This window comes from Flavobacterium chryseum (assembly GCF_004362015.1).
Taxonomy (GTDB): Bacteria; Bacteroidota; Bacteroidia; order Flavobacteriales; family Flavobacteriaceae; genus Flavobacterium.
The window spans coordinates 346,028-403,698 of the sequence record NZ_SNWW01000005.1; the positions used below are offsets into that span (position 1 = coordinate 346,028).

Genomic DNA, 57,671 nt, shown 5'->3' on the forward strand with positions numbered 1-57,671 from the left:
TGATTCTGCCTTTGTATGTAAACAATAATTTTTCGGGATTTATTGGTTTTGATGATTGTACCAAAGAAAGAAAATGGTCTGACGATGAAATTTATATTTTTCAGACATTGGCCAATAATATTTCATCGGCGTTAGACCGAAACAGAAATATGGCCAGAATCAAAGAAAGTGAAGACGCGATCAAAGCCAAAGAACTAGCAGAAGCAGCCAATAAATCGAAATCAGATTTCCTGGCCAATATGTCGCATGAAATCCGCACGCCTTTAAACGGTATTATCGGTTTTACGCATTTGCTGATGAAAACTAATCTTGAAGAAATTCAGGAAAAGTACATGACAACCATCAACCAATCTGCACATTCCTTATTAGAAATCATCAATGATATTCTTGATTTTTCTAAAATTGAAGCCGGAAAACTGGAGCTTTTTATTGACTTATACGATATTAAGAAAATACTGGGACAAATTTTTGATCTGATTATTTTTGAATCGAATCAAAAAAATCTTGATTTAGAATTGAATGTTGATCCTGATGTTCCTAAATACATTTGGACAGATATTGTCAGGTTAAAACAAATTTTGATTAACCTTTTGTCGAATGCGATAAAATTTACGAATGAAGGTTCTATAAAACTCAATGTTTCTGTTATTGAAGAAAAATCAGAAGAAAATTATGTTCTTCGTTTTTCTGTAATCGATACCGGAATTGGGATATTAGAACAAAATCAGAAGAAAATATTTAAAGCATTCTCGCAGGAAGATAGTTCTACAACGCGAAAATTTGGAGGAACCGGTTTAGGGCTTACAATTTCGAATCAGCTATTGGCTTTAATGGAAAGCCGTTTGCAGCTGAACAGCAAAATAAATCAGGGAAGTACTTTTTATTTTGATTTGAATTTGAATGTCAGTCACAAAAGCATGAATGAAAAATATAAAGGAATTTTGAGAAACACAAGTCCTGAATATGCCTTAAGTTACTATTCGAATCAAAAAAAATTAAACATTTTAATTGTAGAAGACAATAAAGTAAACATGCTTCTTTTGAAAACAATTGTAAAAAACCTGAATTTAAATACGATGATTTTTGAATGCGAAAATGGTTATGAAGCTGTAAATCAAATCGAAAATATTAATCCTGATTTGGTTTTTATGGATATTCAGATGCCAATCATGAATGGTTACGAAGCTACAAAAGCCATTAGAAATACTATGCGCGGCAAAAATATTCCGATAATTGCTGTTACCGCAGGCGCTGAAAAAGACGAAAGAAACAAATGTATTTCGGCAGGAATGAACGATTATATCTCCAAACCAATAATACGGGGAACTGTTGAAGAAGCGTTATCAAAATGGATAAAATAAAAAACTTAATTGTTTGAATGAAACATATTATCCGAAAAAATATATAAATTCGTACAACAAAATTTATAATAGTAACTAATACAATAAAATATGAAATGGCTAGGCAGAAGACAAAGTGATAACGTTGAAGACAGAAGAGGAATGTCTGGCGGAAAAGTAGCGGTTGGCGGAGGAGTTATCGGTATTATTATTTTGTTATTAAACGTTTTTGGTGGTGAAACCGGTCAGGTTGTAGGATCTGCCTTAGAGAATATGCAAGGCGGACAAACACAAACAGAAGCTGCTGCACCCTTAAGCAAAGAAGACGAAGAAATGGGTAATTTTGTTCGTGTAATCCTGGCTGATAACGAAGATATCTGGAGTAAGATATTTCAGGAAAATGGCATGACTTATAAAAATCCAAAATTGGTGCTTTTTAGAGGTTCTGTAAATACGGCTTGTGGCGGAGCATCTTCTGCATCCGGACCTTTCTATTGTCCGGGCGATCAAAAAGTATATATGGATTTGGGCTTCTTTGAAGAACTTAAAAGTAAATTTGGAGCCAAAGGTGGCGACTTTGCTATTGCATACGTTATATCGCATGAAATAGGCCATCATGTGCAGACTTTGTTAGGAACTTCAGAAAAAATGCGTGAGCAACAAGAAGGAAAAAGTGAAGCTGAGGCGAACAAACTTTCGGTTGCTCTTGAACTTCAAGCTGATTTTTACGCGGGAGTTTGGGCACATTTTAATGAGAAAAACTTAGACACAGGCGATATTGAAGAAGCGTTGAGCGCTGCAAATGCTGTGGGCGATGATGCTATTCAGGGTAAAATGAGCGGGCAGGTTGTTCCTGATTCTTTTACGCATGGAACATCAGAACAAAGAATGTACTGGTTTAAAAAAGGTTTTAAATCCGGAGATATCAAGCAAGGAACTACTTTTGAGGAAATACAATAATATAACAAGCCAAATATAATAAACCAATCGAGCATGACTTAAACGTCATGCTTTTTTTTTGCATAAATTCCAAAATCTAAATTCCAAATTCCAACTTTATAGTGCTAGACAAACTTGTAATTGCGCACAATTTTGTCATTTCGACGGAGGAGAAATCACATGCGCATAGACGCACTGTACGTAACTGGATGTGATTTCTCCTCCGTCGAAATGACACAAAAACGTAAAAAGTTTTACGCACAAAAAAAGCCTTGAATTTCTTCAAGGCTTTAAATTTCTGGGTGGCTGACCGGGTTCGAACCGGCGACCCTCGGCACCACAAACCAATACTCTAACCAGCTGAGCTACAACCACCATTTTTCTTTGCGGTTGCAAATATACAACAAAGGATTACTTCTACAAAGAAAAATTTGAAAAAAAATACAACTTTTTAAATCAAATCTCCTAAGCTATTGACTGCCAAACATCTTTCTACAGTAAATCCTTCAGCAAAATCTACACCAACTAATCTTCCTAAGTCCTGAGCGCGGTAATTTAAGCTTTCAAAGAAGTTTTTACTTGTAATAGGCGTTGCAGGTTCTTTTGAATCCGGATCATAAAATTGTGTTTTATAAGCCGAAACTGCTGCCACTTTTTGCTTTTCGAAACCTGTAATATCTACTACGAAATCAGGTTTCAAATTTTTCCATTGTATGTAATGGTATACTATTTTAGGCCTCCACGCTTCTTGTTTTTCTCCATCAAGAGAAGTTTCAATTTTCATCAATCCGGATAAAAAACAAGCGTCAGAAACTAATTTGCTTCCTTTTCCGTGGTCGATATGGCGATCATCAATTGCATTGCATAATACAATCTCCGGTTTATATTTTCGAATCATTTTAATAACCTCAAGCTGTTGCTTTTCATCATTCGCAAAAAAACCATCGCGTAAGCCTAAATTTTCACGAACCTCAACTCCTAATATTTTTGCAGCGGCTTTTGCTTCTTCATCTCTGGTTTCTGCCGTTCCGCGCGTTCCTAATTCACCTCGGGTTAAATCTACAATTCCAACTTTCTTCCCAAGGGAAATTTCTTTTAAAATGGTTCCTGCACAACCCAATTCTACATCATCCGGATGTGCGCCAAATGCTACTATATCTAATTTCATTTTTGTTTTCTTTTTTTGTTTCAAGTTTTAAGTTCCAACAACCTGAAACTTTAAACCTGAAACTTTAAACTTTTTTCTAACAACTACTATTCTTTTTTATATTCAAAACTCTCTTCATTGTCATCGATTTATTGACGCTTTCCTCCCACTCATTTTCAGGAACACTTTCTTTGGTAATGCCGCATCCCATATATAAAATGGCCGACATTTCCTTGATTTGCATGCTGCGTAAATTTACAAACAAATCAGAGCTTGCCGTTTTATTAGCATAACTGCTGTTTAATTCGCCCAGAAAACCAGTGTAAAAAGTTCGGTCGTAATTTTCATTTTCGATTATAAATGCTTTTGCTTTTTTCTTTGGCAAACCACAAACGGCAGGTGTTGGATGCAAAGTATCAATAACTTCCTGTAGTGTTGAGCTTTCGTTTAAAACGCCTGAAATATCGGTTTTAATATGCCAGATTGATCCCGCTTTCATACTATACGGTTCTGTAACCACAACAGATGAAGCTACTTCTTTTAATCTTTTTACAATAAAATCGGTAACATATTGCTGTTCGTCTTTTTCTTTTTGCTGCCAGGAAATTTCTTCTTCTAATTCCGCTTTTTGAGTTCCCGCCAAAGCAGTAGTTTCAAAAACATTTCCATTAGCTTTTAAAAGCTGTTCGGGCGTTGCTCCAATCCAAAGTCCTATTTCAGGATGAAAAAAACAATACGTAAAAGTGGAAGGATATAATTTAATCAAACGCTGAAAAGTGATTACAAAATCAAAATCAGTTAAATCAATTTTTTCACATCTTGATAAAACTACTTTTTTAAATTCATCGTTTTTAATCGCCTGAATTCCCTTTTCAACTAAATCTTCATATTGATTTTTAGCTTCAGCATCAAAAGTAAGATCATCAATTTCATTAAAATTAAAGTTCACTTCCCGTTGTTCGGCACTTATAATTTTTGATTGTTTTTCCGGAATTAAAATCAGTTGTTTTTCATCAAAAGAAGCAAATACAAAACCTTTCTCGCTGTAATCAGAAACAGTATACAAAGTATCATCCTGCTGCAAAAGCGCGTAAATACTTGATGAATTAGGTTTAGAATAAATTACAAAAGGTAATTTTTGCTCTTGATGTTTTCTTATGGTAGAAAAAAAGTCGTTCATAGGTTCTATTCGGTTTTCTTTTTTTCTAAAACCATGTTAGTTAGTTTGCAAAGCGAAATCAGGTTTCCGGCTTCATCGGTAATTTTAATTTCCCAAAGATGAACGCTTCTTCCTTTATGAATAATGCGCGCCGTGCCAAAAACAATGCCTTCGCGAATACTTTTTAAATGATTCGCAGAGATTTCGATTCCGCGTACTTCCTGTTCTTTCGGATTGATAAAAAAATGCGATGCGGCACTTCCAACACTTTCAGCCAAAGCAACCGAAGCGCCTCCGTGCAATAATCCCATTGGTTGATGAACGCTTGGGTTTACAGGCATTTTGGCAACTAAAAAATCTTCGCCGGCATCTATATATTCAATTTTTAGCGTCTCCATCAAAGTATTTTTTGAAAAGTCGTTGCAGTACGCTAGAATTTGTTCTTTGGTATAATTCATTAAAATAGGCTTTAAAATCGTAAAATTAAAGAAAAGATAAGATACAAATTAGAAAATACAATTCTATTATTAAAATTCATTTACGAACATGTAAGTTTTTTGCTATTTTTACAAAAACAATCAATATCGATCTTTGACTGAAAACTAGTTTTTATTGCCAAAGATTCACAGATTTTTACCGATTATTTTCTATGCATTGCGCAAAAATCATATTAATCCTTTAAATCTGTGGCAAAAAAAAAACATATTCAAATGCGTCATTACTTTGCACTTTTTATTTTCGGTTTACTTTTAGCTTTTAGTTCCTGCCGAACTGATTTTGATACCGTTGCCAGTTCCGGAGATTTAAAGTTTTCAAAAGATACTGTTTATTTGGATACCGTTTTTAAAAATATCGGTTCTAGCACGTACCAACTTAAAGTGTATAACAAAACTAAAGACGATATTTCGATTCCGACAATTCAGCTAAAAAAAGGATTAAGCTCTAAATACCGAATGACAATTGACGGAATGAACGGAAATAATGGTAAAATTTTTAATAATGTCACGCTGTTAGCCAAAGACAGTTTATATATTTTCATAGAAACTACGGCAGATATTACAGATGCCGATCCGACTGATTTTTTATATACTGATGAAATTCAATTTGACAGTGGCACTAACCTTCAGGAAGTGGCGCTCGTAACGCTGATTCAGGATGCGGTTTTTTTATATCCGAAACAAAATCCTGATGGAACAAAAGAAAAAATACAAATTGATGGAAAACCTGTTGATGGTTTTTATTTGGATGAAAATGATGCTGTAAACGGAAATGAGTTAAATTTCAATAAACAGAAGCCTTACGTAATTTACGGATATGCAGGCGTTCCTGAAAACAAAACCATAACTTTTGAAGCCGGTGCGAGAGTTCATTTTCATGCTAATTCAGGGCTTTTTGTTGCTAATAAAGCTTCTCTTCAAATTAATGGAACTACGTCAACAACAGCAAAATTAGAAAACGAAGTTATTTTTGAAGGCGATCGTCTGGAACCTGAATATTCAGATATTCCCGGACAATGGAAATCAGTTATTTTGGCTAACGGAAGTACAAATCATTCGATTAATCATTTAACTTTAAAAAATGGATTTATTGGTTTGGATATCAGAAATCAGGATGCGACAACGATTCAGATAAAAAATACGCAGATTTACAATTGTGCCGAATATGGAATCCTGGCTCAAAATGCCCGAATTAATGCTGAAAATCTTGTCATTAATTATGCTGGCTTAGCTAGTTTATCTTGTGTTTATGGCGGAAATTACACATTTACACATTCTACTTTTTATAACAATTGGCAAAGCAGTTCGCATCTTGCCGTTAATTTAAGTAACAGTTTGGCTGGCGCAACTCCGGAAACCAATCCGCTGACTCAGGCAACTTTTAACAATTGCATTATTTACGGTTCGAATACCAATGAATTCAATTTGAGCAAAAATGCCAATGCTGCTTTTGTGTTTCAACTGAATAATTGTTTGTTGAAATTCAGCAGTTCTTCAACAAATCCGGATTATCAATTTAAAACAGATATAGAACATTATAATCAGATAATCTTAAATGAAAATCCGAAGTTTTATAATGTGAATCAGAATAAATTTAATATTGACAATACTTCTGCCGCTTTCGCGAAAGGAAATCCGGCTTATACAATTCCGTTAGATATTATAGGAACTACCAGAACTTCTCCTCCGGATTTGGGCGCTTATCAGAGTGTGGTTTTTCCGAAGTAAAGTTTTTTGCCACTAAGGCACTAAGACACAAAGTTTTTTGACCATATAATAAATTATGTAAATTTTGCTCGCAAAGACGCAGAGCCGCAAAGTTCTATTTACAAAACTTAAAAAAACTTTGCGGCTCTGCGTCTTTGCGAGATTAAAAAATTTGGAGCCTTCGCGCCTTCGTGGCAACCTAAACCTAACAGTAGGAAAATATTTCTTAATTTAAACATCGCTTAACTTATCGTATTCATAAAAGTAGTAGATTTGGTACAATTCAAAATTAAAATTCTAATAATCAATTTATTGGAGTTTATTTGAAACTATTAAAACAACCAAAATTTAAACTATCATTTATGAAAAAAATCTACTCTTATTTATTATTGATGTTTGTTTCAGTTGGTATCGCCCAGATACCTTCTGGTTATTACAACGCTGCAACCGGAACAGGTTACACTTTAAAAACGCAATTGTACAACATTATTAAAGGACATACCGATAATGGGTATGCAGGTTTGTACACCACGTATCAAACTTCTGATGTTGATAATTTTTACGAAAACGACGGAACTGTTTTAGACATGTATTCTGAAAATCCATCAGGAACAGATCCTTATAATTATAGTACAGGAACTACGCAAAGATGCGGAAATTATTCTGTAGAAGGCGATTGTTATAACAGAGAACATATTATTCCGCAATCGGTTTTTAATGAAGCATCTCCAATGGTTGCCGATGCTCATTTTATTACACCAACAGACGGAAAAGTAAACGGAATACGTTCTAATTATCCGCACGGAACGGTAAGTTCAGCAACTTACACTTCTCAAAATGGCGGGAAATTAGGATCAAGTTCTGTATCTGGATATTCAGGAACTGTTTTTGAACCTATAAATGCTTTTAAAGGTGATATTGCCAGAATGTATTTTTACTTTGCAACTCGCTACGAAAATACTGTTGCAGGTTATTCATACGCTATGTTTGACGGTTCAAGCAATAAAGTTTTCACAACTGCTTTCTTAAATACCCTTTTGGCCTGGAATGCTCAGGATCCTGTTAGCGCGAGAGAAATCGCTAGAAATAATGCGATTTATGCTCGTCAGAAAAACAGAAATCCATATATCGATCATCCGGAATATGTAAATCAAATTTGGGGTGGAACTTCTTCCGGAGATACTCAGGCGCCAACTACTCCAACGAGTTTGGCTTCAACTACAAAAACGTCAACTTCTATTACCGTTGCGTGGAATGCTTCTACCGATAATGTAGCCGTTACAGGTTATGATGTTTATGCAAATAGCGTTTTAAAAACAACTGTTTCAGGTTTGACAGCAACGATTACAGGTCTAACAGCTTCTACAAGTTATTCTATTTATGTAAAAGCAAAAGATGCAGCAGGAAATGCTTCTGCGTCAAGCAGTACCATTTCGGTGACAACCAACAGCAGCGGAACTGGCGGATCAGCAACCGATTTGCTTTTCTCTGAATATATTGAAGGTTCAGGAAATAATAAAGCCCTTGAAATTGCTAATAATACCGGAAGTTCTGTTAGTTTATCTGCCTATACAATTAAAAAACAAACCAATGGCGCCGGATCATGGAGCACAGGTTTAGCTTTGAGCGGAACATTAACAACCGGAAGTAAATTCGTTATTGTAAACAGTTCTATTTCTTCAAGTTGTTTTTCTACAGGTTCAGCCAATATCTCGACAACGGCAACAGAATTGACTTTTAACGGAAATGATGCTGTAGGTTTGTTCAAAAATGGCGTTCTAATTGACATCATCGGAACTTTTAGTGGCGGAACAGCCAATTTTGCTATTGATGTTACTTTAAGAAGAAAATCTACTGTTACTTCTCCAACAACTACTTTTAATTTGAGTTCACAATGGGATTCATACACCACAGATACTTGTAATAATTTGGCAAGCAAAATGGCAAAACCTGTTGAAGAAGAAATTGTTTCAGAATCAGATGAAATTATCATTTATCCAAACCCTTCTGACGGAAATTTCAATATTGGTTTAGGAAATTCAGATACACCATATTCTATTGAAATTATTTCATTTGCAGGACAAACAGTTTTTGAAAAACAAGATACAACAGATGCTGCAATAGCAGTAAGTCATCTTACAAAAGGAATTTATATCGTTATAATCACGCAAGATTCTAAAACTCTGATTAAAAAGATAATCATCAACTAATTAATACGAGTGCTTACTAAATTAAAAAGCGGCAATATTGCCGCTTTTTTTTGTTTTACGTTAAGATTTAATTTTTTTCACGCAGATTTTGCAGATTTAAGCAGATTCAGAAACTGAATAATATATTTACGCAGATTCAAATAAATTATATCAATTAAAATCTGCAGAAATCTGCAAAATCTGCGTGAAACAAAAAAACTTTGCGCCTTTGTGTCTTTGTGGCAAAAAGTTCAAAAGAGTTTGTTTTCAAATTTGCGCTTGCTATTTATTTACACTAAATTTGCACCTTCAATACAACAAACTACACTACACAATGATCCATTTCTTTGAAAACCAAAGCAAAACTGTTTTTGCCGTACAAACGCAAAACGAAATTTCGGCTCAAGACATTTCAAAACTAAACTGGCTTTTTGCCAACTCTAATAAGATCGAAAAATCCGCCTTGACGGATTTTTTTGTTGGTCCACGTGCCACAATGATTACACCCTGGAGCACCAATGCTGTAGAAATCACTCAGAATATGGGTATTCCGGGCATTATCAGAATTGAAGAATTTCATCCTGCAACGGAAGATTTCACTGATTTTGATCCGATGCTTTCACAAAAATTCAATCAATTAGATCAGGAAATTTTCACAATTAATGTTCAGCCGGAACCAATTTTGGAAATTGATGATATTGCAACATACAATAAAGTAGAAGGTTTGGCTTTAAGCCAGGAAGAAGTAGATTATTTAGACAATCTTGCTGTTAAACTAGGAAGAAAGTTAACTGATTCTGAAATTTTTGCTTTCTCACAAGCCAATTCAGAACACTGTCGTCACAAAATTTTCAACGGAACTTTTGTTATTGACGGTGAAGAAAAAGAAACTTCTCTTTTCAAATTAATCAAAAAAACATCACAGGAAAATCCTAACGATATCGTATCTGCTTACAAAGACAACGTTGCTTTTGTAAAAGGACCAAAAGTGCAGCAATTTGCACCAAAATCTGCCGACAAACCAGATTATTACGAGATAAAAGAATTTGATTCGGTTTTATCTTTAAAAGCAGAAACACACAATTTCCCAACAACTGTAGAGCCTTTCAATGGAGCTGCAACAGGTTCTGGTGGAGAAATTCGTGACCGTTTAGCCGGAGGTCAGGGTTCATTGCCATTGGCTGGAACTGCGGTTTACATGACTTCCTATTCTCGTTTGAATGATGACAGAAAATGGGAAAATGCAGTTGAAGAAAGAAAATGGTTGTACCAAACGCCGATGGATATTTTAATCAAAGCATCCAACGGAGCTTCTGATTTTGGAAATAAATTCGGACAGCCGTTAATTACAGGTTCAGTTTTAACCTTCGAACATTCAGAAAACAACCGTAAAATTGGTTACGACAAAGTAATCATGCAGGCGGGCGGAATTGGTTACGGAAAATTAGACCAGGCAATAAAAAAGAAACCGCAAGAAGGCGATAAAATCGTAATTCTTGGTGGAGAAAATTATAGAATCGGAATGGGTGGAGCTGCGGTTTCCTCTGCAGATACAGGAGCTTTTGGTTCAGGAATTGAGTTAAATGCAATTCAGCGTTCAAATCCTGAAATGCAAAAACGTGCTGCCAACGCGATTCGTGGTTTGGTAGAAAGCGACAATAATCCAATTGTTTCGATTCACGATCACGGCGCTGGAGGACACTTAAACTGTCTTTCTGAATTGGTTGAGGAAACTGGAGGTTTGATCGATTTAGATAAATTACCGGTTGGAGATCCTACACTTTCTGCAAAAGAGATTATCGGAAACGAATCTCAGGAAAGAATGGGATTGGTTATCGGTCAAAAAGATATTGATATTTTACAACGAATTGCTGACAGAGAGCGTTCGCCAATGTATCAGGTTGGAGATGTTACGGGCGATCACCGTTTTACATTTCAATCACAATCAAATGGTTCAAAACCGATGGATTATGCTTTAGAAGATTTCTTCGGAAGTTCTCCAAAAACAGTTATGAACGACAAAACTATCGACAGAAAATATGCTGACGTTACTTATTCGGCAAATGATTTCGAAAGTTATTTACAAGACGTTTTACGTTTAGAAGCCGTTGGTTCTAAAGACTGGCTGACTAATAAAGTAGACCGTTGCGTTGGAGGAAAAGTAGCAAAACAACAAAATGCAGGTCCACTACAATTGCCTTTAAATAATGTTGGAGTTATGGCTCTTGATTATTTAGGTAAGGAAGGAATTGCAACTTCTATAGGGCACGCTCCTATTGCAGCATTGATTGATCCGGTTGCGGGAAGCAGAAATGCTATTGCAGAATCGTTATCAAACATTGTTTGGGCGCCAATAAAAGACGGCTTAAAAGGTATTTCATTATCTGCAAACTGGATGTGGGCTTGTAAAAACGAAGGTGAAGACGCTCGTTTGTACGCTGCTGTTGAAGGTTGTTCAGAATTTGCAATTGAATTGGGAATCAATATTCCGACAGGAAAAGATTCACTTTCGATGAAACAAAAATATCCAAACGACGAAGTAATCGCACCGGGAACGGTTATTATTTCGGCTGGAGGAAATTGTACCGATATTAGAAAAGTAGTTGAACCGGTTTTACAGAAAAACGGAGATTCTATTTATTATATCAATTTGTCTCAGGATGATTTTAAATTAGGAGGTTCGTCTTTTGCACAAATCAGAAACACAATCGGAAACGAAACGTCTACTATTAAAGATGCTTCTTTTTTCAAAAATGCTTTTAATACAATCCAGGAATTAATCGGCGAAAGCCAAATTTTAGCCGGACACGATATCGGAAGCGGTGGTTTAATTACTACTTTATTAGAATTGTGTTTTGCTGATGTAAATCTTGGAGCTAAAATTGATTTCAGTGCTTTCGCGGAAAAAGACCTTTTGAAAATCCTTTTCGCTGAAAACATCGGAATTGTTTTTCAAGCAAAAGAAGATGCAGCTGTTGAAGCTAAATTAAAAGCTAATAATATCGAATTCTTCAAAATTGGTTCAGTTCAGGAAACTGCAACTTTAGAATTCGGAACTTATAAATTGGATATTCCAACTTACAGAGACATTTGGTTTGAAACTTCTTATTTATTAGATCAAAAACAATCTAAAAACGGAAGAGCAAAAGCACGTTTTGAAAACTATAAAAATCAGGTTTTACAATATACTTTCCCAGCACATTTCACAGGAAAAAAACCAGAAATCGACAATTCTAAACCAAGACCAAAAGCGGCTATTATTCGTGAAAAAGGAAGTAATTCTGAGCGTGAAATGGCAAATGCAATGTACTTAGCAGGTTTTGATGTAAAAGACGTTCACATGACCGATTTAATTTCTGGTCGTGAAACGCTTGAAGATATTCAGTTTATTGGTTCTGTTGGAGGATTCTCTAATTCAGATGTTTTAGGTTCTGCTAAAGGCTGGGCCGGAGCATTTTTATACAACGAAAAAGCAAAAACAGCTTTAGATAATTTCTTTAAAAGAGAAGATACTTTATCTGTTGGAATCTGTAACGGATGTCAATTGTTTATGGAATTGGAAGTGATTAATCCGGAGCATGAAGTTCACGGAAAAATGTTGCATAACGAAAGTCAGAAACACGAAAGTATCTTCACATCTGTAAAAGTTCAGGAGAACAATTCGGTTATGTTATCGACATTGGCCGGAAGTACTTTGGGAGTTTGGGTTTCTCACGGAGAAGGAAAATTCAATTTGCCTCTTGCCGAAGAAAACTACAACATTGTATCTAAATATGCTTACGAAGGTTATCCTGCAAACCCGAACGGTTCTGATTATAACACTGCTATGATGTGTGACAAAACCGGAAGACATTTGGTTATGATGCCTCATATTGAGCGTTCGACTTTTCAATGGAACTGGGCGCATTATCCAAAAGACAGAAACGACGAGGTTTCACCTTGGCATGAAGCTTTTGTAAACGCCAGAAAATGGATTGAGAAAAACTAAGAAATATATTTTTATTAGAAACGCCCGAATTTATCGGGCGTTTTTTTTTACCACGAATTAAACGAATTTTCACTAATTAGTGGGAATTACAGCGATTCGTGGCGAAAAATCTATTTTTACTTATATAAAAATGCGACTAAAATAAAATGTTACAGAAAAAGCTAAGTCTTATAATTTGATTACTTTTTGTATTTAAATTTGAACTATATTCGCCTAAAATATCTTGCCCGAGATTTTTTAACAACCCAAAAACATTTAAACCTACATAGAATGAAATCGTTACATTTATTACTAACTACGTTATTTTTTGTTGCCTCACACTCCTATTCACAAGTTCACGTAGATCAAATTACGTATAATGGTAAGGACCGTTATATTACCACAACAATTGGTTATCCTGTTCCGGGCACTTATGCGCCAACTGGACTAAAAGAACCTATTACTGTTTTAAATCCTGACGGAACAGGCGTTATTCAGGCAAATGATTTATCAAAAATGAAGATCAATTGGGGAATCGAATGTACTGAAGAAGGAACTCCGGTTTTTAAAGAAGGTTTTAATAGCGCGTCGTATACATTTTGGTACAGAACAAATGATAGCAATGCATGGAACTATTCTCAATTTTCTATTCATTTTGCCAAGAAAAAAATGTTCTTAATGGGAGAAAGAGTTAAGGAATACGAAGATTATAATGTACAATAAGCTAGAAAGTTTAGCATTTTAAATTAGATATTTCTTGTTTTTTTCTAAATTTCACTATAGAAAAGAAAACGTTTTCGTTGATTTTCAATAGTACCTATAATTTTTCCCATAAAATTTCATAAAATTAAAAATTGTACCTTATTTTTATTTAATTTGCGGTAAAATTCAATATATTAAACATGGTTTCAATCACACGCCTTTTTGATTTCCCTTATTATCAACAAGAAACTTATAATCTCCAAGTTGCTTTGGCAACCAAAAAAAATGGAGCTTGGGAAAAAACATCCAGCCAGGAATATATTGCTAAAGCTAATGCCGTTTCTAGAGCATTATTGCGCATGGGGGTTCAGAAAGATGACAAAATTGCATTAATTACTTCTAACAATCGTACGGAGTGGAATATCATGGATATTGGTATTTTGCAAACCGGAGCTCAAAACGTTCCTATTTATCCAACAATTGCCGAAGAAGATTACGAATATATTTTAAATCATAGCGGCAGTATTTATTGCTTTGTTTCTGATAAAGAAGTATTTCAAAAAGTAAATGCAATAAAAGCAAATGTGCCAACTTTAAAAGGAGTCTATTCTTTTGATGAAATTGACGGCTGCAAACATTGGTCAGAATTATTGACTTTAGGCGCAGACGAAAGCAATCAGAATGAAGTTGAGGCTAAAAAAGACAGTATTCAGGCTGATGATTTAGCGACTATTATTTATACATCCGGAACTACAGGAAAACCTAAAGGTGTAATGCTTTCGCACAATAACATTGTTTCTAATGTATTAGACAGCGCGCCAAGAATTCCGTTTGATGCAGGAAACAGTACAGCGTTGAGCTTCCTGCCTATTTGCCATATTTTTGAAAGAATGATTTTGTACATCTATCAATATTATGGTGTTTCAGTTTATTTTGGAGAATCAATTGATAAAATTAGTGATAACTTAAAAGAAGTAAAACCAACTGTAATTACAGCGGTACCAAGACTTCTTGAAAAAGTTTACGATAAAATTTATGCTAAAGGTTCTGAATTAACCGGTATCAAGAAAAAACTGTTTTTCTGGGCTATTGATTTAGGTTTAAAATATGAGCCTTACGGAGCTAATGGATTTTGGTATGAATTTCAGTTAAAGATTGCCAGAAAACTTATTTTCAGCAAATGGAAAGAAGGTTTGGGAGGTAATTTAGATTTAATGGTTTCCGGAAGTGCGGCTTTACAGCCACGTTTATCAAGAGTTTTTGCTGCTGCAGAAATTCCGGTTATGGAAGGTTACGGTTTATCTGAAACATCGCCTGTAATTGCGGTAAACGATCAAAGAAACAAAGGTTTCAAGATTGGAACTGTTGGAAAAGTAATTCGTAACGTTGAAGTTAAAATTGCTGCTGACGGAGAAATTCTTTGCAAAGGACCAAACGTAATGTTGGGTTATTTTAAAGATCAGGAAAAAACAGATGAAGCTTTAAAAGACGGATATTTCCACACGGGAGATATTGGCGAAATTGACAGCGAAGGTTTCTTGAAAATTACCGATCGTAAAAAAGAAATGTTCAAAACTTCTGGTGGAAAATATATTGCGCCTCAGTTGATTGAAAATGCCATGAAGCAATCTCGTTTTATAGAGCAAATTATGGTGATTGGTGAAGGCGAAAAAATGCCAGCAGCTTTTATTCAGCCAAATTTTGAATTCGTAAAAGAATGGGCAAAACTTCATAAAGTTACTTTAGGAAGTTCTAACGAAGAAATCGTTAAAAACGAAGAAGTTAAAAAACGTATCGATAGTGAAATTGAAGAAATCAATAAAAAATTCGGACACTGGGAACAAATCAAACGTTTTGAGCTAACTCCGGATGTTTGGTCTATTGATGGCGGACAATTGACTCCAACATTAAAATTAAAACGTAAGATCATCAAAGAAATCTATAAAGATCTTTACGCTAAAATATATGGTCAGAATTAATAAATCAAAATAATACAAACCAATGAAAACGGCTGTCCTAAGGACAGCCGTTTTTTAATTGTACAAACATCAATGTAAGTTTTGTATTAATTCTTTAAGAATACTATTTGCAACTCTTTTTTTAATATTTTTATCACTTGAAAAGCAAAATATGAAAGAATATCTGGATACCATAAATAGGCAGCAAGTTTGGGAGTTTTCGAAACATATTATTTTACCAAACCTCGGTTGGTTTATATTCTGGACTATTTTATTTGTTGTTTTAGGCTTAATAATTAGTATTGTCCTAAATGTTTATTTGTACAGAAAAAACTTCTTTACAAGAGACAGAACATACTATAACTGGATTGCCAAACTCTGGATTCCCTATATTATAGTGGTTTGTATTTATTTCTTCGGAATGTTAGGTTTGTTTTACGGCGGGCATTCTATTTTATCGAAAGAAAATAAAAGCATGACGGCCAATATTTATGCGAAAACCGTTGGATCTACTTTTTCATCAGAGAAGGACAAGAAAGCTTTTTTGGCAACACTTCAGCAATTATCAAATTCATCAGAAGATATTAGTAAATCGTTGACCAAAACAATAGGTTTATATATCACAAAGAATAATACGGGAATGAGTTCTGTCGATAATTTTAAAAACTCGTCCAGTACTTATTTACTCCAAAAATATGAATCTGAGGTTTATAGCGCTACTATGTATGGCTTTATGAAAGTGGTTGATGATAAGGCTGATATCACTTCTTTTAAAAAAATAAAGTACGATGAATTAAAATTGCTTTTAAAAAAACTCGACAAAATTGAACCTAAAAAAATTGAAGATTCTATTCAGTTAGAAATGGGGAATAAACTGCAAACCATTTTAGATTATGTCTATAAAGGAATTATAAAACACGAACTGCTTTTTTTCGCTCTTTTTCTGATTATTCCTTTTATTGAATTTTTTATTTATTGGAGGTTTGTGAAGATGAGGATTGTTCAGGTTGTGAATGAAATAACTGTTAATCAAAAAGATAATGAAGTTTATACTAAAGAAGAAATTCTTTAATATAAACTTTCTTATTGATACAATTCTTCCCGAATCTTAATTAAGATCTGAACTACTTTTTCTTCATCTGGTTTTTCCGGAAGAGTTGAAGTTATATAATGATTTTCAATTGAAGCAATTAAATTATCTGCCATTTTAAGTAAATCATCATATTCCTTATTTCCTGCCTTTATATCGAGTAATTCTTCCCGATTTGGAACTCTAATATTTAATTTTCCTGTTGAAAGAATTTGTTCCGCAGTTTGCAAAAGACGGATCGTGTGCATCATATTTTTGCTGTCGTAGTTTTTACCATGTTGCTGATTGGTATTGTAACGATCTTCGTTTCGTTTCTCTATCCAAGCCCAATATTCGGTGTATTCTTTGCAATATTTAGAATAACCGTCTTGATTACAGGACAAATAACCTATTAGCTTTACGTTTTTAGGAATCGAAGAAAGAGAAACTTCATTAGAACTTTCTTTTTGAATAATTCCTTTGTAACCTAAAGTTTTATCGAAATCGTAAAACAAGGCAAACATGCCCTTTGAATTTGGTAAATTAACCAAGCCGCATTGTTCTTGCTTCAAATTATTTTCTTCTAAAAAAGTATTTACCGCAACGGTTTCGTAACCTTTCAGGACGTAACAAAAATCTAAAAGACTTTTCTTTTCCTTTGCAATTGGGTTTACGATTTTCTTGTTTAAGCCTCTTGCCTTTTTTATTTGCGTTACGGCATAACCAGCAAAAGAATCTTTACAAAGTTTAGATAGAAAATCTTCTAGCTGCAAATGCTCCATCAACGGATGCTTGTACAAAATACAATCTTCTGGCGAAGCCAAAATCTCCAGAATATTAGGATTATTCTTAAGCAACAATTCTACAAAACGACCAATTTCATAATAAACCTCATCATTAGTTTCATTACTTATTTGAGGAATATAATCTAACCCAAAGAACTTTTCTTTAGGCAAATAATAAACACCCTTTATATCTGTATCTGATGTTGGTGTATTTAATCCAAAAGATTTACTTCCCGAAATAACTTCGAAAAGGATTAGGTTTTGGGATTTTAGGGTTTGGATGGTCATAGATCTATTTGTGGTTTCATTTATTCTATGAGATAATTTTGAATGGTTATACTATGTTTTACTCAGGCAAACTCAAAATATAAAAAATGGATTTAGCCAAATCATTATAGGTTTTCAAAACAACATAATACCATTTATTTTCAGTAATATCAACTTCAAACAGATCATTCTTTTTATGATTTTTAATTGCATCTTCAAATGTTTTATGCATAATTCCTTCATTAAACCATCCTAGGTCACCTTTATTAACATTACTGTCCATAGTGTAAATAGTAGCTAATTCTCCAAATGGTTTACCATTTTTATATAATTTGATAATCTCTTTCCTTTTTTTATTAATTTCATTAATAGTTAACTTACTGCCATCTAAATAAATATAACTAACTCTCATCGAGACAATAGGTTCAGTTCTTACGATTTTATCTTTATCTATCATATCTTTTTCAAGAAATCTATTTTTATAATAATCGAGACTATCGTTACTAATTTCTAAAGTTGTAATTTCAGCTTTTGGATTCAATTTAATAAAATTCTCAGCTTCTTCAAGAGAATTAATTTGTCCAAGATTTTGAGAAGAGACAATAGTTAAACAAAAAAAGTTAAGCGTTAATACTAAATATTTAAGCATAATGTAATGGCTAATTAAAAAAATTTAAGGTTTGGATGGTCATTATTTTTGTGCGATAAAATTATAAATTTCAATGGTTAAATTTTCTATATCCTTATTTTTTGACAAGATTTCCCATGAAAAATTATTATTAAAAACTAACTCGCTTAATTCTCGTTTATTAATTATTGTTCCAAAAGAACCATCTTTTACTTCATACGTTGATTGATTGAGAATATAAGTAGATGATATTTTACCCATCTTTTTTCTTAATTCTTCTAAAAATTCTCCCACGTATTCTTTCGTAAAATTTGAAGAATCAATTTCAGATAATACTTCATCAATTTTTACTAAAATTTGATCTTTATGTGATTTAACCAATGTTTTATTGCAAAGATCAATTAAAATTTCCTTCCAAATTTCATTAGTTAAAAGATTCTCTATTTCTCTTATATTCCAAACAACTTTAGGAATAAAATTATCTGTTTTTGCATCTTCCAACTCTCTTAATCTAATTCCTTTTTTACTGTTTTTTTTAGATGCATCAGAATCTGCTAAAAGAAATATTCTATTACTAATTGATAAAGCTTTTATGTCATTCAAAACAAAATTCTCAGCTCTCTTTTCTACTTTATCATCAAAAATATAGTGATCAATATTAGAACCTGCATATTCAAAAAAAGCAAAATCAATATCTTCTTTTATACTATAATATTTCTTGTTATTATTTTCAAATAGATACTTTATATATGACTTCAAAAAAGCTTTTATATAATTTCTATCAGATATTCCTTCAACCCAAATACTACAATTTGCCATAAAAACTGAAGAATTATTTACGCCTAATTCTTTTAGCAATGAATTATCTCCTCCATTTACATTTTTTATAATAAATTGTTTATCATTTAATTCATTATTTCTCGGCGAAAATGAATAAATAGAAACATTGTCTTTTTCAATTGTCAAATCCAAAAAATGATTTGAATGGGTGGTAATTATATATCGTAGATTTTTCTTTTTTAAGTCTTCATTATTAGTTATCTGTTCTAAAAATAATCTTTGCATTCCTGGATGAAGATTTAATTCTGGTTCGTCAATATATATAAATGAGTTATCTTCAGCCATAAAGATTTTATACATTAATATTATTAATGCTTGAATTCCATCTCCTAATTCATATAATTTTCGAGTGTCTTTTTCACCATCAACGTGTATAAGAATTAATTCAGATTCATTAATACCTTTTTCATTATCATTTTTATCAAATTTTGCTACAATATCTATTTGTTTACCATCAAAAAAATTTATGCTTAAAAATTTTTCAAATTTTTCAAATTGATTTCTTATAGATTTTTCAGAATTTCTAGAATTTAATATTTCTCTATATAAATGTAACCCTGTAAAAACATCAATACTTTTATCAATTTTATAATTTTTTAAGTATGTATGAAGAAAAATATCTTTCTCAACTTTTTCATAATCATTTATACCGGGCTCATCTAATTTCTTTTCTGATCCATATTTTGTTATTTGAAATAATGAATGAGCACTTCTTAAAGTTGGTATGTAATATTTTTTAAATCCTGAATAGTCATACAAAAAATCATTTTCAAACCTTGTGAAATTTATTGCTTCTACATTATTTACTTTACCATTCAATTGAGATATTTTCACTTGATTTTTGTCAAAAACATCCAGAATACTATTTGGTTTACCTAGATCCAAATTAATTAGAATATTGGCTCTGATAACTTTAGCAATTTCAGTAGTTTTAGCAGAAGTGTATCCAGCATTTCTATTTCTATCATATTGCGATAAATAAACCTTCCCTTCTTCGTTTACAATCTCTATCGCATTATTATAATCATTGATTTGTTTTTTAAAATTCAGTAATTCTGAAATACCAACAAATCTATTTACCTTCATAAGATTTCTAATAAATCTACTTTTACCGCAATTATTGGCTCCTATAATAATATTTATAGAATTAAAATTTGGGAAATACGAAAGAGATTCATTTTCATCATTTAAAAAATAATCTTTAAATAACTCTTTGTTATCTAAAATTAAATCATAAGTCTTTTTCATAAATTATAAATTTATTATTTTAAGAAAAAATAAATCCAAATCTTTACTCAACTTTTTCCCACTCTTCAATTTACTTGCATTCTCCTGATTAAATTTCACTGTTTCCAGTAAAAAATCAGTTATTAAAAGTTCTTTCGGGTGTAAATACTTTTCGCCTTGGCTGGCTTTTATATTTTGTAATTCTATTATTTTATCTTGTATGTTTTGTGGTGCAATTGGCAATAAATCAGCAAAAGCAACAGGCGGGAAAGTATTGTTTTCTATAATCCATTTTCCTGCTAAAGCGGTTCTTAAGGCGTAGAAATAACTTTTTAGTTTTACTTCTTCCATTTCGCATACTTCCATGAAATTTTTGGTCGTTCCCAGATAATGATGTAAAGTTGCTATTGGCGAAAAACAATCTACGGCTAGCTCCTGCATTTGTTTTGCAAATTCTTCGTTTGCATAATACACTACAGGCGAAAACAACCACTCGATCAAAGGTGCGTTAGATTTTGCTAACAACTTTAAGGTTTTTCGTAACTCCCAGCCGGAACCGTCAAGATCATCTTCGGTCATGAACTCTATTACATCCGGTTTTTCCCAAAGTGATAAATAATAATCTTGTTGGTGTTTGTATATAAAACGAATATCATAATCGCTGTCTGGAGAAGCAAATCCCCAAGCGCGACTTCCAGATTCTACAGCAAAAAGTATTTCTACATTTTTCTGTATTTCTATTTCCTTTAATTTTTTAAGTATTTTTTCTTTCATGATTGTTTCAAATGTAATTAAACTGGAAAGTTTTATAGCAAGTAGTTACACCTGATTTTTTTGCTACGAACACGCCAGGGCGCAAGATTCTTTTTAAGCTGACTGTAATGTTTGTCATTTCGACGAAGGAGAAATCACACTCGGAATTCCGTAAAGCAATCGCCAATCTTTGTCGAGTTACTAGTGTAATTTCTTTTTCGTCTAAATAACATAAAAAGAGAATCAAAAATCTCCATAATAGACTTGGAAACAAGGCAATTTTAGCTCGTTTCTCCAGGTATCAACTACTTGGTTTCTATCGTCTAAAACAAACTCTACAAAGTATTTATCTTTTATAGATTCGTTATAGATCTCGGTTTTTATGATCGAATCTTTTCGGTTGTCCTTGGTTTTACGCATGATCAAATCGTCGTATTCGATTTCGTGTTTTTCGAGAAACCTCAACGTTGGTGCTTTGTATCGGTCTTCTCTTCCTGAAACCAATAAGATTTTATATCCTAATTTCTTATAATTTCTCAAAACGTTTGCCACCGGATTATTGATTTCGTCTTCATCGCATTTGCTGGCATCAAAAGGATTTCTTCCGTTCATTAAAGCCAGAGTTCCGTCAAGATCACAAATAATTGCTTTTGGCAGATCTGGGTTTTGTTCGCAGTACTCCAAATTTTTGTTTACTTTTTTTATCGGTTTAAAATCAAACTTTTCCTTTGTTTTTTGCAATTGGTGGTACATATTTTCAATCACTTTTTTTGGTACTTTTCGGTCTCTTTTTTCGTTTCGGATTAAAATTTCTGTTAATGGCAAATCGAACACTTTAAATTCAATATTTGCCATTTCAGAGAAATCATGTAAAGGTTGTTTGATGTATTCTAACTTTACGTTACAAGTATCCAGAATAACATTCCATCCATTTGAAAGTAAGGTTTTGATTTGTCCGTTTACAATTTTCGAAATCATATTTTCAACTGCCGGATCCGTAACTTCCTGAAATTGCGAAAACCTGATTTCATCACGGCTTATTCTCATCGTTTTAGGTTCAGTTCGCACTTTCCACTCGGCGAAAGTGCTTTTTCCTGATGCCGGACAACCTGTAAGTATCGTTAATGTTGGTGTTTTTTTCATTGTTATAATCTTGGATCTAATGTTTTTTCTATTTCTTCGTTGTTGATTCGCTTCAAAAGCAATAAACGCATCAGGTAATTTTCTTCTTCTAAATCTTTATACGGAATCTGAAGCATTTTTTGGTTGATTTCCCAACCGTTTATCGATTGTTCTATCTTCTTTTTTACATTCCTTTTTTCCAAATAATGATCAAAATCCTGATGGAAATTCACTCCATAAATCATCGTCAGATAATTGTTATTTCTGACTTTAAAACACGGTGGCAAATTTTTAATGTAATTTTGAACCGGTTTTATCATTATGCCTTCTTCATTTTCATTGGTTAGTTTTTCGAAAAACGAATACATTTCTTTTAGTTTTTCTTCTCTGTTAAAATCGGTAATTTCTAAATGCAAAAAAGCATCATCGTTCACTAATTTATAAGTCAAATTACTGTTTGGTATTATTTCTTCTCCCAAAACGTTTACAACTTTTAAAACGGTAAACGGTTTAAAATGTAATTCAGCTTCATTTCCAAATGTATTAATTTGATTATGAAATACTTTTAATGATTCTTGCTGTTTTGTTACATCTGGTATTTTTAAAGTTGCCAAAGCTTCGTACTGACGAACAATGTGGGATTTATGTTTACTGCCAAATTCCTTTTTGCTAAGCTTCGCTTTATCTGAAATATATACTGTAAACACCTCCGATTCTCTAACGCTTTCCAGCTTTTCAAGTAATCCTGAAGATTGCAAATATTCATTATGAGTTTTTAACGCCTCATAATATCCTGTAAATTCTTTTTCGATTAATCCGGCTCCCAAAACTTTCCACGGCAATAATTCTGAAGCAATCAAAATAGTTTCAAAATCAGGAAATTCAATTACCATTTTGGCATGCAGATCCTTCAAACTGTTTATTGCTTTTTCTATCTCGATGTGATCAATTTTAAAACCATTTCTGGAAACAAAATAAGTTTCATCAATGTTTCGTTTCAGGTAAATCGTGCAATATGAACCCATGTATTTTTTTTGAACCACAAATTCTGTTACACCTTTTCCTAAATAATAATTTACAGCTTCTTCTATGCTTTCTATTTCATTTTTTGCCTTGCTTTTTGGAGCTGGCGAAATGGTTGGTGAAAAATCATTTATCTTATTTTTACAAAACCATTCTATTCTGTTTCTTACTCTATAGTCTAACATCTTTTATTTTTTTTGAATGATTACGGCACTTGTTGGATACACTCCCTTTACACAATCTCCTACTCCGTAAAATGATTTAGGATTTGGGAAAATTTCATTAATTAACATTACGAATTCGGAATTTGATAATTCAAAATCGTGATCGTCGTGCCTGAATTCTTCTGTCATTTCATAATTTACATTAAAATCTTTATCCGGCGTTGTTACAAATAATTGTTTAAACTGCGTATTATCGCGAATCCAGATTAGTAATGATTTTGCTTCTTCAAAAGAATTATGCTCGATAACTTCGCTCAAAATAATCTGACCTTCAAAACCTTTTATTTCTTCTAAATTTTCAACCCAATGCAAGTTATCAGCATTTTCTATCGCTATGATTTTGTCTGCAATATGTTTAAAATCAACTTCGTCATATGCGTGATATTCATTTGCAAATCCCTTTTTAAGCAACATTTTAAAATATTGTAATTCGCCACAGCCAAAATCTAAAACCGGTTCATCAAAATTGATTTTGCTACAAATAAATTCTTTTCTGGATTGATGCGTATCTGTAAAAACAAATTGAACTTCGTTGTCAAAATACGCTTCTAACTGTGGTTTGAATTTTTCAAATTGAACCGGAGAACGCATTATTCTTTTTATAAAAAGGTAAAACACGAAATACGGAATACCCGAAATATTGGTTAACATCGTGATATGTTTTTGAATAAAATAATCATCGATATAAGTGTAAACCGCATATTTATTTGTAAAGTGCGAAAACAAGGCCACAAGCGAAAATTTCTGCAATGCTTCTCTCACTGTTTTTCCTCCTATTTTTAATTCGAAATTATTACCTATTTTATGGTTTAATGAAATTCCGTCAATGTATTTGGACAAAAGATAATTTCCGTTTTTATACCAACCAGAATCGATAAAAAAAGTAGCAACTTCTATCGTACATTTTTCTGTATCAATTTCATTGTAATTTTTGTCTAACCATGAAATTACTGTTTCATTCAAACTTGCATTTTCTTTATATAGATGATTAAAAAATTCGGTTGCTATATTCAAAGCTAACAATGGGCTACAGTAACTTTGAAAATCAATTTGATTTCCTTCTTCGGGCAAATAACTGTTTTTGCCATCCAGAAAGACACAATGATATTCAAAAGCAGAAATAACATTTCCTGTAATAATTCCGTTTTTTAATTCTTTTAAATAGAGACCCTGATCCGTATTTGGATTTTTATAAAGGATATCTAAAAAGTATTTGTTCTCTGATTTAAGTTTTATAATCATTGTGTTTATTTTTGTTTGACAAATATAGATTTTCACCTACGCAATTATTTTGCGCAGTTAAATTAAATTTTCTTCTTCTCTATTAAACGGTTTTTCAAATGTAGGATATCATTTTGACGGGGGAGAAATCTCCTTGAGAGGCTCAACAAAGATTGGGCTTTCGTTGCGGAGCTACTTTCGGAGATTTCTCGTGCCTCGAAATGACAAACAGTACGTTTACAGCTTTAATATAGACTATTAATAGTGAAGCAGATGGGATTCGAACCCACGACCCGGACATTAAAAGTGTACGAAGTAAGTTTTGATTGACCTTTTAAGGATAATTTCAAAACTACCTGCTCTAACCGCTGAGCTACTGCCTCATAATATTTGAATAAAAAGGTAATGGTATAAGTGTGTACGTGGAAAGAGTTTCAAAGTAACTTAAAACTTGACCTGCTTTATTCAATTTTTTATTTTCAATGAACGTTTGTTTTTATTTCCTGAACAAAGATTTCAAAAGCAGTGCGCAGTTATTTTGCGCAGTTAAAAAGAAATGTTATTTTTGAGTAAAAAAGAATATGAACCTGAAGGAAAAATTCACGGAATTACTGACTGATATTGGTTTTGAAAAAAATGAAATCCAAAAAAATTGGCTGGATTTAGAAAAGGCATATTCTAAAAAATCAAGATATTATCACAACTTGACACATATAAAGAATATGGTTAAGAGTTTTGAATCTTATTCTGATAAACTTCAAAAGCGTAATGAAATATTATTTTCTATTTTTTATCACGATTATATTTATTCGAGCAGTAAAAAAGATAATGAACTCAAAAGTGCTGAATTTGCATTGTCTGTTTTGTCTGAAAATATTCAACTTGACAGAAAATTAGTTTTTGATGCCATTCTTGCGACACAACAACATCAAAAAAATATAGTTGAAGATATTAATTGGCTAATCGATTTTGATTTGAAGATTCTCGCCCGAGACTGGAATGAATATCAAATTTATTTTGAACAGATTCGAAAAGAATATCGCATTTATCCTGATTTTCTATACAAACCAGGACGCGCAAAAGCTTTAAAGCATTTTTTGGAAAATGATTTTATATTTCAAACCGAGGAATTCAGGAGTTTGTATGAAGAAAAAGCGAGATTGAATATTGAGAAAGAGATTTTGTTATTACAATAGAAACATTGAAAAATAAAGACACGAAATCGCAAAGTTTTAATTTATTTACTTTGCGATTTCGTGTCTTAGTCTGAAATTATTTGATATTGAATTTAATTTTTGCCTTCGTAATTAGGACAGCCAAAGCATTTTTTTGCTAAGCTAAATTGATAGGTTAAAGAGAGTTCATAAATCCCACCGGTTTTTCCAATGTTAGTAGTATTTAAATCATAAGATAATCCCAATCGTAAATTTTCATATTGCAATCCGGTAAATAAGTTTACTGATGTTAGTAAATTCCCATTCATTCCGTTTTTTGCCGGATTTGTAACAGCTGTTGCTCCAAAGAATATTTTTTCGAATAAAATCGAAGCTCCGAGATCTAATCGGTTATAACGGCCTTGCTGCATGTAGTTTGAGGTTACAAAAAACTTGGTTTCATACGGCAACAATACTGCATCTATATAATCTGCAATAAGAAATTCATAACCGGCGCTTAAAGAGAAAAATGTATTTAAAGGGACATTTCCTTCTGAACTAAAGGCGATATTTGGCTTGTTAAGGTGTTTCATCGAAAGTCCAATCCAGACTTCATCGGTATTGAAAACCATTCCTGCCGAAACATCCAGAAAGTTCACTTTTCTATTTAGTAATATTGGATCCATCGAACTTGGGTTTATAACGCCCGTTCCTATATTAATTTGATCTTCTAATAATAAATTCTGAAATGCAAAAGATTTAATTCCGTAACCAACTTCAACTGCCGGCCTAAATTCCCAATAATCGTTTAATCGCACTTTGTAAGCATAATTGGCATTGATTTCAGAAAAATTATAGCTTGTTACATTTTCTCTTTGATTTAAAAAACTGATACCAAAACCACTATTGATGTCATCACTCCAGGTATTTACGAATGCATAATCTGTATCTATTCTAAGATCAAGATCTGGCCATTGCTCGCGGTGAATGATACCTGCATAAGTGGTTTCCATAAAGCCTGAAAATCCTGGATTTAGCGTTTCGGGAATTAAAAAATATTGTGTAAAAATGGGATCCTGCGCTCTTGCCTGCGAAAAAAAGCAACATGTTATTATTATAAAAAATAGTTTTAATTTCATTGTAAATCTTGTTGCTTATTTAATTAATGTGAAGGCTCCTTTTTCTGTAACCGTATGGTTGTAAAAGGTTTTTAAGGTAATTTTGTAATAATAGTTACCGTTTTCGGCTTCTAAATCTTTTACCCTTCCATTCCATCCTCGAATATTAGTCCCGGTTTCTGAATATACAACTGCACCCCACGTATCAAAAACGTCAAGCGTAATGTTAGACAATCCTAAAAATACAGGCGCAAAAGTGTCGTTAATGCCATCATTATTTGGTGTAAATGCATTTGGCATAATGATACTGTATCCTTTTTCTACTTTTATCGTAGCGCTATAACTGTATTGACATCCAAAAGGATAATTTACCGTTTGTTTTATGGTATACGTTCCAACTCTTGTATAAATATGTTCCGGATTTTCTTCTGTTGAAAAATTACCATCTCCAAAATCCCATGATGTACTGGTAAAATCACCTGTCGCCAGATTTGTAAATTTCACGGGATCATAAATAGAATATAAATCAAACATTTCTTTACCGTAAGAACTTGTTGCGAAATTGGCCTCACCTAAAACCGGTGTATCAACATTGTACGGATAATCGGCAGTACAGCCAAAACTATCTGTAACACTAAAAATGATTAAACCGTTATTTTCAGTATTCATAATTTCATTATTATCCCCACTAACAACACCGTCTGACCATGTTAAAGTATAAGGCGGAATTCCTCCTTTTACATGCCCAACGAAGGTTTGTTTTACAAATTTGGTATCGCAATTAAAATCGGTTAAAACTTCAATTGTTGGTGTCAATTGATCAAATCGGGTAATTTGCCAGGTTTCTGATTGTTTACAGCCATTAGTATCTGTTACTACAACAGTATAATTTCCGGGTACAAGATTTACTAAATCTTCGGTTCTTTGCCCGTTCGACCAACTGTATGTGTAAGGCTGTGTACCTCCTGTTACTACCAAATTGATAGCGCCAGTATCGGCTCTGACACAATCTAGCGGATTAAAAACATCTCCTCTAATTTCCAGCAATAAAGGTTCTACAATTTCAAAAGTTTCTTTAATTACGCAATTCTTGGCATCTGTAATAGTTACAGAATACTTTCCTTTTCCAATGTTATTTCTTTCAATTCCTGCGGTTGCATCATCATCCCAAACGAGTTTAACCGGAGTTTTACCTCCCACAAGATTTAAACGGATATGTGCATCTTTTTGACCAAAACAAGTAATTTGTTTTACATCCGGATTTATAGTAAAAACAGGTGCATTATCAATGATAATAGTAAATACTTTTGGGCAGCCTAATGAATCTGTAATTGTAATAATGTAAGTTCCGGCAGATAAGTTATTTTGTACCATTCCTGTACCTAAATTACTCCATTTTATAATATAAGGATCTCCGGTGGCAAACGGAACTCCTCCTGTAATACTATTTATGGTAATCGATGCGTTAGCATCATTATAACATGCTATTTCAGTTTTGCTAGCATTCAATTTTATCTCGTCATTTTGAAGTAAAACAACTTGTAAATTATCAGTACAACCAGAATTATCAGTAACGGTTAAGTTGTAAGTTCCTGCAAATAAATTTCTCGGATTCTGAACGGTACTTGTATATCCGTTTGGTCCTGTCCATCTGTATCTGTAATTGAAAACGCCCGGAGAAGTTTCGGTAAATCTACCGCCAACTGTTTTTACATTAATTTCTCCTGTAGAGTATCCGTAGCACAAAATATTAACCTGACTTACATAAGTTAGTTCTAATAATGGCGGTTCAATTATAGTGAAACTTCTTTTTAATATATCACAGCTATTTACTTCTGTAATGGTTACATCATATTTTCCAGGTGCCAAATTACTGAGATTACCAGAATTAACCGGATATGCAATTCCATCTTTAAACCATTCATATTTATATGGTACTGTTCCTCCGGTTACGCCAACATTAATTCTTCCATCATTTAAACCAAAACAGGTGATGTCTGTTTTAGATTCCTGAAAAATTTGAAATTTACCCGGTTCACTAACATAAAAAGTTTTTACAAAAGGACATTTCCCGTTATCAGTAACCCTTAAATTGTAAGAACCCATTTTTAAATTAGAAATATTTTGATCTGAACTTGTAAATCCGTTAGGACCAGTCCAGGCAAATGTGTACGGATTTCCTGTCGGGAAAGGAATTCCTCCAGCAACCGTTATTGCTATTGCTCCGTCGCTTAATCCAAAACAGGTAACCGTTTTTATAGTTTCAACCACTTTTATTAAAGGATCAACCGTAACGGTAATTGTAAAATCAGGTCCCGGACAAACTTTTGATATCGGTGATATTGTGTATGTAACTGTAGCAGGACTATTGGTATTATTCGTTAAGTACTGACTAATTGTTGTTACAGGACTTCCTTGAGCATTGGCTCCACTTACCGCGCCCGGAGGAGAAACCACAGGCGTAGGCCATATATAAGTTGTTCCCGCAGGTACATTATCAATTCCGTTTGTAAAAGGTGTAACCTGAAAAGAAGAGCCACTACAAATTTGTAACGTTTTTGGCGTTATAATAGGAGAAGAACGGTATTAACCGAAAACTTCCTTCTTGCCTCAGTAGTTCCGCAACTATTGGTAACGGCAAAAATTGCTTCGTAATCACCACTTATTGTATAGTTTATTGGTCCTGGATCGAGAGATGTAGATGTTGACGGTGTTCCTCCTGGAAAGGTCCACAAATAACTTATCTCATTAGCGGGAGAACAAGTTTGTTCTACTTTGCCGACAGGCAATATTGTCGCTGATTTACAAAAATCTGAAATAGGATCTAACGTTACAACTGGTGGTTTTTTTACCTGTATTACTTTTTCAATAGTCCTTGCATTTATTCCACACGTATTCCAAGCTGAGAGTCTCACATAATATGTACCTGGTGTCACAAAATTAAAAACCGGATTTTTAGATGTATAACCGGTGCCATCTGTAAAATACCATTGTCCCATTCCTGATCCTGGATATGTTTCTTTACCACAGAATCCATCATTGTAATGATAAACTTCCCATCTATAATTTTCCGCACCACAACTTAAACTTGTATCTGTGGTATTAGTCATTTGAAGATTACTTGAAGCACAAGCATTACCAAAAGTAAAATCTGGTTGTAATATAGGTTCTACACATATATATTGTGGAGGTGGTGTTATTCCGACTCCGCAAGGTGTAGTAGCACTCAATGTAACGGGATATTTACCCGGTTTTGTATAGACGTGATAAGGATTAACTTCTCTGGATGTTGTTCCGTCACCAAAATCCCAGGTATAAACATTTAAAGTACTACAACCATTAGTATAACCTGCATAAGTCGAATTACTAAAAGATACTCCGTAATTAACACATGCCACAGCTGGCACATAATAACTTATCTGCGGAACATCTAAAATAATAATAGGCCCGGCATTAAGATACGTGCTTCCGCAAGAGGTTGTTATCGTTAAATTGACTGTACTTCCATTCGTGTCACAATTAGCTCTTGTATATTTATGAGGAATAGGAAAATTTTGAGAAGCCTGAGGATTTAATTTATTATAATATACAGAGCTTTCTAATTGCGCCTGAGTGTAACTTTGATAACTACCATCTCCGTAACTAACCTGATAATTTGTATCTGAAGGATTTAATCCCCAGGCACCAATTGCAAAATCCATTGGAGCAACAGGTACACATAAATTGGTTGTATTACCCGGAGCTATAAGGGCTCCAATTGGGTTATTGGAGTTTTTAACTACATAAGTAATAGAATTGCTGCAACTATTAATTCCGTTTGCAGTTATCACCATATTAAAAGAACCCAATTTTTGGTATTCATGCGATTTCGGAAAAGTAACATTTGCCTCAGAAGTTCCATCTCCCCAGTCTACACTATATGCTGTTATACAACCAACTGAATTAGAATTATTTCCAACATTAATGGTGTATTTAGGATTCGAGTTATTATCACCGCATCTTTCAAAAGGTTTGTTTGATCCGGCATTATTCTGATCTACAAACTTTAAATCTGGTTTCTGTTTTACAGAGACAGTTATTGTTTTCATGTTTACTTCACCGTTAGCATCTGTAACGGTTAGTGTCACATTAAAATTCTGAAAACCACAACCTAACGCTGTGTAACTATGACTTGGACTAGTTTCTGTTGAATTAGGTGTTCCATCTCCAAAATTCCATACATATTTAAATGGGCCAACACCACCAATAATGGGAGTAAACGTAACCGGAGTTCCGGAACAGGCACCATCATTTGTAAAATTAAAATCTACAGTGGGCGGAACAATAAGAGTGATATTGCAATCATGAATCAGCTTATTTTCTTCGGTTTTATTAAAACCATAAACTGATGTACTAAGTATTAAAACAATATATAGGTGTAATAAGTAGAGTTTCCTCATAGAAAAGAATTTGTTTTTGAGGCGTAAAAGTATATGTTTTTTTTAAACAAAAAAATAGTACAAATACGCGTTTTAAAAAGAAGTCAAGAATCAAATACGCAACTATTTTGCGTAGTATTATAAAAAGTGTATTTTTAGCACTTAAGCTTTCAAATGAAAAAAAAATTGCTTGAAAAATATTTTAAAAAAATTACACAAAAAACAAAAACATAAGATTTTATTTACCAGTCAATGTAAAAAAATATTAAAATATGTCACAAAATAAAAATGCCTTAATCCGCTATAAAACAATCGACAAATGTCTTCAGAATAAGTACCGAACATGGACATTAGAAGATTTGATCGAATGCTGTTCTGAAGCTTTGTTTGAATATGAAGGACGCGAAAATTCAATCAGCAAACGAACCATTCAGATGGATATTCAGTTAATGCGAAGTGAAAAACTGGGCTACAATGCGCCAATCGTTGTCTATGATAAAAAGTATTATAAATATGACGATGATGAATTTACGATAACAGATATTCCGTTAACGGAAACTGACATGAATGTTTTAACTGAAACGGTTTCGATGTTAAAGCAGTTTAAAGACTTTTCTCTTTTTAATGATGTATCTGATATTCTGCAGCGTTTGGAAGATAAAATCTACGCCGAAAAATCGCATACCAAACCTGTTATTTATTTGGATAAAAACGAAAACTTAAAAGGGCTTCATTATTTAGATGAAATTTATCAGGCCATTATCAAAAAGGTTGCGCTTGTCATTACTTATAAATCTTTTAAATCAATAGAAGAGAGCAAATTTCATTTTCATCCTTTTATTTTAAAGGAGTTTAATAATCGTTGGTTTTTAGTGGGAAAGAAAAAAGGATCTCAACCTATTGCCAATTTAGCGCTCGACAGAATTATTTCGATTGATTATGATTTTAATCTTCCTTACTTAGAAGAAGATTTTGATGCTGATTTGTTTTATAAAAATGTAATTGGTGTGACTGTAAATACAGGTTTACAACCCCGAAGAATCGAACTTTGGATTGATGCTGAAAATGCTCCTTATGTTTTAACCAAACCATTACATCATACTCAAAGGCTGATTCAGGAAAACGAAGACAAAAGTGTAATCGTTCATTTGTTCATTACTCCAAACTATGAAATGGAACGCCTTTTACTTGGATTTGGTAGTGGAATTGAAATTCTGAGACCTGAAAATTTAAGAAACCGTATGAAAAAAACGCTTCAGAATGCATTGGCAAAATATGAAGAGTAAATTTTATTCGTATTCAAACAAGGTATTTTTTACATAATAAATAATTTAGAACAAACTGAGAATCAAAAATCCTTTTTTAAGCTTCTAATTTTGATAAATTCTAAAAAAAGAATAGTATATTTCAATTAAAATTAACCATAAACCGCTCTATTTCAGAGACATTTTTTTATTAACCAAAAATTTATTAGAAAATTATATGCGTGCATAGTATTTTTTGATTATATTTGAAATCGATATAGTTACCTATGAAAGACAAAACAATAGATTATATTTTGAGAGCTACATGGCAGGCTGTTTCAAGAATGTATAACGAAGAAGCCGCAAAATACGATGCCACAATGGCCACCGGATTTGCTCTTTTAAGTATAGATAAGGAAGAGGGAACTCCGTCTACCGCTTTAGGCCCAAGAATGGGAATGGAAGCTACCAGTTTAACCAGAACATTAAAATCGATGGAAGACAAAGGTTTAATTGTTCGCAAGAAAAATCCAAGTGACGGACGCGGTGTTCTAATATACTTAACAGAATTTGGAAAGGAAAAAAGAGATTTATCTAAAAACACGGTTCTGAAATTTAATGAAACCGTTAGAAAACATGTTTCAGACGAAAAATTAAAACATTTTATTGAAGTTTCGGAAATTATCAATGAATTGATTCAGGACAAAAACATATTTAATCACACAGAAAAATTAGAAAATGAATAACCTTATTTTCTAAGACAAATCAGATTCCATACAAAAAAACAAAATATTAACTACTTATGAAACGCACAATTAAAAAAGTTGCTGTAATTGGATCCGGAATTATGGGTTCAGGAATAGCTTGTCATTTTGCCAATATTGGTGTTGAAGTTTTACTTCTGGACATCGTACCGCGCGAATTGACAGAAGCTGAAACTAAAAAAGGATTAACGCTTGAAAGTAAAGTTGTTCGCAACCGTGTGGTAAACGAGCACTTAGCGAATTCATTAAAATCGAAACCCTCTCCTATTTACAGTCAAAAATTCGCAAGCCGAATCACAACTGGAAATACGACTGATGATATGGCAAAAATTGCCAATGTAGACTGGATTATTGAAGTTGTAGTAGAACGTTTGGATATCAAAAAACTAGTTTTTGAACAAATCGAAAAATTCCGTAAACCGGGAACTTTGGTTACTTCAAATACTTCTGGTATTCCAATTCACTTTATGAGCGAAGGAAGAAGCGAAGATTTTCAACAACACTTCTGCGGAACTCACTTTTTTAACCCTGCGCGTTACTTAAAATTATTTGAAATTATTCCTGGTCCAAAAACTTCAACTGAAGTATTGGATTTCTTAAACGAATACGGATCTAAATTTTTAGGAAAAACTTCGGTTGTGGCTAAAGATACTCCGGCGTTTATTGGAAACAGAATTGGTATTTACGGAATTCAGAGTTTATTCCACTTGGTAAAAGAAATGGGATTGACGATTGAAGAAGTTGATAAATTGACTGGACCCGTAATTGGTCGTCCAAAATCGGCTACTTTCCGTACGGTTGACGTTGTTGGATTGGATACTTTGGTACACGTTGCTAACGGAATCTACGAAAACTGCCCGACTGACGAACAACACGAATTGTTCAAACTTCCTGATTTCGTCAACAAAATGATGGAAAACAAATGGTTGGGAAGTAAAACCGGACAAGGTTTTTATAAAAAAGTAGATAAAGATATTCTTTCTTTAGACTTAGATACATTAGAATACCGCGCTGCCAAAAAAGCAAGTTTTGCAACGCTTGAACTAACAAAAACTATCGATAAACCAATTGATCGTTTTAAAGTTTTGGTAAAAGGAAAAGATAAAGCGGGAGAATTTTACCGTAAGAGTTTCTCTGGAATGTTTGCTTATGTGTCAAATAGAATTCCTGAAATCTCAGACGAATTATACAAAATTGATGATGCTATGAAAGCCGGTTTTGGATGGGAAAATGGTCCATTCAAAATTTGGGATGCGATTGGTGTTGCCAACGGAATCGAAATCATGAAAGCAGAAGGTTTAGAGCCAGCTGCATGGGTTACTGAAATGTTAGCTTCAGGAAGCGAAAGTTTCTACTCTGTAAAAGAAGGAGCAACTTATTTCTATAATATTCCAACAAAATCACAAGTAAAAGTTCCTGGACAAGATTCATTCATTATTCTGAACAACATTCGCGAAAGCAAAAAAGTTTGGAGCAACAGTGGTGCAATCATTCAGGATTTAGGAGACGGAATTTTGAATTTAGAATTCCAATCTAAAATGAATACCATTGGTGGCGATGTACTTCAGGCTATCAACAAAGCAATCGACTTATCTGAAAAAGAATATCAAGGTTTAGTTATTGGAAACCAGGCAGCAAATTTCTCTGTTGGAGCTAATATCGGAATGATTTTCATGATGGCGGTTGAGCAGGAATACGACGAATTGAACATGGCAATCAAATTGTTTCAGGACACGATGATGCGCGTTCGTTATTCTTCAATTCCAGTTGTGGTTGCACCTCACGGAATGACTTTTGGCGGTGGATGCGAAATGAGTTTACACGCTGATAAAGTGGTAGCTGCTGCAGAAACGTATATGGGATTAGTTGAATTTGGTGTTGGTGTACTTCCTGGTGGTGGTGGATCTAAAGAAATGGCTTTGAGAGCTTCAGATTTATTCCGCAAAAACGATGTGGAATTGAATGTTCTTCAGGAATATTTCTTAACAATCGCTATGGCAAAAGTTTCCACTTCAGGTTATGAAGCTTTTGATACCGGACTTTTACAACATGGTAAAGACGTTATTGTGGTAAACAAAGATCGTCAGATTGCTGAAGCTAAAAAACATGCATTGTTGATGGCAGAAGCTGGTTACACACAACCAATCAGAAGAACTGATGTGAAAGTACTAGGAAAACAAGCACTTGGAATGTTCTTAGTTGGAACAGATCAAATGGAAGCTGGAAAATACATTTCTGAACACGATAAAAAAATCGCTAACAAACTGGCTTATGTAATGGCCGGTGGAGATTTATCTGAAGCAACTTTAGTATCTGAACAATATTTATTAGATATCGAAAGAGAGGCGTTTTTATCTCTTTGTACAGAAAGAAAAACGTTGGAGCGTATCCAATATATGTTAACTAAAGGAAAACCACTTCGTAATTAGAAAATAGAACAAAGAGAATAGAATATAGATTTAAGACTGAGTAAAGTCTATTTTCTATATTCTATCTTCTATACTCTTAAAAACAAAAACAAATGAAAACAGCTTACATAGTAAAAGCATATAGAACAGCAGTTGGAAAAGCTCCAAAAGGTGTTTTTAGATTTAAAAGACCTGATGAATTAGCAGCAGAAACCATTCAGTTTATGATGGATGAACTGCCTGATTTTGACAAAAAACGTATCGATGACGTTATGGTAGGAAATGCCATGCCGGAAGCAGAACAAGGTCTAAACGTTGGACGTTTAATCTCTTTAATGGGATTAAAAGTAGAAGATGTTCCTGGTGTAACGGTAAATCGTTATTGCGCATCTGGTTTAGAAACTATAGGAATGGCAACAGCTAAAATCCAATCAGGGATGGCAGATTGTATCATTGCCGGTGGAGCAGAAAGCATGAGTTTTATTCCGATGGGAGGTTACAAACCAACTCCGGATTATAAAGTTGCTGCTGCAGGTCACGAAGATTACTATTGGGGAATGGGTTTAACTGCTGAAGCGGTTGCCAATCAATATAAAATTTCAAGAGAAGATCAGGATGAGTTTGCTTACAATTCTCACATGAAAGCCTTAAAAGCACAAGCTGAAGGTAAATTCGACAAACAAATCGTTCCGATTACGGTTGATCAGACTTTCATCAATGAAAATGGAAAAAAAGAAACAAAATCTTATGTTGTAAAACAAGACGAAGGTCCAAGAGCCGGAACTTCTGTTGCTGCTTTAGCGGGTTTAAAACCTGTATTTGCTGCTGACGGAAGCGTAACTGCTGGTAACTCTTCTCAAATGAGTGACGGTGCAGCTTTTGTTTTAATCATGAGTGAAGACATGGTAAAAGAATTAAACTTGGAGCCAATTGCAAGACTTGTAAACTTCGCTTCTTCTGGTGTTGAACCAAGAATCATGGGTATTGGTCCTGTAAAAGCAATTCCGAAAGCATTAAAACAAGCTGGCTTAGAATTGAAAGATATTGACTTGGTTGAATTAAACGAGGCTTTTGCTTCTCAATCACTTGCTGTAATTCGCGAGTTAGGTTTAAATCCTGATATCGTAAACGTAAACGGTGGAGCAATCGCTTTAGGACACCCTCTGGGATGTACAGGTGCTAAACTTTCTGTTCAGTTATTTGATGAGATGAAACGCAGAGGAAACAAATACGGAATCGTTTCTATGTGTGTGGGAACTGGACAAGGTTCTGCGGGGATTTACGAGGTATTATAAGGAAGAAAATAGAATATAGAGAATAGAATATAGATTTTTAGAATGCGGCATAATTATAAGAACTTAAAGATTTGGCAGCTTGGAATTTCAATTGCTAATGAAATTTCAGATTTATTAATAGAATTTCCAAAACATGAGAGGTATGATTTAAGTTCTCAAATAAGTCGATGTTCAGTTTCAATGCCTAGTAATATTGCTGAAGGTTCTTCAAGAACTGATAAATCTTTCAGTCATTTTTTAGACATTTCTCTAGGTTCTTCATTTGAACTAATCACGCAATTATTAATTGCTACACATAGAAAATATATAAACGAAATACAATTTAACCAATTAGAAATTAAAATAGAAGAATTTCAAAGAATGACAATGGGCTTCCAAAACGGACTAAAATAAGTTCAGTCAAAAGTCTATTTTCTATATTCTATTTTCTTTTCTCTAAAAAAAATAAAAAATGGCAGATACAATCGAAAAAAACGTAACCCGTGGTGGTCAGTTTTTAGTTAAAGAAACAAAGTGCGAAGATATCTTTACACCAGAAGATTTTTCGGAAGAGCAATTAATGATGCGTGACTCTGTAAAAGAGTTTGTAGACAAAGAAATTTGGCCTAACAAAAATCGCTTTGAGAAAAAAGATTACGCATTTACAGAAGAAAGCATGCGTAAAGCTGGTGAACTTGGACTTCTTGGAGTTGCGGTTCCTGAAGAATATGGCGGATTAGGAATGGGATTCGTATCTACAATGTTAGTTTGCGATTACATTTCTGGTGCTACAGGTTCATTCTCAACTGCTTTTGGTGCTCATACCGGAATTGGAACTATGCCAATCACCCTTTATGGAACTGAAGAGCAAAAGAAAAAATACGTTCCAAAATTGGCTTCTGGCGAATGGTTTGGAGCTTATTGTTTGACTGAGCCAGGCGCAGGATCTGACGCTAACTCAGGAAAAACGAAAGCGGTTTTATCTGAAGATGGAACACACTACAAAATTACTGGTCAAAAAATGTGGATTTCGAATGCAGGTTTCTGCAGCGTTTTCATCGTTTTTGCCCGTATTGGAGATGATAAAAATATTACAGGTTTCATCGTAGAAAATACTGCTGATAACGGAATTTCTATGAATGAAGAAGAACATAAATTAGGAATCCGTGCTTCTTCTACACGTCAGGTTTTCTTCAACGATACAAAAGTTCCTGTTGAAAACATGTTGTCTGAAAGAGGAAACGGTTTCAAAATTGCAATGAACGCTTTAAACGTTGGTCGTATTAAATTAGCGGCTGCATGTCTTGATGCTCAAAGAAGAGTAACTTCTGGAGCTGTAAAATATGCTAACGAAAGAATTCAGTTTAACACACCAATTTCATCTTTTGGAGCTATTCGTTCTAAATTAGCTGAAATGGCAACTAGTGCTTACGCTGGCGAAAGTGCTTCTTACCGTGCTGCAAAAGATATCGAAGACAGAATCGCTGCTCGTGAAGCAGAAGGAACTAGTCATCAGGAAGCTGAATTGAAAGGTGTTGAAGAATTTGCTATCGAATGTTCTATTCTTAAAGTAGCTGTTTCTGAAGATGTTCAGAATTGTGCTGATGAAGGAATTCAGGTTTTTGGTGGAATGGGATTCTCTGAAGACACTCCAATGGAAAGTGCCTGGAGAGATGCTCGTATTGCTCGTATCTACGAAGGAACAAACGAAATTAACAGAATGCTTTCTGTTGGTATGTTGATCAAAAAGGCCATGAAAGGTCATGTTGATTTACTAGGACCAGCAATGAAAGTTCAGGAAGAATTGATGGGAATTCCATCTTTTGATGCTCCTGATTTCTCTGAATTATTTGCTGAAGAAAAAGGAATTATCGCTAATCTTAAGAAAGTATTCTTAATGGTTGCCGGTAGCGCTGTTCAAAAATACGGTCCGGATTTAGATTCTCACCAACAATTATTAATGGCTGCTTCTGATATCTTAATCGAAATCTACATGGCTGAAAGTACTATTCTTAGAACTGAAAAATTAGCCAAAAATAAAGGTGAAGATAAAGTACAAGAGCAAATTGCTATGGCAAAATTATACTTGTACAAAGCGGTTGATATTGTAAACTTGAGAGGTAAAGAAGGTATTGCTTCTTTCTCTGAAGGAGACGAACAACGTATGATGTTAATGGGATTAAAACGTTTTACAAAATACACCAACTTGCCAAACGTAGTGGCATTAAGAGAAACGATTACCAATAAATTAGTTGCAGAAAACGAATACTGCTTCTAATACAAAAATAGTTTTTAGCTTTTAATTTGTTTAAACCCGCACTTGTCCGAAACTGTGCGGGTTTATTTTTTTATTTTTTTCACGATATCGTTCGTAGAGACGCACAGCAGTGCGTCTACACAACGACGAGACGCACTGCTGTGCGCCTCTACACTACATTACCATATCATTTCACAAATCTTTATTAAAATTGCGATTCTGCTACAAAATCAATAGTGAATTTTCGATTCTAATGTTTTATATTTAGCATTCAAAAAACTAATAGCTTAAAAATGAAACAAATTAACCTAATTGCCTTACTGTTATTGTGCAGCTTTACTACAAATATCTTTGCACAAAAAAGTAAAAAACTGGATATTATCGCTTACTATACTGGTGATGATAAACTGATTAACGAATATGAAGTAAATAAACTAGACCAAATTATTTTTAGCTTTTGTCATTTAAAAGACGGAAAACTAAGCGTCGATTCTCCTAAAGATTCTACCACAATTAAACATTTAGTTTCGTTAAAAGCTTCAAATCCACAACTAAAAATTGTACTTTCTCTTGGTGGCTGGGGCGGTTGCGAACCTTGCTCTGCTGCATTTTCTACTGCAGAAGGAAGATTAACTTTCGCCAATTCGGTAAAAGAAGTTAGTAATTATTTTAAAGTAGATGGTTTAGATTTAGACTGGGAATATCCTGCTATCGAAGGACTTCCGGGACATTTATTCCAGCCAGCTGATAAAAACAACTTCACTGAACTACTTAAAATATTACGTTCTACTTTAGGAAAAGACTACGAATTGAGTTTTGCTGCCGGAGGTTTTCAAAAGTATCTGGATGAATCTATAGATTGGAAAATGGTAACGCCTTTAGTAAATCGTATTAATATTATGAGTTATGATTTGGTAAACGGATATTCTAAAGTTACAGGACATCATACACCTTTATACAGTACAAATCCTAAGGAAGAATCGACAGACAGAGCGGTTACTTTTTTATTGAAGCAAGGAGTTCCTGCTGAAAAATTAATTATTGGCGGCGCTTTTTACTCCAGAACATGGAAGAATGTAGCAAATGTAAATAACGGTTTATACCAAGCTGGAGAACATATTCAAGGTGTTGATTTTAAAAATTTTGCAGCTACTTACACAGAAGCAAACGGTTGGAAATATTTTTGGGATAAAAAAGCAAAAGCGCCTTATTGGTATAATGAAAAGGAAAAGACATTTGCAACTTCAGATGATATTACGTCAATTAAAGCAAAAACCGAATATGTAAAATCTAAGAAATTAGGTGGAATCATGTTTTGGGAACTTACTTTAGATACGCCACATAACGGAATGGTAAATGCTATTTACGAAGTAAAAAAAGCGAAATAAAAAATATCAAATAAAACAAAAACGGCAACTATAAAATAATGTAGTTGCCGTTTTTCTATATAAATTAGTTTGTTTTTGACTTCTCTAATTCACCAATAAACGGAATTGAATCATAAATTTGACCACGAACAATGGTTTGTAAATAGATTTCTAACTGAATAAATTTAGCTGCATTTATTGCACCAACAGCTTTTTTGGCCTGACCATAAGTTTTGTCATATAATTTTTCATAAGCCAAATTATTTTTGAAGGTATTTTTAGCCAATTCATCTGCTTTTGCGTCTGTTAAAGTAGCATAATTGGCTGCATAATTATTAATAATATCAAGCTTCGCTTTTCCAAGTGCCTTACGTTCTGTTTCGTAGTTTTCATACACTTTTGTAAAACGAACGAATTCTTCGTCAGACAAATTCATGTATTGTTTTATAAGCTCACTTTTGTTTCTTCCGTAAATGCTTTGAACAACTTCTACATCTTCCTTAAATTTATCTTGTGCATAAGAAGAAATTGAAGCTATTATTACAACAACAATAAGGGTAATTTTTTTCATATTGATAGTTTAACTTGTGTATTGTACCTGTTACTTTTTATTTTCTTCTGATTTCGGAGCTCTAATTTTTCCATCATATGAAATTGAAGAGCGATTATTACTATTAACAGAAAGTGATGTTCCTCCGTCAAAAAAGATAGTAAAGAAAAGATCATAAACATCTTTTTCTCCTTTTACTGTTGCTTTAATAGTGTATTTCTTTTTGGTTTGTTCTATTTTAATATTTTCCGGTTTTCCTTCAAATTTTATTCCCCCGTCAGATCCGTAACCTACATTAAAACCGCGGCCAAAAAAGGGCAAATCACATTTGACATTTTCTGAAGTAAACTTTAAAAAATACGTATTGTAATCTAAAATTATCATTCTCCCTGACTGTGGGTAAAGTTTCTCTGCATCAAAAACAAAATCTCTAGCATCTAAAAGTGCCTGTATTTCTATTTGCTCTTGAAGTTCTCTTTCTGCTTTTAATTCTTTTTTACTTTTTTCCTGAGCAAAGCCCTGAAATGATAAAAAAGAAACTAACACTACTAAAATCGATACTGTTGTTTTCATAAAACATTTTTTATAGCGTTTAAATAAAGCCGGAGATCTTACTTTTTGGTAAATCGCATCGTAGCAATATCTCCAGACATAAGGTTTAGTGTTTTACCGTTATCAGTTATAGAATAGGTATTTGCTCTTTCGAGTGTGCTCATAAAAACCTGCTCCCCTTGCCCATTCTCACACATCATTTTGGTTAGCGCCATTGGCTGTGTAAAATCAATTTTATTACCATCAACACTTAATTTTCCGCTAAAAGAATTACAACTTGTATTTCCCGAAATACGGGTTTCTTTCAAATCAAAATTGATGGTTGGCTTTTTATTTGGATATAAACCATCAAAGGCTATTCTTGGTCCGGTAACATAATTAAGTTCCCAGGTTCCTTCTAAGGTACCGGCTGTATCTGCTTTTTTGCATTTGCAGGAAATTAATACAACTCCTAAAAAAACTAAAGCTAAAATATTCTTTACCATAATATTACATATTTAATTAAAATCAATCAATGACTACTTTTTTAAAAATAACAAATTGGCACTATACGAATTTACACAATAATTTTTGCTTCTGCATTGAAAATCAACGAAATTAAAAACCAATAGTTTTGGATTTTTTTAACTTTTAATGTTAAAAGAATCGTTCATTTTATGCTAAATTTACTTATTATATAATTTAAAAGCCTTACAAATGAAAAAATTGATTCTTTCTTTCGCTATACTTACAGCCTTAGTTATTGGCTGTAAAACCAATACAAAATCAAATGACGCCAAAACTTTGACCGTTGCTTTAGAGCCAAAAAGTAATAGTACCGTAACAGGAACTGCAACTTTTACAGAGAAAAACGGGAAAGTAACTTTTGTGGCAAAAGTGGCTGGTTTGCAACCGGGAGTTCACGCTATTCATATTCATGAAAAATCTGATTGTACTGCTGCCGACGGAAGTTCTGCCGGAGGACACTGGAACCCAACTTTTAAAAAACACGGAAAATGGGGCGTTGGTGAATATCATAAAGGTGACATCGGAAACTTTACTGCTGATGCTCAAGGTAACGGAACTATCACGCTTACTACAGACGAATGGTGTATAGGCTGTGAAGATGAAACTAAAAATATTTTAGGAAAAGGTTTAATCGTACATCAGGGAACAGATGATTTTACGACGCAACCTACAGGAAATGCAGGCGGAAGAGTTGCTTGTGCGGGAATCATCAAATAAAAATTGAACAACCACTGGATTTTCACAAAATCTAGTGGTTATTTCATTTAAAAATAAATTTTAACACGATAAAAAGATATAGCTTTGCAGCTTCAAACCTAAGTAATGATTAACCCATCTGCATCCGGCTGGATCGATAAATTTTTTAGCGAACAAAAGTTTTCAGAGGCAATTCCTTTTGAAACAGTTGATTCGTTTTATTATAAAGTCAGAGAAACCGGGTTTATTTACGGACACATTATTTCTGTCGATTCTCAAATTCCAATTCCGATAAAAGGCTGGTTTAAAACCGAAATTTCTAAGATTGCCTTATTGAATACTTTATATGGCGTTTTTTGTTTAGAAAAAAGAAATTCTGAACCTAAGAATTTCATTACTGAAGTTTTAAAATTTTACAAAGCAATGAATCCGGACGGGTTTAATTTGTTTAAAATTTTACTTCCGAAAGATGCACCATCCCATTCTTTAGAAAATATTATCGATGAAAGAGTTCAGACTAATGACAGTATTATTAGCAAAAACTTTTCGCATTTGGTAACCAATGCTTTATTGTTTATTGATGTTTTGGCTTTCAGACAATATTTGGCTCATGGCGAAATTCCCGATAAATATTTAAAACGAATTGAAGAAACTGTTCTTGGTATTGTAGCTTTAGCATTAAAAACAAAAACTGCAAAATCACAACATGACGATTTGCTGATTAAACTGTTTGAAGCTTCGATTCGATATTCAAAATTTTCAAAGGTTACAGTCGATACTTTAGAAAATTTACAATTGGATTATTTTAGTCATCCACTCGAAAAATATTATTTACTTGATATGGCCGGAATGGCGTTGTGGAGTGATGGTGTTGTAGAGAATGAAGAAGCTTATTTTTTATATTCTTTAGGATCGATGATGCGTATTTCTGATGATTTTGTAACAAAGAGCATCGATACTACAAATGATTTTATCACCACACATAAAAAGAAAATTCCGTACTTTAATTATTCAAATCCGGTAAAACATTTCTACGATCAAATGACGCATACCGTTGTTAAACTGATTATAAGAAACAAAAACAGACTGGTTAAGGAAATTGTTCAGAGTAAAGAATTAATGATTCTTTTAGCCCATTCTACAACAAGAGATCTGGATGCAAAAGAAAAGAAAAAGGTAAAAAAACAACTTTTGGATATTTGCAAAACGATCCCGTCATTAACCATATTTTTACTTCCGGGCGGAAGTTTACTATTGCCAATTCTAATCAAGTTTATTCCAACAATGTTACCGTCGGCTTTTAATGAAAATCTGGACGAAAACGAATAAAAAAATCGCCCTTTTGAGGCGATTTTTATTTTTTTATAGATTACTTAGCTGGTAAACTTCATCAAGTTCTTCATTCGAACTAATGTTTACGTTTAAATCGGTTACAAAACCGGAATTCAAACCGTAAACCCATCCATGAAGCATCAAATCCTGACCGTTTTTCCAAGCTGATTGTACGATTGACGTTTTTGCTAAATTATAAACTTGTTCTTTCGCATTAATTTCAACAAAAGCATTAAAACGTTCTGTTTCATCTTCAATTGAATTTAAATATTTGTCGTGCAAACGATATTCATCTTTAATATGGCGAATCCAGTTGTCGATAATTCCAACAGACATGTTACCCATAGCTGCTTTTACACCACCACAACCATAATGTCCGCAAACAAGTACATGTTTTACTTTTAGAACGTTTACTGCATAATCCAGAACACTTAACATATTCATATCAGAGTGAACAACCATATTGGCGATATTGCGGTGAACAAAAACTTCACCCGGTTTAGCACCAATAATTTCATTTGCAGGAACACGGCTGTCAGAACATCCAATCCATAATAATGGCGGTGTTTGTCCTTTAGCTAAATCTGCAAAATAATTTGGATCTTTTGCTAATGATTGTTCTACCCATGCTTTATTGTTTTCTAAAATCTGCTTATAAAACTCTTTCATTTTTATTTATTTTGAATGGCATTTATACTCGTGTAAAACATCTAAAACAACTTTTTGTAAAGTTACCTAAATTTGACATTTCTATTACTGGCGAAATACCTTATTTATTTAAAATTTATCTTTTGTTACTTCTTTTTTAATCAACGCACGTTTTGCTACATCATAATAATGTTCTATCGAAACGTGGTTATTAATTTCTGGAGTATTCTCTAACTGGTATGCTTTTTTAAAGCCTTTTAGTTTCACTTTAATGTTTTCATCAATCGCACGGGTTTCTTTAAACTCACGAATTAAATCTAAAACATCATGCGCAATATACTCAGTGTCATGTGCATTGATGATTACTTTAGAATTTTCCGGAATTTCATTTAATGTTGATTTGATTGCAGCCTTGTTCAGAAACGAAACTTCCTGAGCTAAATCAATATGAATAACATCTCCGTCTTCGTATTGCTCTTTTTTAAAGCTGTAAGCTCTTTTTAAGTTTCCTCTCAATACAAAAATAATACTGATGATGATTCCCAATGCTACTCCTTTTAGTAAATCTGTAGCAACTACAAATACTAAAGTCGAAATAAAAGGTACAAATTGATATTTTCCCTTTTCCCAGAAATGGATGAAAGTTGCAGGTTTTGCTAATTTATATCCCACTAAAATTAAAACAGTTGCTAAAGTAGCCAACGGAATTTTATTCAATAGAGCAGGAACACTCATAACACTCACCAATAAAAGCACTCCGTGAATGATCGTAGACATTTTAGATTTTGCTCCGGCGTTATTATTTGCAGATGATCTAACCACGACAGATGTCATTGGCAAACCACCAATAAGAGAACTTAAAACATTACCAATTCCCTGAGCTCTAAGCTCAACGTTTGTATTGGTATAACGTTTTTGAACATCCATTCTGTCAGCAGCTTCAATACATAATAATGTCTCTATCGAAGCAACAATTGCAATTGTAATGGCTACAACCCAAACTTTTGGATTTGTAACGGCTGCAAAATTTGGCGTAATTAAAATGGATTTGAATTCATCAAAAGATTTTGGAACCGGTAAAGAAACTAAATGCTCTTTTGCAATTGCCAGTGAACTTCCTGTTGAAATAAAAACTTCGTTAAGCACTACTCCCAATATAACGGCTATAAGCGCGCCCGGAACTAATTTTAAGCGCTTTAAAAAAGGAATTTTTTCCCAGGAAATTAAAATTACCAATGAAACCAAAGAAATTACTACTGCTCCTAACTGAATATGATTGATAACGTTGAACAGAAATGAAAAGGAATTGCTTCCATCATTCTGAATAAAAGCCTGATCGCCTTCAAAATCAGCATCGTAACCAAAAGCATGCGGCAATTGTTTTAAGATGATAATGATACCGATACCGGCTAACATTCCTTCAATAACGTTTGTTGGAAAATAATTGGAGATACTTCCGGCTTTTAAAAATCCTAATGCTAATTGAATCAATCCAGCAATAAAAACAGACAGTAAAAACACATCGAAAGCACCAAAGTCAGTTATAGCTGTTAAAATAATAGCTGTTAGACCAGCGGCTGGCCCGGAAACGCTAATATGAGACTGGCTTAAGTAACCTACTACTATACCACCAATAACACCAGCAATAATTCCAGAAAATAAAGGAGCTCCAGAGGCCATTGCAATACCTAAACACAATGGAAGAGCTACCAAGAAAACCACCAAACCTGAAGCGAAATCAGATTTAAGGTTGGCAAAAAGATTGATTTTTTTTGTCATAATACACTACTAAAAAATTGATACATTAAAGATCTTCCGCATTTACTATAAACGCAGATAGATTTAAACAATCGGAAGTATTATGCTAAATTGGGAGGTGGAGCGAAAATGCTCGGAGAAATATTGTCTAGTTTTACAATATTTTCAGATATGATGGTCTTTTTTTCGATATAAACAGGTATTGGTACTTCGTGGTGAAGTATAACCGGATAAACGGCTGCCTTAAGTTCTTTATGCGAATGCTCCTCTTCAGAAAAACTGAAAAATATAGACGTATCACTACTTTTCTTAATCATCGTAACAATTGTTGGGGTTGATAAGAAAGCAATAAATATGAATAATAATATACGGGAGATTAATTTCATTGAAGCAAAAATAGTGTTAAAGAAATAAAATCAAAGCGAGAAGCGAAAAATTTTATAGAAATTTAACATTAATAAAAAAACAGAATGATAACGTTTTACCATCCTGTTTATAATCAATTATTTAATAGTTATTTACAACTCTTCTTCAAGCCATGCATTCATCATCCAGATGGTTTTTTCCTGCTCTGCAATAAAATCACTCATCATAGAATTGGTTCCTTCGTCGTTAATTTCGGCTGATTTGTTTAAAATTTCTCTTTCAATTTTTAATAAATCAGATAAAGAATGTACAATCAACTGTACTGCTTTTTCATCGTTTGAAATATTTTTTCCAACCGTTAATTTGTTGTTTTTAATATAGTCTTCAAAAGTGTGCAGCGGAGTTCCGCCAATTGTTAAAACTCTTTCGGCTATCATATCTATTTTTAATTGCGAATCTGTGTACAATTCTTCAAACTTTACGTGTAAGTCGAAAAAACGTTTTCCACGAATATTCCAGTGGATTCCTCTTAGATTTTGATAGTATACCTGAAAATTCGACAATAATATATTTAATTCTTTTACTATTAATTCTGATTCTTTTACCGGTAATCCTAAAATATTTGTTTTCATGCTTTTGTATTTTACAGTATGTTTACTACAAATTTAAAATATTTTGCTCGAAAATTATATAAGCAAAAGTTATATTTTCCTATTTTTGTATCAAAAAATACTATCAAAATGACGATCACTCAATTACAATATGTATTAGCCGTTGCCGAACATAAAAATTTTACACTTGCCGCTGAGAAGTGTTTTGTAACTCAGCCAACGTTAAGTATGCAAATTCAAAAAATCGAAGAAGAACTTAGCATTTTAATTTTCGACAGAAGTAAAAAACCAATTCAACTTACAGATATAGGTCAGAAGATTGTAAATCAAGCTAAAAATATTGTAAATGAAGCTGATAGAATTAAAGATATCGTAGAACAGCAAAAAGGATTTATTGGCGGTGAATTTCGTTTGGGAATTATCCCTACAATTATGCCAACGCTTTTGCCAATGTTTTTAAATAATTTCATAAAAAAATATCCAAAAGTGAAGCTTTTAATTGAAGAGTTAAACACGGATGAAATAATTATAAAACTAAAAAATGGTCATCTTGATGCTGCAATTGCCGCTACTCCACTTGAAGACGAAAAAATAAAAGAAATTGTTTTGTATTTTGAGCCTTTCGTCGCTTATATACCGGAACATCACGCAAGTTTTCAAAAAGAAGAAATTGAAGTTGCGGATTTAAACATTAATGAAATTTTGCTTTTGCAGGATGGTCATTGCTTTAGAGACGGAATTTTAAACTTATGTAAAAACGGTACAGATATCGACCAGAATAATTTTCAGATTCAAAGCGGAAGTTTTGAAACGCTTATAAAATTAGCCGACGAAGGTTTGGGCACAACGTTACTTCCGTACTTGCACACCTTAGACTTAAAAGATTCCGATAAACTGAAACTACGAAACTTTAAGGAACCAAAACCCGCTCGAGAGGTAAGTTTAATTTACCCAAAAAGCGAGTTAAAAATGCAAATCATTGACGCACTTAGATCGACAATTGCCGGAGTTGTAAAAGGAGCAATTGTTTTTCAGAATGTTCAAATCGTTAGTCCGCTGCAAAAAAAGTAATAGACATAAAAAAAGGAGCCAAATCGGCTCCTTTTTTTTATACTTTAATTAGCAGTAAACTTTGTTTTAGTTCTGGTTTCTCAATAATGAAATTCAATAACCATTCTTGCAATTGCTCCATTTCGTATGGTAACAGGGTTTTGATAGCTTTCTCTAATTCTTTGCAGAAAAGTATCGGGTCGAAACTAACTCTCTCAAGTATTGATTTCGTGTAATCAAACATCATTTTTGACATAATAAAATAAGATTATGGGGGGTTATCTATATTTTTAAACTCGCAACAAATGTAAACAAATATCATTCATACGCATTCTTTTTAACTTATTTTTTTAAAAAATTTAGCAACGAATACGTTTTCTTAATACAGATACATCAATATAGAATAATTATAAATAACACATTTAAACATTTTTAAAAGCTCTAAACATCTCTCGTTTTCCCAGTGGACCTGCTAATTTTTCGACTCTAAAACCAACTTCTATCATGCTTCTTTTAACTACTCCGCGGGCAGCATACGTGACCAAAACGCCATTTGGTTTCAAACTTTTGTACATTTTTCGAAAAATTTCGGTGCTCCAAAGCTCCGGTTGTACGCGATATCCGAAGGCATCAAAGTAAATCAAATCAAAACATTCAAAATCGTCTATTTCATCAAAAAATTGTTTCCTTTTGGTTAACGAGAAATCGGTGCTAATTTCGGTTTTGTAGTCCGATTCGCATTTATGCATTTTCTCAAAAATGTTATAAAATTCCAATGCTTCGAGTTCGGCTACATAATTCATTTGTAAAACTTCGTTTGCATCAACAGGATATGCTTCTACCCCAACGTAATCTATATCTTGTTTTTTTTGAGTTGCTTCCAGAAAAGTAATAAAAGCATTCAGGCCAGTTCCAAAACCAATTTCGAGAATACTTATTGGTTTATCTTCAAATAAAGAAAGTCCGTTTTTAATAAAAACATGTTTTGCTTCCTGAATGGCACCATGTTTAGAATGGTAACATTCATCCCATTCTTTCAAATGAATTGTTGTTGAGCCATCTAGCGTTTTAATTATTTCTCTTTCCACTTTTTCTAAAATTTATAATGGGATTTTATCAATTTAAAGGTCAATTTACCAGTCAAATTTAGTCAAAACAAATGCGTAAAGCCTTAAAAATCGACAGTTTTTTCGTAAATTCTTTATAAAACTATCCCAAAAATTTAACTTTATTATAAGATAAATAATTCTCATTTAAACACGGCAATTAATGCAGTTTTACCAAGTAAATAATATATTTTTACTTAATTTTGCATTTAATAAATTCTATCATTATGAGTACAACTCAAACAAGCAAGATTGAAATCAGAAAAGCTACTTCGTCTAAAATAAGCGCAGTAGACTTTGAAAACTTAAGCTTTGGTGCTGTTTTTACAGACCATTTATTCGAATGTGATTTTAAAGATGGGGAGTGGCAAAATCCTGTCATTAAGCCGTATGCTCCTATTTTGATGGATCCTTCTTCAAAAGTCTTCCATTACGGACAAGCTATTTTTGAAGGAATGAAAGCTTATAAAGATGACAATAATGATGTTTGGTTGTTTAGACCGGATGAAAACTACAAACGTTTTAATAATTCTGCAGTTCGTATGGCAATGCCGGAAGTTCCGGAAGCTATTTTTATGGATGGTTTGAATGAATTATTGAAAATAGATCAGGAATGGATTCAAAAAGGAAATGGAAGCAGCATGTACATTCGTCCGTTTATGATTGCAACTGGCGCCGGTGTTATTGCAAATCCTTCTGACGAATATAAATTTATGATTTTACTTTCTCCTGCAAAATCTTATTATTCAGGTGAAGTAAAAGTAATTATTGCTGAACATTACAGTAGAGCTGCAAATGGTGGAATTGGTGCTGCAAAAGCGGCCGGAAATTACGCTGCACAATTTTACCCAACTAACCTTGCAAACAAAGATGGTTTTCAACAAGTTATCTGGACAGATGATGCAACGCATACTAAATTAGAAGAAGCGGGTACAATGAACGTTTTCTTTAGAATTAACGATACTTTATTAACTGCTCCAACCAGCGAAAGAATTTTAGATGGTATTACCAGAAAAAGTTTGATTGAAATGGCTAAAAAAGAAGGATTGAATGTTGATGTTCGCCCTGTTATCGTTTCAGAATTAGTAGAAGCGGCTAAAAATGGATCTTTGAAAGAAATTTTTGGAGCCGGAACTGCTGCAGTTATTAGTGTAATAAAAGGTTTCTCTTATCAGGATGTTTATTATGAAATGACTCCGGTTGAAAACTCTTATGCTTCTCTTTTAAAAGAAAAACTAACAAATCTTCAAAACAAACTTTCTGAAGATACTTTTGGATGGACTGTAAAAGTTCAATAACTAAAAGATAATTATAAAAACAAACCCGACAGATTTAAAATTTGTCGGGTTTTCTATTTTATATGATGACTTAAATGCGAAATTTTACCGCAAAGAACCTAAGATTTTATCTAGGCATTATGTTTACAAACACAAAGTTCGCAAAGTTGCTTCGAGACAAAGCTTTGCGAACTTTGCCTTTTTACAAAAAACTTAGCATTCTTTGCTGTAAAAAAAATTATAAAAGTTTCGAAAAATCAGGTTTGAAATAATTTGGTCCTTTCATTACTTTTCCGTCTTCACGATAAATGGGTTGTCCGTCGTCGCCCAGTTTACTCATATTACTACGCTGAATTTCATCAAAAACGGCTTCAATTTTATCTTGCAAACCGTGTTCTATAATCGTTCCGCACAAAATATACATCATATCTCCCAGCGCATCAGCAATTTCTACCAAATCATTTTTTTGAACCGCATCAAGATATTCTTCATTTTCTTCCTTCATTAAATTATAACGAAGGTATTTTTTAGTTTCTCCCACATCAGCAATTGGAGTTTCACTATGTCCTATTTTAAAAGCAGTATGAAATTCTTTTACTGCATCTATTTGCTTTTTCATATCTCGGTAATAATTTTATTTAATTAATTGGAATACCAAATTAGTAACTATTCGTATACAATTCTCTAAATTTGTCAAAAATAATTATAAACTATGTTTAGCCAAGGCCAATTAATATTCGCAGTCTGTTTTTTTATAGCATTTGTAATCGTTATGATTTTTGCATACCGAAAAGATTTAGCTCTTCACAAAATATTTTACAAAGGAAATTATAAAGTATTAATAGGTTTTCTGATTTTTATCTCCATTTTATTTATGATCAAATTCTTTTTTAAAAGATAATTCCCGAAATTTATTTCTATATTTAAAATCCGAACAGAAATTAAAATTTATACTAAAGTTTGTTTACAGTCGTTCTGTCTAAACATTTTTTTGATCAACTAAAAAGTACCGTTTTATTTTTAGGCTATTCGTTAAGACTGCCAATAAATTTATAACTTTACGAACCAAATAAACCGCAAAATGAAGATTTTAAAATATCTATTCCTACTATCATTATTAACTCTGGTTGCTCTTACCGTATTTGTTGCTACTCAAAAAGGAATTTTTTCTATTCAGAGAAGCAAGGTGATTAATTCGCCTAGAAGTACTGTTTACAACTATTTAAATGACCTTAGAAATTACGAAGATTTTGAATCGTGGTCTGTTGAAGATCCTACTATAAAAATGTATTTTCCGGCCAAAACAATTGGAAATGGAGCTTCCTATTCATGGGAAGGTGCCGAAGGAATAGGAAATGCGATTACACTTAAAACAAAAGAAGGTGAAAGCATTGAACAAAAAATGAAATTTGACGGTACTGAAGCTGATGTTAACTGGACTCTTAAAGATACCTTAGCCGGAAAAACAGTAGTTACCTGGAAAGCAAAAGGAACTATGAGCTTTTTATTTAAAGTTTATACTGCCTTAAACGGAGGATCTGACAATGTAATTGGAACGATCTATGAAAAAAGTCTTGCGAATATTGACAAAAATTTAGATTTTGAAACAAAAACTTTCGCGGTACAAGTAAATGGTGTTGTAAAAAAAACAGAAACGCCTTATATCAAACAAACTTTTACAAGTGAAATTGAAAAAGTAAATAAAAACGCAAGAGTTGTAATTCCGAAACTTATTCATTTTAGTGAAACAAATGGTTTGCAGACCACCGGAAAACCTTTTATAATTTATCACACTTACGATACTGCAAAAGGATTAGCCAAAATTTCTATTTGTTTACCTATAAACAGATCAATTACAACTAGTTCAGGAAGCGATATTTTATCAGGAAAATTAAATGGTTTTGAAGCTGTAAAAACAACGCTCACAGGAGATTACACGCATTCTAAAGAAGCAATTGCAAAAACAACAGCTTTTATAAACAAAGAAAAAATAACGCCTGATTTAAGCTGGTCACATCTTGAAGTACTAACGGTTAGTAAATTAGATGTAAAAAGTCCATCAAAATTAGAAACAGAATTTTATTTCCCAACAATACCTAAAGTGGTTCCTGTTGTAGCAGAACCAGTTTACACATCTGAACCGCAAACGCAGGAATCTGCAACTCAAGCACCGACAACACAAGCACCGACAACGCAAAAGCCTGCAACGCAAAAGCCTGCAACACAAAAACCAGCAACGCAAAAACCGCCACAACAAAAACCGGCAACTACTACTCCTGCGCCTAAAACTGAGGAAGAACAATCTGAATTCTAAAAATAATTCAGTGAAGATTAAACCTTTTGTCGTAAATTCATTCTAACTAAGATAAATGAAAAAGGTTGACAGACGAGAAGGAATTTATAGCACAATTATTAGATCCTAAAACGCAAAACACGGCGTTTCAAAAACTCTTGTCCGATTATCAAAAACCGTTATATTCTCATATTCGAAATATTGTTTTGAATCATGATGATGCCGATGATGTTTTACAAAACACTTTTATAAAAGTATTTCAGTATTTAAAAAACTTTAAAGGAGAAAGTAAAATTTTTTCCTGGATGTATCGCATTGCAACAAATGAAGCTTTGACTTTTTTGAATCAAAAAGCAAAATTAAACGGAGTAACATCTGAAGCTCTGCAAAATAAAACCATTGATAATCTTAAGGCTGATGTTTATTTTGATGGAGATGAAATTCAGATTAAACTCCAAAAAGCGATTGTAACATTACCGGAAAAGCAACAACTGGTTTTTAAAATGAAGTATTTTCAAGAACTAAAATATGAAGAAATTGCAGAGATTCTGGGAACTTCTGTAGGCGCTTTGAAAGCATCTTATCATCATGCGGTAAAAAAAATTGAATTATATGTTACTTCAAATTAAACCTTTTGTTATAAAACATATCTTATAAACATTATGAAAGCATTTAAACTAGAAAACGAACCGAAAATTACAACTGGATTTAAAACTCCGGACCATTACTTTGATAATTTTTCGAAAAAAGTTCTACAGCAAATTAATGAAACAGAAGTAAAAGTAATTCCGCTTTACAAACGTAAAAAGGTTCTTACCATGCTTGTTGCTGCACTTGTTGTTATTGCTTTAATGATTCCGATTGTAAACAATTACAACAACACTTCAAAAGATCTTGACGAAGCTACTTTGGAGACTTATTTATCATATCAGTCTAATTTGAACCAATATGATTTAATTAAAGAACTGGACACAAAAGATATTGACAAACTCAACAAAAGTGTTGCTCTTGAGCAGGAAACTTTAGAGGACATTTTATCTTCGAGCCCGAATATTGAAAATTTAATTTCAGAATAAAATAAAAACTTAAAAGATGAAAATCAAAAACATACTTCCGATATTACTGTTTTTAGTTTCTTTTTCATTTTACGCACAAAGTGATAAAACAGATGAAAAACGCGAAAAAATTAAGGCCTATAAAGTTTCTTTCTTAACTACTGAATTGGAACTTACTTCTACAGAAGCAGAAAAATTCTGGCCTATTTACAATGCATATGATGACAAACAATTTGAATTGCGTCATGATAAAATGAAAACGTACTTACGCAAATTAGACGATGATAATATCGCTTCTCTTTCAGAAAAAGAGGCATGTACATTATTATCTCAAATTGAAAGTACTGATAAAGAATTATATCTGTTGAAAGAAAAATATATGGCTAACATCAAAAAAGTACTTTCGGCAAAAAAAATATTGAAGCTTAAAAAATCTGAAGATGATTTTAATCGAAAATTGTTAAAACAATATAGAGACAAAGCTACAGCAAAGAACTAAGATTACAAAGAAACAACAGCGACAGGAACCCTATATAATAATACTTACTTTATTATTTAGGGTTCTTGTTATTTTATTTAAAATTGAGTCGAACCATTTTATTAAATCCGGCTGCAATTGCAGTGTTTCTATTTAAAAAACGAATCGTAAAATATTTGGTATCAGTAGACAATTGCGTCCAGTTTTGTCCGCCATTTTGAGAGTATTGAATACCTTCAGAACCAACACAAATAATTTCTTTACCATTTCCTCCCGGAACATATTGTACACAAGACGCATATCCAAATCCCAGATCCTGACCTATTAACTCCCAGGTTTTTCCACCATCAATTGTAAAAGCTTTATTGCCTGATTTTTTATTTGGAAGATCATAATCGCCACCCGCAATAAATCCGCGTTTAGAATCGTAAAAATCAGCCGTATAAATACCAGTCATTGTTTTTCCCTGAACAATCGGAGTTTCAACTACTTTCCAGGTTTTTGCTTTATCCGGAGAATAAAAAACACGTGCTTTTTTTCCGCCGGAAACCAGCCACGTATCATCTCCTTGTATCACTATATTGGTATTACTGGCTGCAAACGCAGATTCGCCAATTGCATTTGTTGGTAATTTATCAGATAATAATTTTGTCCACGTTTCTCCCCCATCTCGAGTTACAATTATCGAAAAAGTATCTTCTGTTGGGTCGCCAATTGCTATTCCTTCTTTCTCATTCCAGAATTGCATACTGTCGTAAAAAACTTTTGCATTGACTTCTTTATAAACTAACTTAAATTTGTTGTCTTTTTTTGAAACGGAATAAAGTAAAGCCGGATTTGCTACACTCAGTAAAAAAATATTTTTTGAATTTTGAGCTATACTTCTAAATTCTAACTTAAGTGTATCTTTATAGATATGTTCTTCGAATTTTTCTTTTTTATCAAGGTCATAATAACCGAAACGGGAATTATCACCTCCGTACCAAACTTTATTTTTATCAATTACAATAGCCCGAATGCTAATTTTATCCTGAAACAAAGTATCAATCGTCATTGATGTAAAGCCACCAAAAAACGTTTGTTTATTGTTGTAATTCGCTGTTTTAAAAGACATTAAAAAAAGGAATACACCACAAAATAAAATTACTTTTTTCATACTGATTAAAATTTATCTGATGCTAAAATACAATTATTTCTAAGATCTCAAATATGTTTTACTTTTTTTGATTAATAATAATTTTTATGTTCATTTTTTGTCAAATTATAATTACAATTCATTACCTAAATTTTAAATCATTGAAAACAAGATAATTACATTACACGGACTTAAAAGTTGAATTTATGGCACAGTAATTGGATATCTCACAATACTAATCTAATATGATTTACGATGAAAACTAATATAATTTTAATAGCACTTTTAGCAATAGGATTAACTTCTTGTGGTGCACAAAGCCAAACTACTGTTTACGCAAAAAACTCAGATATAAGCGATAATTTAGATCTTAGAGCCGTTGCTTCTATGTTTGGTGAATCAGCCAATCTTCAGGATTTTGAAAGACGATTGAATGACCCAAAATATCAAATTTCAAATCTGGATTTAAACGGAGATGATGAAGTTGATTATTTACGTGTAATAGAATCTGTAGAAGACAGAACTCACGTTGTAATTATTCAGGCTGTACTTGACAAAGATGTTTTTCAGGATATTGCCACAATCGATGTTGAACGTGATAACTCAAATAAAGTTGTTGTTCAGGTTGTTGGTAACAGTTATTTATATGGGGATAATTACATTTATGAGCCTGTATATAGCGTACCTCCGGTAATTTACACTTCATTCTGGGTAACCAATTACAGACCTTATTATTCAACTTGGGGTTGGAATTATTATCCAACATATTACACAGCGTGGAATCCTTACCCAGTTTACAGATACAGAAACAATGTTAATGTGTATATAAATGTAAACAATCATTACAACTATGTTAATACTCGTAGAAGCTACAGAGCTCCGGCGATATATCAAACAAGACGTACTTATGGTTACGAAAAAATGCGTCCGAACAACAGTTTTGCACAAAGACATTCTAATGTAAATAACAGATATGAATTAGATCAAAGACGTGTAGCAAGTAGAGAGGCAAACAGAAGCAACCCTAATTACACTAACAGATCAAATGCCGGAAGAACTAATAGTTCTGACAACAGAGGAACAAACAGAAATTATACTGAAAACAGAACAAACGCTGATAGAAATTCTAATACAAACAGAGTATATACTAACAGAGACAATTCTAATTCTTCAAATAATCCTGTAAGAGTTGAAAATGGTTCAAGAGGAAATGCTGAAAACAGAACGTATACTTCAAGAGGAAATACTGAAAACAGAGCATCAACTCCAACTCAAAGAACTGAAGCTCCAAGAAGTAATTCTGAAAACAGACCAACTCAAACACAAAGAACTGAAACTCCGAGAAGCTATTCTGAAAACAGACCTACTCAAACGCAAAGAACTGAAACGCCAAGAAGTTATTCTGAAAACAGAGGAACATCGAGATCTTCACAAGGACAAAGTTCTCAGAATCAGCAACGTTCTGAAGCTCCCAGAGCAATTCAGCAAT

50 protein-coding genes and 2 tRNA genes (2 of these 52 running past the window's edge) are annotated in these 57,671 nt (G+C 33.1%); 26 read left to right on the forward strand and 26 right to left on the reverse strand.

Going from position 1 to position 57,671, the window contains the following annotated elements; all coding sequences use genetic code 11:
• Together EV143_RS12185 and ypfJ are read left to right on the forward strand one after the other, a co-directional pair.
• A protein-coding gene (locus EV143_RS12185; protein ID WP_133508211.1) for a response regulator crosses the window boundary here: on the forward strand, window positions 1–1,361 show its final stretch. It extends 2,323 nt beyond the left edge of the window; the window shows 1,361 of its 3,684 coding nt (coding positions 2,324–3,684); the start codon falls outside the window, past its left edge; the stop codon is at window positions 1,359–1,361.
• A gap of 90 nt (window positions 1,362–1,451) precedes the next feature.
• Entirely contained in the window at window positions 1,452–2,300 is an 849-nt protein-coding gene (gene ypfJ, locus EV143_RS12190) for a KPN_02809 family neutral zinc metallopeptidase (RefSeq protein ID WP_133508212.1), read from the forward strand.
• A 280-nt stretch (window positions 2,301–2,580) separates the two neighbouring features.
• Here the strand turns inward: ypfJ and EV143_RS12195 are convergent.
• The 4 genes from EV143_RS12195 to EV143_RS12210 all read right to left on the reverse strand — a co-directional run bounded on the left by EV143_RS12195 (window position 2,581) and on the right by EV143_RS12210 (window position 5,043).
• Window positions 2,581–2,654: transfer RNA gene (locus EV143_RS12195), tRNA-His, on the reverse strand.
• Between the two features lie 76 nt (window positions 2,655–2,730).
• Window positions 2,731–3,447 carry a bacillithiol biosynthesis deacetylase BshB1 gene (gene bshB1, locus EV143_RS12200; RefSeq protein ID WP_133508213.1) on the reverse strand — a complete coding sequence of 239 codons (717 nt, stop codon included), beginning with the start codon at window positions 3,445–3,447 and terminating at the stop codon, window positions 2,731–2,733.
• A gap of 76 nt (window positions 3,448–3,523) precedes the next feature.
• A complete protein-coding gene (locus tag EV143_RS12205; protein WP_133508214.1) occupies window positions 3,524–4,606 on the reverse strand; it encodes a chorismate-binding protein in 1,083 nt (360 codons plus the stop codon).
• A gap of 5 nt (window positions 4,607–4,611) precedes the next feature.
• Window positions 4,612–5,043 (reverse strand): PaaI family thioesterase, encoded by a 432-nt coding sequence (locus tag EV143_RS12210; protein ID WP_133508215.1) that lies wholly within the window; start codon window positions 5,041–5,043, stop codon window positions 4,612–4,614.
• 252 nt (window positions 5,044–5,295) lie between these two features.
• Here EV143_RS12210 and EV143_RS12215 point away from each other — a divergent pair, with 252 nt between their 5' ends.
• From EV143_RS12215 to EV143_RS12240, 6 genes are all read left to right on the forward strand, one after another.
• Window positions 5,296–6,810 carry a hypothetical protein gene (locus tag EV143_RS12215; protein WP_133508272.1) on the forward strand — a complete coding sequence of 505 codons (1,515 nt, stop codon included), beginning with the start codon at window positions 5,296–5,298 and terminating at the stop codon, window positions 6,808–6,810.
• 341 nt (window positions 6,811–7,151) lie between these two features.
• Window positions 7,152–8,999, forward strand: a complete 1,848-nt coding sequence (locus EV143_RS12220) for an endonuclease (protein ID WP_133508216.1) — start codon at window positions 7,152–7,154, stop codon at window positions 8,997–8,999.
• Between the two features lie 313 nt (window positions 9,000–9,312).
• Window positions 9,313–12,966 (forward strand): phosphoribosylformylglycinamidine synthase, encoded by a 3,654-nt coding sequence (gene purL, locus EV143_RS12225; protein WP_133508217.1) that lies wholly within the window; start codon window positions 9,313–9,315, stop codon window positions 12,964–12,966.
• Between the two features lie 270 nt (window positions 12,967–13,236).
• Window positions 13,237–13,668, forward strand: coding sequence for a hypothetical protein (locus EV143_RS12230; protein ID WP_133508218.1), 432 nt, complete (start codon window positions 13,237–13,239; stop codon window positions 13,666–13,668).
• 179 nt (window positions 13,669–13,847) lie between these two features.
• Window positions 13,848–15,626: an AMP-dependent synthetase/ligase gene (locus EV143_RS12235; protein ID WP_133508219.1), complete on the forward strand. Its 1,779-nt coding sequence runs from the start codon at window positions 13,848–13,850 to the stop codon at window positions 15,624–15,626.
• 151 nt (window positions 15,627–15,777) lie between these two features.
• On the forward strand, window positions 15,778–16,677 hold the full coding sequence (locus EV143_RS12240) for a hypothetical protein (RefSeq protein ID WP_133508220.1): 900 nt from the start codon (window positions 15,778–15,780) through the stop codon (window positions 16,675–16,677).
• Window positions 16,678–16,688: 11 nt separating this feature from the next.
• On the opposite strand, the gene EV143_RS12245 is transcribed toward EV143_RS12240, so the two are convergent.
• From EV143_RS12245 to EV143_RS21470, 8 genes are all read right to left on the reverse strand, one after another.
• Window positions 16,689–17,747 (reverse strand): nucleotidyltransferase domain-containing protein, encoded by a 1,059-nt coding sequence (locus tag EV143_RS12245; protein WP_133508221.1) that lies wholly within the window; start codon window positions 17,745–17,747, stop codon window positions 16,689–16,691.
• A 58-nt stretch (window positions 17,748–17,805) separates the two neighbouring features.
• Window positions 17,806–18,375, reverse strand: coding sequence for a peptidylprolyl isomerase (locus tag EV143_RS12250; protein ID WP_133508222.1), 570 nt, complete (start codon window positions 18,373–18,375; stop codon window positions 17,806–17,808).
• 42 nt (window positions 18,376–18,417) lie between these two features.
• A complete protein-coding gene (locus tag EV143_RS12255) occupies window positions 18,418–20,442 on the reverse strand; it encodes an AAA family ATPase (protein WP_133508223.1) in 2,025 nt (674 codons plus the stop codon).
• Window positions 20,443–20,445: 3 nt separating this feature from the next.
• Entirely contained in the window at window positions 20,446–21,195 is a 750-nt protein-coding gene (locus EV143_RS12260; protein ID WP_133508224.1) for a nucleotidyltransferase domain-containing protein, read from the reverse strand.
• Window positions 21,196–21,417: 222 nt separating this feature from the next.
• Window positions 21,418–22,317 carry a phosphatase domain-containing protein gene (locus EV143_RS12265; RefSeq protein WP_133508225.1) on the reverse strand — a complete coding sequence of 300 codons (900 nt, stop codon included), beginning with the start codon at window positions 22,315–22,317 and terminating at the stop codon, window positions 21,418–21,420.
• 2 nt (window positions 22,318–22,319) lie between these two features.
• Window positions 22,320–23,504 carry a DNA ligase-like domain-containing protein gene (locus tag EV143_RS12270; RefSeq protein WP_133508226.1) on the reverse strand — a complete coding sequence of 395 codons (1,185 nt, stop codon included), beginning with the start codon at window positions 23,502–23,504 and terminating at the stop codon, window positions 22,320–22,322.
• Between the two features lie 3 nt (window positions 23,505–23,507).
• Complete coding sequence (locus EV143_RS12275) at window positions 23,508–24,785, reverse strand: methyltransferase domain-containing protein (RefSeq protein ID WP_133508227.1); 1,278 nt, start codon at window positions 24,783–24,785, stop codon at window positions 23,508–23,510.
• 244 nt (window positions 24,786–25,029) lie between these two features.
• Window positions 25,030–25,147, reverse strand: a tRNA-OTHER gene (locus EV143_RS21470).
• 198 nt (window positions 25,148–25,345) lie between these two features.
• Here EV143_RS21470 and EV143_RS12280 point away from each other — a divergent pair.
• Window positions 25,346–25,960, forward strand: a complete 615-nt coding sequence (locus tag EV143_RS12280) for an HD domain-containing protein (RefSeq protein WP_133508228.1) — start codon at window positions 25,346–25,348, stop codon at window positions 25,958–25,960.
• Window positions 25,961–26,052: 92 nt separating this feature from the next.
• Here the strand turns inward: EV143_RS12280 and EV143_RS12285 are convergent, their stop codons facing one another.
• Genes EV143_RS12285 through EV143_RS21800 form a run of 3 tightly spaced genes read right to left on the reverse strand, consistent with a single transcriptional unit; the run spans window position 26,053 to window position 31,475 of the window.
• Window positions 26,053–27,057, reverse strand: a complete 1,005-nt coding sequence (locus EV143_RS12285; protein WP_133508229.1) for a PorP/SprF family type IX secretion system membrane protein — start codon at window positions 27,055–27,057, stop codon at window positions 26,053–26,055.
• A 15-nt stretch (window positions 27,058–27,072) separates the two neighbouring features.
• Window positions 27,073–29,607, reverse strand: coding sequence for a T9SS type B sorting domain-containing protein (locus EV143_RS21795; protein ID WP_410503703.1), 2,535 nt, complete (start codon window positions 29,605–29,607; stop codon window positions 27,073–27,075).
• Window positions 29,601–31,475, reverse strand: a complete 1,875-nt coding sequence (locus EV143_RS21800; protein ID WP_243739853.1) for a PKD domain-containing protein — start codon at window positions 31,473–31,475, stop codon at window positions 29,601–29,603. Before EV143_RS21800 ends, EV143_RS21795 begins: the two co-directional genes overlap by 7 nt.
• Window positions 31,476–31,726: 251 nt before the next feature.
• On the opposite strand from EV143_RS21800, the gene EV143_RS12295 reads away from it, so the two are divergent.
• From EV143_RS12295 to EV143_RS12325, 7 genes are all read left to right on the forward strand, one after another.
• Entirely contained in the window at window positions 31,727–32,740 is a 1,014-nt protein-coding gene (locus EV143_RS12295; protein ID WP_133508230.1) for a helix-turn-helix transcriptional regulator, read from the forward strand.
• 245 nt (window positions 32,741–32,985) lie between these two features.
• Window positions 32,986–33,444: a MarR family winged helix-turn-helix transcriptional regulator gene (locus EV143_RS12300; RefSeq protein ID WP_133508231.1), complete on the forward strand. Its 459-nt coding sequence runs from the start codon at window positions 32,986–32,988 to the stop codon at window positions 33,442–33,444.
• 56 nt (window positions 33,445–33,500) lie between these two features.
• Window positions 33,501–35,891 carry a 3-hydroxyacyl-CoA dehydrogenase/enoyl-CoA hydratase family protein gene (locus tag EV143_RS12305; RefSeq protein ID WP_133508232.1) on the forward strand — a complete coding sequence of 797 codons (2,391 nt, stop codon included), beginning with the start codon at window positions 33,501–33,503 and terminating at the stop codon, window positions 35,889–35,891.
• A 92-nt stretch (window positions 35,892–35,983) separates the two neighbouring features.
• A complete protein-coding gene (locus EV143_RS12310) occupies window positions 35,984–37,165 on the forward strand; it encodes a thiolase family protein (protein WP_056193737.1) in 1,182 nt (393 codons plus the stop codon).
• Window positions 37,166–37,207: 42 nt separating this feature from the next.
• On the forward strand, window positions 37,208–37,558 hold the full coding sequence (locus EV143_RS12315) for a four helix bundle protein (protein ID WP_133508233.1): 351 nt from the start codon (window positions 37,208–37,210) through the stop codon (window positions 37,556–37,558).
• A gap of 58 nt (window positions 37,559–37,616) precedes the next feature.
• Window positions 37,617–39,422 (forward strand): acyl-CoA dehydrogenase family protein, encoded by a 1,806-nt coding sequence (locus EV143_RS12320; RefSeq protein ID WP_133508234.1) that lies wholly within the window; start codon window positions 37,617–37,619, stop codon window positions 39,420–39,422.
• 272 nt (window positions 39,423–39,694) lie between these two features.
• Window positions 39,695–40,789: a glycoside hydrolase family 18 protein gene (locus EV143_RS12325; protein WP_133508235.1), complete on the forward strand. Its 1,095-nt coding sequence runs from the start codon at window positions 39,695–39,697 to the stop codon at window positions 40,787–40,789.
• A 64-nt stretch (window positions 40,790–40,853) separates the two neighbouring features.
• Here EV143_RS12325 and EV143_RS12330 read toward each other — a convergent pair whose 3' ends face one another.
• From EV143_RS12330 to EV143_RS12340, 3 genes are read right to left on the reverse strand one after another with little or no spacing between them, the layout of a single operon-like run.
• Window positions 40,854–41,339, reverse strand: coding sequence for a hypothetical protein (locus EV143_RS12330; RefSeq protein WP_133508236.1), 486 nt, complete (start codon window positions 41,337–41,339; stop codon window positions 40,854–40,856).
• A 30-nt stretch (window positions 41,340–41,369) separates the two neighbouring features.
• Window positions 41,370–41,891, reverse strand: a complete 522-nt coding sequence (locus EV143_RS12335; protein ID WP_133508237.1) for a DUF4251 domain-containing protein — start codon at window positions 41,889–41,891, stop codon at window positions 41,370–41,372.
• A 38-nt stretch (window positions 41,892–41,929) separates the two neighbouring features.
• A complete protein-coding gene (locus EV143_RS12340; RefSeq protein WP_133508238.1) occupies window positions 41,930–42,355 on the reverse strand; it encodes an META domain-containing protein in 426 nt (141 codons plus the stop codon).
• Between the two features lie 211 nt (window positions 42,356–42,566).
• On the opposite strand from EV143_RS12340, the gene EV143_RS12345 reads away from it, so the two are divergent.
• Window positions 42,567–43,094, forward strand: coding sequence for a superoxide dismutase family protein (locus EV143_RS12345; RefSeq protein ID WP_133508239.1), 528 nt, complete (start codon window positions 42,567–42,569; stop codon window positions 43,092–43,094).
• A gap of 105 nt (window positions 43,095–43,199) precedes the next feature.
• On the forward strand, window positions 43,200–44,402 hold the full coding sequence (locus EV143_RS12350) for an LETM1-related biofilm-associated protein (RefSeq protein ID WP_133508240.1): 1,203 nt from the start codon (window positions 43,200–43,202) through the stop codon (window positions 44,400–44,402).
• A 33-nt stretch (window positions 44,403–44,435) separates the two neighbouring features.
• Here the strand turns inward: EV143_RS12350 and can are convergent, their stop codons facing one another.
• The 4 genes from can to EV143_RS12370 form a co-directional block, all read right to left on the reverse strand.
• Window positions 44,436–45,074: a carbonate dehydratase gene (can, locus tag EV143_RS12355; RefSeq protein WP_133508241.1), complete on the reverse strand. Its 639-nt coding sequence runs from the start codon at window positions 45,072–45,074 to the stop codon at window positions 44,436–44,438.
• Between the two features lie 108 nt (window positions 45,075–45,182).
• Entirely contained in the window at window positions 45,183–46,832 is a 1,650-nt protein-coding gene (locus EV143_RS12360; RefSeq protein ID WP_133508242.1) for a SulP family inorganic anion transporter, read from the reverse strand.
• 80 nt (window positions 46,833–46,912) lie between these two features.
• On the reverse strand, window positions 46,913–47,128 hold the full coding sequence (locus tag EV143_RS12365; RefSeq protein ID WP_243739854.1) for a hypothetical protein: 216 nt from the start codon (window positions 47,126–47,128) through the stop codon (window positions 46,913–46,915).
• A 201-nt stretch (window positions 47,129–47,329) separates the two neighbouring features.
• Window positions 47,330–47,809, reverse strand: coding sequence for a Dps family protein (locus EV143_RS12370; protein ID WP_133508244.1), 480 nt, complete (start codon window positions 47,807–47,809; stop codon window positions 47,330–47,332).
• A 108-nt stretch (window positions 47,810–47,917) separates the two neighbouring features.
• On the opposite strand from EV143_RS12370, the gene EV143_RS12375 reads away from it, so the two are divergent.
• Window positions 47,918–48,859, forward strand: a complete 942-nt coding sequence (locus EV143_RS12375; protein ID WP_133508245.1) for a LysR substrate-binding domain-containing protein — start codon at window positions 47,918–47,920, stop codon at window positions 48,857–48,859.
• Between the two features lie 37 nt (window positions 48,860–48,896).
• Here EV143_RS12375 and EV143_RS12380 read toward each other — a convergent pair whose 3' ends face one another.
• Entirely contained in the window at window positions 48,897–49,094 is a 198-nt protein-coding gene (locus EV143_RS12380) for a hypothetical protein (protein ID WP_017496117.1), read from the reverse strand.
• Window positions 49,095–49,260: 166 nt separating this feature from the next.
• Complete coding sequence (gene mnmD / locus EV143_RS12385; RefSeq protein WP_133508246.1) at window positions 49,261–49,926, reverse strand: tRNA (5-methylaminomethyl-2-thiouridine)(34)-methyltransferase MnmD; 666 nt, start codon at window positions 49,924–49,926, stop codon at window positions 49,261–49,263.
• A 245-nt stretch (window positions 49,927–50,171) separates the two neighbouring features.
• On the opposite strand from mnmD, the gene EV143_RS12390 reads away from it, so the two are divergent.
• A complete protein-coding gene (locus EV143_RS12390) occupies window positions 50,172–51,242 on the forward strand; it encodes a branched-chain amino acid aminotransferase (protein WP_133508247.1) in 1,071 nt (356 codons plus the stop codon).
• A 217-nt stretch (window positions 51,243–51,459) separates the two neighbouring features.
• Here the strand turns inward: EV143_RS12390 and EV143_RS12395 are convergent, their stop codons facing one another.
• Complete coding sequence (locus tag EV143_RS12395) at window positions 51,460–51,840, reverse strand: pyrophosphohydrolase domain-containing protein (RefSeq protein WP_133508248.1); 381 nt, start codon at window positions 51,838–51,840, stop codon at window positions 51,460–51,462.
• Window positions 51,841–51,933: 93 nt separating this feature from the next.
• Between EV143_RS12395 and EV143_RS21805 the strand changes: the two genes are divergently transcribed.
• The 5 genes from EV143_RS21805 to EV143_RS12420 all read left to right on the forward strand — a co-directional run bounded on the left by EV143_RS21805 (window position 51,934) and on the right by EV143_RS12420 (window position 55,068).
• On the forward strand, window positions 51,934–52,122 hold the full coding sequence (locus tag EV143_RS21805) for a hypothetical protein (protein WP_133508249.1): 189 nt from the start codon (window positions 51,934–51,936) through the stop codon (window positions 52,120–52,122).
• Between the two features lie 180 nt (window positions 52,123–52,302).
• On the forward strand, window positions 52,303–53,535 hold the full coding sequence (locus EV143_RS12405; RefSeq protein ID WP_133508250.1) for a transcriptional regulator: 1,233 nt from the start codon (window positions 52,303–52,305) through the stop codon (window positions 53,533–53,535).
• A 65-nt stretch (window positions 53,536–53,600) separates the two neighbouring features.
• Window positions 53,601–54,143 carry an RNA polymerase sigma factor gene (locus EV143_RS12410; RefSeq protein WP_133508251.1) on the forward strand — a complete coding sequence of 181 codons (543 nt, stop codon included), beginning with the start codon at window positions 53,601–53,603 and terminating at the stop codon, window positions 54,141–54,143.
• Between the two features lie 33 nt (window positions 54,144–54,176).
• Window positions 54,177–54,590, forward strand: a complete 414-nt coding sequence (locus tag EV143_RS12415; protein WP_133508252.1) for a hypothetical protein — start codon at window positions 54,177–54,179, stop codon at window positions 54,588–54,590.
• A gap of 16 nt (window positions 54,591–54,606) precedes the next feature.
• Window positions 54,607–55,068 carry a sensor of ECF-type sigma factor gene (locus EV143_RS12420; protein ID WP_133508253.1) on the forward strand — a complete coding sequence of 154 codons (462 nt, stop codon included), beginning with the start codon at window positions 54,607–54,609 and terminating at the stop codon, window positions 55,066–55,068.
• Between the two features lie 73 nt (window positions 55,069–55,141).
• Here EV143_RS12420 and EV143_RS12425 read toward each other — a convergent pair whose 3' ends face one another.
• Window positions 55,142–56,203 carry a sialidase family protein gene (locus EV143_RS12425; protein ID WP_133508254.1) on the reverse strand — a complete coding sequence of 354 codons (1,062 nt, stop codon included), beginning with the start codon at window positions 56,201–56,203 and terminating at the stop codon, window positions 55,142–55,144.
• Window positions 56,204–56,437: 234 nt separating this feature from the next.
• Between EV143_RS12425 and EV143_RS12430 the strand changes: the two genes are divergently transcribed.
• A protein-coding gene (locus EV143_RS12430) for a hypothetical protein (protein ID WP_133508255.1) crosses the window boundary here: on the forward strand, window positions 56,438–57,671 show its 5' portion. 86 nt of this gene lie beyond the right edge of the window; the window shows 1,234 of its 1,320 coding nt (coding positions 1–1,234); it begins with the start codon at window positions 56,438–56,440; its stop codon lies off the right edge, out of view.

What these genes read in the sequence shown, in the direction of transcription:
- ypfJ (WP_133508212.1), top strand. Translation starts at nt 1,452, where the DNA reads ATGAAATGGCTAGGCAGAAGACAAAGTGATAACGTTGAAGACAGAAGA.
- bshB1 (WP_133508213.1), bottom strand. Translation starts at nt 3,447, where the DNA reads ATGAAATTAGATATAGTAGCATTTGGCGCACATCCGGATGATGTAGAA.
- EV143_RS12205 (WP_133508214.1), bottom strand. Translation starts at nt 4,606, where the DNA reads ATGAACGACTTTTTTTCTACCATAAGAAAACATCAAGAGCAAAAATTA.
- EV143_RS12210 (WP_133508215.1), bottom strand. Translation starts at nt 5,043, where the DNA reads ATGAATTATACCAAAGAACAAATTCTAGCGTACTGCAACGACTTTTCA.
- EV143_RS12215 (WP_133508272.1), top strand. Translation starts at nt 5,296, where the DNA reads ATGCGTCATTACTTTGCACTTTTTATTTTCGGTTTACTTTTAGCTTTT.
- EV143_RS12220 (WP_133508216.1), top strand. Translation starts at nt 7,152, where the DNA reads ATGAAAAAAATCTACTCTTATTTATTATTGATGTTTGTTTCAGTTGGT.
- purL (WP_133508217.1), top strand. Translation starts at nt 9,313, where the DNA reads ATGATCCATTTCTTTGAAAACCAAAGCAAAACTGTTTTTGCCGTACAA.
- EV143_RS12230 (WP_133508218.1), top strand. Translation starts at nt 13,237, where the DNA reads ATGAAATCGTTACATTTATTACTAACTACGTTATTTTTTGTTGCCTCA.
- EV143_RS12235 (WP_133508219.1), top strand. Translation starts at nt 13,848, where the DNA reads ATGGTTTCAATCACACGCCTTTTTGATTTCCCTTATTATCAACAAGAA.
- EV143_RS12240 (WP_133508220.1), top strand. Translation starts at nt 15,778, where the DNA reads ATGAAAGAATATCTGGATACCATAAATAGGCAGCAAGTTTGGGAGTTT.
- EV143_RS12245 (WP_133508221.1), bottom strand. Translation starts at nt 17,747, where the DNA reads ATGACCATCCAAACCCTAAAATCCCAAAACCTAATCCTTTTCGAAGTT.
- EV143_RS12250 (WP_133508222.1), bottom strand. Translation starts at nt 18,375, where the DNA reads ATGCTTAAATATTTAGTATTAACGCTTAACTTTTTTTGTTTAACTATT.
- EV143_RS12255 (WP_133508223.1), bottom strand. Translation starts at nt 20,442, where the DNA reads ATGAAAAAGACTTATGATTTAATTTTAGATAACAAAGAGTTATTTAAA.
- EV143_RS12260 (WP_133508224.1), bottom strand. Translation starts at nt 21,195, where the DNA reads ATGAAAGAAAAAATACTTAAAAAATTAAAGGAAATAGAAATACAGAAA.
- EV143_RS12265 (WP_133508225.1), bottom strand. Translation starts at nt 22,317, where the DNA reads ATGAAAAAAACACCAACATTAACGATACTTACAGGTTGTCCGGCATCA.
- EV143_RS12270 (WP_133508226.1), bottom strand. Translation starts at nt 23,504, where the DNA reads ATGTTAGACTATAGAGTAAGAAACAGAATAGAATGGTTTTGTAAAAAT.
- EV143_RS12275 (WP_133508227.1), bottom strand. Translation starts at nt 24,785, where the DNA reads ATGATTATAAAACTTAAATCAGAGAACAAATACTTTTTAGATATCCTT.
- EV143_RS12280 (WP_133508228.1), top strand. Translation starts at nt 25,346, where the DNA reads ATGAACCTGAAGGAAAAATTCACGGAATTACTGACTGATATTGGTTTT.
- EV143_RS12285 (WP_133508229.1), bottom strand. Translation starts at nt 27,057, where the DNA reads ATGAAATTAAAACTATTTTTTATAATAATAACATGTTGCTTTTTTTCG.
- EV143_RS21800 (WP_243739853.1), bottom strand. Translation starts at nt 31,475, where the DNA reads ATGAGGAAACTCTACTTATTACACCTATATATTGTTTTAATACTTAGT.
- EV143_RS12295 (WP_133508230.1), top strand. Translation starts at nt 31,727, where the DNA reads ATGTCACAAAATAAAAATGCCTTAATCCGCTATAAAACAATCGACAAA.
- EV143_RS12300 (WP_133508231.1), top strand. Translation starts at nt 32,986, where the DNA reads ATGAAAGACAAAACAATAGATTATATTTTGAGAGCTACATGGCAGGCT.
- EV143_RS12305 (WP_133508232.1), top strand. Translation starts at nt 33,501, where the DNA reads ATGAAACGCACAATTAAAAAAGTTGCTGTAATTGGATCCGGAATTATG.
- EV143_RS12310 (WP_056193737.1), top strand. Translation starts at nt 35,984, where the DNA reads ATGAAAACAGCTTACATAGTAAAAGCATATAGAACAGCAGTTGGAAAA.
- EV143_RS12315 (WP_133508233.1), top strand. Translation starts at nt 37,208, where the DNA reads ATGCGGCATAATTATAAGAACTTAAAGATTTGGCAGCTTGGAATTTCA.
- EV143_RS12320 (WP_133508234.1), top strand. Translation starts at nt 37,617, where the DNA reads ATGGCAGATACAATCGAAAAAAACGTAACCCGTGGTGGTCAGTTTTTA.
- EV143_RS12325 (WP_133508235.1), top strand. Translation starts at nt 39,695, where the DNA reads ATGAAACAAATTAACCTAATTGCCTTACTGTTATTGTGCAGCTTTACT.
- EV143_RS12330 (WP_133508236.1), bottom strand. Translation starts at nt 41,339, where the DNA reads ATGAAAAAAATTACCCTTATTGTTGTTGTAATAATAGCTTCAATTTCT.
- EV143_RS12335 (WP_133508237.1), bottom strand. Translation starts at nt 41,891, where the DNA reads ATGAAAACAACAGTATCGATTTTAGTAGTGTTAGTTTCTTTTTTATCA.
- EV143_RS12340 (WP_133508238.1), bottom strand. Translation starts at nt 42,355, where the DNA reads ATGGTAAAGAATATTTTAGCTTTAGTTTTTTTAGGAGTTGTATTAATT.
- EV143_RS12345 (WP_133508239.1), top strand. Translation starts at nt 42,567, where the DNA reads ATGAAAAAATTGATTCTTTCTTTCGCTATACTTACAGCCTTAGTTATT.
- EV143_RS12350 (WP_133508240.1), top strand. Translation starts at nt 43,200, where the DNA reads ATGATTAACCCATCTGCATCCGGCTGGATCGATAAATTTTTTAGCGAA.
- can (WP_133508241.1), bottom strand. Translation starts at nt 45,074, where the DNA reads ATGAAAGAGTTTTATAAGCAGATTTTAGAAAACAATAAAGCATGGGTA.
- EV143_RS12360 (WP_133508242.1), bottom strand. Translation starts at nt 46,832, where the DNA reads ATGACAAAAAAAATCAATCTTTTTGCCAACCTTAAATCTGATTTCGCT.
- EV143_RS12365 (WP_243739854.1), bottom strand. Translation starts at nt 47,128, where the DNA reads ATGATTAAGAAAAGTAGTGATACGTCTATATTTTTCAGTTTTTCTGAA.
- EV143_RS12370 (WP_133508244.1), bottom strand. Translation starts at nt 47,809, where the DNA reads ATGAAAACAAATATTTTAGGATTACCGGTAAAAGAATCAGAATTAATA.
- EV143_RS12375 (WP_133508245.1), top strand. Translation starts at nt 47,918, where the DNA reads ATGACGATCACTCAATTACAATATGTATTAGCCGTTGCCGAACATAAA.
- EV143_RS12380 (WP_017496117.1), bottom strand. Translation starts at nt 49,094, where the DNA reads ATGTCAAAAATGATGTTTGATTACACGAAATCAATACTTGAGAGAGTT.
- EV143_RS12390 (WP_133508247.1), top strand. Translation starts at nt 50,172, where the DNA reads ATGAGTACAACTCAAACAAGCAAGATTGAAATCAGAAAAGCTACTTCG.
- EV143_RS12395 (WP_133508248.1), bottom strand. Translation starts at nt 51,840, where the DNA reads ATGAAAAAGCAAATAGATGCAGTAAAAGAATTTCATACTGCTTTTAAA.
- EV143_RS21805 (WP_133508249.1), top strand. Translation starts at nt 51,934, where the DNA reads ATGTTTAGCCAAGGCCAATTAATATTCGCAGTCTGTTTTTTTATAGCA.
- EV143_RS12405 (WP_133508250.1), top strand. Translation starts at nt 52,303, where the DNA reads ATGAAGATTTTAAAATATCTATTCCTACTATCATTATTAACTCTGGTT.
- EV143_RS12415 (WP_133508252.1), top strand. Translation starts at nt 54,177, where the DNA reads ATGAAAGCATTTAAACTAGAAAACGAACCGAAAATTACAACTGGATTT.
- EV143_RS12420 (WP_133508253.1), top strand. Translation starts at nt 54,607, where the DNA reads ATGAAAATCAAAAACATACTTCCGATATTACTGTTTTTAGTTTCTTTT.
- EV143_RS12425 (WP_133508254.1), bottom strand. Translation starts at nt 56,203, where the DNA reads ATGAAAAAAGTAATTTTATTTTGTGGTGTATTCCTTTTTTTAATGTCT.